48 protein-coding genes and 2 pseudogenes are annotated in these 57671 nt (G+C 70.4%); 30 read left to right on the top strand and 20 right to left on the bottom strand.

Annotated features, from left to right (window positions below):
• The first annotated feature begins 144 nt into the window (after nucleotides 1–144).
• A complete protein-coding gene (locus AB0I49_RS28285) occupies nucleotides 145–2034 on the top strand; it encodes an AMP-dependent synthetase/ligase (RefSeq protein WP_363229941.1) in 1890 nt (629 codons plus the stop codon).
• A gap of 123 nt (nucleotides 2035–2157) precedes the next feature.
• Here AB0I49_RS28285 and AB0I49_RS28280 read toward each other — a convergent pair whose 3' ends face one another.
• A complete protein-coding gene (locus AB0I49_RS28280) occupies nucleotides 2158–2760 on the bottom strand; it encodes a response regulator (RefSeq protein WP_363229940.1) in 603 nt (200 codons plus the stop codon).
• Entirely contained in the window at nucleotides 2757–6767 is a 4011-nt protein-coding gene (locus AB0I49_RS28275) for a HAMP domain-containing protein (RefSeq protein ID WP_363229992.1), read from the bottom strand. Before AB0I49_RS28275 ends, AB0I49_RS28280 begins: the two co-directional genes overlap by 4 nt.
• A 449-nt stretch (nucleotides 6768–7216) precedes the next feature.
• Between AB0I49_RS28275 and AB0I49_RS28270 the strand changes: the two genes are divergently transcribed.
• Nucleotides 7217–9094: an ATP-binding SpoIIE family protein phosphatase gene (locus tag AB0I49_RS28270; RefSeq protein WP_363229991.1), complete on the top strand. Its 1878-nt coding sequence runs from the start codon at nucleotides 7217–7219 to the stop codon at nucleotides 9092–9094.
• Between the two features lie 70 nt (nucleotides 9095–9164).
• On the top strand, nucleotides 9165–10397 hold the full coding sequence (hemW, locus tag AB0I49_RS28265) for a radical SAM family heme chaperone HemW (protein ID WP_363229939.1): 1233 nt from the start codon (nucleotides 9165–9167) through the stop codon (nucleotides 10395–10397).
• 30 nt (nucleotides 10398–10427) lie between these two features.
• On the opposite strand, the gene AB0I49_RS28260 is transcribed toward hemW, so the two are convergent.
• Nucleotides 10428–11246 (bottom strand): DUF3097 domain-containing protein, encoded by an 819-nt coding sequence (locus tag AB0I49_RS28260; RefSeq protein ID WP_363229938.1) that lies wholly within the window; start codon nucleotides 11244–11246, stop codon nucleotides 10428–10430.
• 34 nt (nucleotides 11247–11280) lie between these two features.
• Nucleotides 11281–12000: an MBL fold metallo-hydrolase gene (locus AB0I49_RS28255; protein ID WP_363229937.1), complete on the bottom strand. Its 720-nt coding sequence runs from the start codon at nucleotides 11998–12000 to the stop codon at nucleotides 11281–11283.
• A 400-nt stretch (nucleotides 12001–12400) separates the two neighbouring features.
• Between AB0I49_RS28255 and hrcA the strand changes: the two genes are divergently transcribed.
• From hrcA to AB0I49_RS28205, 10 genes are all read left to right on the top strand, one after another.
• A complete protein-coding gene (gene hrcA / locus AB0I49_RS28250) occupies nucleotides 12401–13417 on the top strand; it encodes a heat-inducible transcriptional repressor HrcA (RefSeq protein WP_363229936.1) in 1017 nt (338 codons plus the stop codon).
• The gene (dnaJ, locus tag AB0I49_RS28245) at nucleotides 13418–14557 is read left to right on the top strand and encodes a molecular chaperone DnaJ (protein ID WP_363229935.1); all 1140 of its coding nucleotides are present in this window, start codon (nucleotides 13418–13420) and stop codon (nucleotides 14555–14557) included.
• 255 nt (nucleotides 14558–14812) lie between these two features.
• Entirely contained in the window at nucleotides 14813–15979 is a 1167-nt protein-coding gene (locus tag AB0I49_RS28240; protein ID WP_363229933.1) for a nitronate monooxygenase, read from the top strand.
• The gene (locus AB0I49_RS28235) at nucleotides 15976–16719 is read left to right on the top strand and encodes a 16S rRNA (uracil(1498)-N(3))-methyltransferase (RefSeq protein WP_363229932.1); all 744 of its coding nucleotides are present in this window, start codon (nucleotides 15976–15978) and stop codon (nucleotides 16717–16719) included. Before AB0I49_RS28240 ends, AB0I49_RS28235 begins: the two co-directional genes overlap by 4 nt.
• A gap of 117 nt (nucleotides 16720–16836) precedes the next feature.
• On the top strand, nucleotides 16837–17190 hold the full coding sequence (locus AB0I49_RS28230) for a hypothetical protein (RefSeq protein WP_363229931.1): 354 nt from the start codon (nucleotides 16837–16839) through the stop codon (nucleotides 17188–17190).
• Nucleotides 17187–21506, top strand: a complete 4320-nt coding sequence (locus AB0I49_RS28225; RefSeq protein WP_363229930.1) for a DUF6531 domain-containing protein — start codon at nucleotides 17187–17189, stop codon at nucleotides 21504–21506. Before AB0I49_RS28230 ends, AB0I49_RS28225 begins: the two co-directional genes overlap by 4 nt.
• Nucleotides 21503–21976, top strand: a complete 474-nt coding sequence (locus tag AB0I49_RS28220) for a hypothetical protein (RefSeq protein ID WP_363229929.1) — start codon at nucleotides 21503–21505, stop codon at nucleotides 21974–21976. Before AB0I49_RS28225 ends, AB0I49_RS28220 begins: the two co-directional genes overlap by 4 nt.
• A gap of 321 nt (nucleotides 21977–22297) precedes the next feature.
• Nucleotides 22298–22780 (top strand): hypothetical protein, encoded by a 483-nt coding sequence (locus tag AB0I49_RS28215; protein WP_363229928.1) that lies wholly within the window; start codon nucleotides 22298–22300, stop codon nucleotides 22778–22780.
• Between the two features lie 106 nt (nucleotides 22781–22886).
• Entirely contained in the window at nucleotides 22887–23246 is a 360-nt protein-coding gene (locus AB0I49_RS28210) for a histidine triad nucleotide-binding protein (RefSeq protein ID WP_363229927.1), read from the top strand.
• 14 nt (nucleotides 23247–23260) lie between these two features.
• The gene (locus AB0I49_RS28205) at nucleotides 23261–24184 is read left to right on the top strand and encodes a ribonuclease Z (protein ID WP_363229926.1); all 924 of its coding nucleotides are present in this window, start codon (nucleotides 23261–23263) and stop codon (nucleotides 24182–24184) included.
• Here AB0I49_RS28205 and AB0I49_RS28200 read toward each other — a convergent pair.
• A complete protein-coding gene (locus tag AB0I49_RS28200) occupies nucleotides 24172–24918 on the bottom strand; it encodes an HAD family acid phosphatase (protein ID WP_363229990.1) in 747 nt (248 codons plus the stop codon). The genes AB0I49_RS28205 and AB0I49_RS28200 overlap by 13 nt on opposite strands.
• Before the next feature lie 308 nt (nucleotides 24919–25226).
• Here AB0I49_RS28200 and AB0I49_RS28195 point away from each other — a divergent pair, with 308 nt between their 5' ends.
• Together AB0I49_RS28195 and AB0I49_RS28190 are read left to right on the top strand one after the other, a co-directional pair.
• The gene (locus AB0I49_RS28195) at nucleotides 25227–26312 is read left to right on the top strand and encodes an S-(hydroxymethyl)mycothiol dehydrogenase (RefSeq protein WP_363229925.1); all 1086 of its coding nucleotides are present in this window, start codon (nucleotides 25227–25229) and stop codon (nucleotides 26310–26312) included.
• Entirely contained in the window at nucleotides 26312–26989 is a 678-nt protein-coding gene (locus AB0I49_RS28190) for an MBL fold metallo-hydrolase (protein ID WP_363229924.1), read from the top strand. Before AB0I49_RS28195 ends, AB0I49_RS28190 begins: the two co-directional genes overlap by 1 nt.
• 151 nt (nucleotides 26990–27140) lie before the next feature.
• Here AB0I49_RS28190 and AB0I49_RS28185 read toward each other — a convergent pair whose 3' ends face one another.
• On the bottom strand, nucleotides 27141–28469 hold the full coding sequence (locus tag AB0I49_RS28185; RefSeq protein ID WP_363229922.1) for a 6-phospho-beta-glucosidase: 1329 nt from the start codon (nucleotides 28467–28469) through the stop codon (nucleotides 27141–27143).
• Between the two features lie 325 nt (nucleotides 28470–28794).
• Here AB0I49_RS28185 and AB0I49_RS28180 point away from each other — a divergent pair, with 325 nt between their 5' ends.
• From AB0I49_RS28180 to era, 7 genes are all read left to right on the top strand, one after another.
• Nucleotides 28795–29865 carry a PfkB family carbohydrate kinase gene (locus tag AB0I49_RS28180; protein WP_363229989.1) on the top strand — a complete coding sequence of 357 codons (1071 nt, stop codon included), beginning with the start codon at nucleotides 28795–28797 and terminating at the stop codon, nucleotides 29863–29865.
• A gap of 152 nt (nucleotides 29866–30017) precedes the next feature.
• Nucleotides 30018–31019 carry a PhoH family protein gene (locus AB0I49_RS28175; RefSeq protein WP_363229921.1) on the top strand — a complete coding sequence of 334 codons (1002 nt, stop codon included), beginning with the start codon at nucleotides 30018–30020 and terminating at the stop codon, nucleotides 31017–31019.
• Nucleotides 31020–31085: 66 nt separating this feature from the next.
• Nucleotides 31086–31583 carry an rRNA maturation RNase YbeY gene (gene ybeY, locus AB0I49_RS28170; RefSeq protein ID WP_363229920.1) on the top strand — a complete coding sequence of 166 codons (498 nt, stop codon included), beginning with the start codon at nucleotides 31086–31088 and terminating at the stop codon, nucleotides 31581–31583.
• Complete coding sequence (locus AB0I49_RS28165; RefSeq protein ID WP_363229919.1) at nucleotides 31580–32899, top strand: hemolysin family protein; 1320 nt, start codon at nucleotides 31580–31582, stop codon at nucleotides 32897–32899. The genes ybeY and AB0I49_RS28165 overlap by 4 nt, the downstream gene beginning before the upstream one ends.
• Nucleotides 32900–32969: 70 nt before the next feature.
• A complete protein-coding gene (locus AB0I49_RS28160) occupies nucleotides 32970–33323 on the top strand; it encodes a cytidine deaminase (protein ID WP_363229918.1) in 354 nt (117 codons plus the stop codon).
• Between the two features lie 5 nt (nucleotides 33324–33328).
• Complete coding sequence (locus AB0I49_RS28155; RefSeq protein WP_363229917.1) at nucleotides 33329–33757, top strand: hypothetical protein; 429 nt, start codon at nucleotides 33329–33331, stop codon at nucleotides 33755–33757.
• A 127-nt stretch (nucleotides 33758–33884) separates the two neighbouring features.
• Nucleotides 33885–34826, top strand: a complete 942-nt coding sequence (era, locus tag AB0I49_RS28150; RefSeq protein ID WP_363229916.1) for a GTPase Era — start codon at nucleotides 33885–33887, stop codon at nucleotides 34824–34826.
• A 76-nt stretch (nucleotides 34827–34902) separates the two neighbouring features.
• Here era and AB0I49_RS28145 read toward each other — a convergent pair whose 3' ends face one another.
• From AB0I49_RS28145 to AB0I49_RS28125, 5 genes are all read right to left on the bottom strand, one after another.
• Nucleotides 34903–36303, bottom strand: a complete 1401-nt coding sequence (locus tag AB0I49_RS28145) for a DUF418 domain-containing protein (RefSeq protein ID WP_363229915.1) — start codon at nucleotides 36301–36303, stop codon at nucleotides 34903–34905.
• Nucleotides 36304–36713: 410 nt separating this feature from the next.
• Nucleotides 36714–37946 (bottom strand): MFS transporter, encoded by a 1233-nt coding sequence (locus tag AB0I49_RS28140; protein ID WP_363229914.1) that lies wholly within the window; start codon nucleotides 37944–37946, stop codon nucleotides 36714–36716.
• Nucleotides 37943–39319, bottom strand: a complete 1377-nt coding sequence (locus AB0I49_RS28135; protein WP_363229913.1) for a GH1 family beta-glucosidase — start codon at nucleotides 39317–39319, stop codon at nucleotides 37943–37945. The genes AB0I49_RS28140 and AB0I49_RS28135 overlap by 4 nt, the downstream gene beginning before the upstream one ends.
• A gap of 132 nt (nucleotides 39320–39451) precedes the next feature.
• Nucleotides 39452–39718 carry a protealysin inhibitor emfourin gene (locus tag AB0I49_RS28130; protein WP_363229912.1) on the bottom strand — a complete coding sequence of 89 codons (267 nt, stop codon included), beginning with the start codon at nucleotides 39716–39718 and terminating at the stop codon, nucleotides 39452–39454.
• A 29-nt stretch (nucleotides 39719–39747) separates the two neighbouring features.
• Nucleotides 39748–40803: a M4 family metallopeptidase gene (locus AB0I49_RS28125; protein ID WP_363229911.1), complete on the bottom strand. Its 1056-nt coding sequence runs from the start codon at nucleotides 40801–40803 to the stop codon at nucleotides 39748–39750.
• Nucleotides 40804–41151: 348 nt separating this feature from the next.
• Between AB0I49_RS28125 and leuA the strand changes: the two genes are divergently transcribed.
• Nucleotides 41152–42924, top strand: a complete 1773-nt coding sequence (gene leuA, locus AB0I49_RS28120) for a 2-isopropylmalate synthase (RefSeq protein ID WP_363229910.1) — start codon at nucleotides 41152–41154, stop codon at nucleotides 42922–42924.
• A gap of 189 nt (nucleotides 42925–43113) precedes the next feature.
• Nucleotides 43114–43824: a TerB family tellurite resistance protein gene (locus AB0I49_RS28115; RefSeq protein ID WP_363229909.1), complete on the top strand. Its 711-nt coding sequence runs from the start codon at nucleotides 43114–43116 to the stop codon at nucleotides 43822–43824.
• Nucleotides 43825–43858: 34 nt separating this feature from the next.
• On the opposite strand, the gene AB0I49_RS28110 is transcribed toward AB0I49_RS28115, so the two are convergent.
• A complete protein-coding gene (locus AB0I49_RS28110) occupies nucleotides 43859–44455 on the bottom strand; it encodes a TetR/AcrR family transcriptional regulator (protein ID WP_363229908.1) in 597 nt (198 codons plus the stop codon).
• 105 nt (nucleotides 44456–44560) lie between these two features.
• Between AB0I49_RS28110 and AB0I49_RS28105 the strand changes: the two genes are divergently transcribed.
• Entirely contained in the window at nucleotides 44561–45250 is a 690-nt protein-coding gene (locus tag AB0I49_RS28105; protein ID WP_363229907.1) for a hypothetical protein, read from the top strand.
• A 19-nt stretch (nucleotides 45251–45269) separates the two neighbouring features.
• On the opposite strand, the gene AB0I49_RS28100 is transcribed toward AB0I49_RS28105, so the two are convergent.
• From AB0I49_RS28100 to AB0I49_RS28085, 4 genes and pseudogenes are all read right to left on the bottom strand, one after another.
• Entirely contained in the window at nucleotides 45270–45923 is a 654-nt protein-coding gene (locus AB0I49_RS28100) for a class I SAM-dependent methyltransferase (RefSeq protein WP_363229906.1), read from the bottom strand.
• A 94-nt stretch (nucleotides 45924–46017) separates the two neighbouring features.
• Nucleotides 46018–46448 (bottom strand): annotated as a pseudogene (locus AB0I49_RS28095) (hypothetical protein).
• A gap of 525 nt (nucleotides 46449–46973) precedes the next feature.
• The gene (locus AB0I49_RS28090; RefSeq protein WP_363229905.1) at nucleotides 46974–47171 is read right to left on the bottom strand and encodes a hypothetical protein; all 198 of its coding nucleotides are present in this window, start codon (nucleotides 47169–47171) and stop codon (nucleotides 46974–46976) included.
• A 61-nt stretch (nucleotides 47172–47232) separates the two neighbouring features.
• Nucleotides 47233–48459: a helix-turn-helix domain-containing protein gene (locus tag AB0I49_RS28085; protein WP_363229904.1), complete on the bottom strand. Its 1227-nt coding sequence runs from the start codon at nucleotides 48457–48459 to the stop codon at nucleotides 47233–47235.
• 1402 nt (nucleotides 48460–49861) lie between these two features.
• Here AB0I49_RS28085 and AB0I49_RS28080 point away from each other — a divergent pair.
• The 4 genes and pseudogenes from AB0I49_RS28080 (at nucleotide 49862) to AB0I49_RS28065 (ending at nucleotide 52459) form a co-directional block, all read left to right on the top strand.
• Nucleotides 49862–50579, top strand: a pseudogene (locus tag AB0I49_RS28080) (Scr1 family TA system antitoxin-like transcriptional regulator).
• Nucleotides 50580–50583: 4 nt separating this feature from the next.
• Entirely contained in the window at nucleotides 50584–50790 is a 207-nt protein-coding gene (locus AB0I49_RS28075; RefSeq protein WP_363229903.1) for a DUF397 domain-containing protein, read from the top strand.
• A 46-nt stretch (nucleotides 50791–50836) separates the two neighbouring features.
• Entirely contained in the window at nucleotides 50837–51583 is a 747-nt protein-coding gene (gene recO, locus AB0I49_RS28070) for a DNA repair protein RecO (RefSeq protein WP_363229902.1), read from the top strand.
• Nucleotides 51584–51619: 36 nt separating this feature from the next.
• Nucleotides 51620–52459, top strand: coding sequence for an isoprenyl transferase (locus AB0I49_RS28065; protein WP_363229900.1), 840 nt, complete (start codon nucleotides 51620–51622; stop codon nucleotides 52457–52459).
• A gap of 41 nt (nucleotides 52460–52500) precedes the next feature.
• On the opposite strand, the gene AB0I49_RS28060 is transcribed toward AB0I49_RS28065, so the two are convergent.
• From AB0I49_RS28060 to AB0I49_RS28045, 4 genes are all read right to left on the bottom strand, one after another.
• Nucleotides 52501–52908: a Fur family transcriptional regulator gene (locus AB0I49_RS28060; RefSeq protein ID WP_363229899.1), complete on the bottom strand. Its 408-nt coding sequence runs from the start codon at nucleotides 52906–52908 to the stop codon at nucleotides 52501–52503.
• A 166-nt stretch (nucleotides 52909–53074) separates the two neighbouring features.
• Nucleotides 53075–53968: a metal ABC transporter permease gene (locus AB0I49_RS28055; protein ID WP_363229898.1), complete on the bottom strand. Its 894-nt coding sequence runs from the start codon at nucleotides 53966–53968 to the stop codon at nucleotides 53075–53077.
• Nucleotides 53968–54747 carry a metal ABC transporter ATP-binding protein gene (locus AB0I49_RS28050; RefSeq protein ID WP_363229897.1) on the bottom strand — a complete coding sequence of 260 codons (780 nt, stop codon included), beginning with the start codon at nucleotides 54745–54747 and terminating at the stop codon, nucleotides 53968–53970. Before AB0I49_RS28050 ends, AB0I49_RS28055 begins: the two co-directional genes overlap by 1 nt.
• Nucleotides 54748–54773: 26 nt before the next feature.
• Nucleotides 54774–55790, bottom strand: a complete 1017-nt coding sequence (locus AB0I49_RS28045) for a metal ABC transporter substrate-binding protein (RefSeq protein WP_363229896.1) — start codon at nucleotides 55788–55790, stop codon at nucleotides 54774–54776.
• 210 nt (nucleotides 55791–56000) lie between these two features.
• Between AB0I49_RS28045 and AB0I49_RS28040 the strand changes: the two genes are divergently transcribed.
• The gene (locus AB0I49_RS28040) at nucleotides 56001–57383 is read left to right on the top strand and encodes a glycine--tRNA ligase (protein ID WP_363229895.1); all 1383 of its coding nucleotides are present in this window, start codon (nucleotides 56001–56003) and stop codon (nucleotides 57381–57383) included.
• Nucleotides 57384–57671 lie beyond the last annotated feature (288 nt).

Genomic DNA, 57671 nt, shown 5'->3' with positions numbered 1-57671 from the left:
ATGTATGGGGCATTTAACGCATCGGCAACCGGTTCAACTGGAGTCCCGCAGCCTCTTACATGGCGGCGGCATCACATCTAGTCTGATCACTGCTCGAAGGTTACTCGCGAGTCACCAGCAATGAGGCGGGCCCCGGAGGATGCCGTGACCGATACACAGGCTTTGATCGAGAACCGGCCACCATCCGTGGCGAACCTCTTCCTGGAGCGCGTCGAGGCGACGCCGGACGCCGAGGCGTACCGCTACCCCGTGCCCTCCGCCTCCGGCGAGGGCCCCGACGACTGGGCCTCGCTCAGCTGGCAGCAGGCGTCCCAGCGGGTCTTCGCCATCGCCGCCGGACTGCTCGACCTCGGCGTGCGGCCCGAAGAGCGCGTCGCGCTCGCCTCCAACACCCGCGTCGAGTGGATACTCGCCGACCTCGGCGTGCTCTGCGCGGGGGCAGCGACCACCACGGTCTACTCCTCCACCAACACCGAGGAGACGGCCTTCATCCTCTCCGACTCGGACAGCAAGGTGCTGATCGCCGAGGACGCGGCCCAGCTCGCCAAGGTCCGCGCGTGCCGCGCCGAGCTGCCCGCCCTCGCGCATGTCGTCGTCATCGAGGAGGCGGACGCGGTGGCCGCCGAGGGCGACCCGGAGGGCTGGGTGCTCTCCCTCGCCGAGCTGGAGCGGCGCGGCGGCGCGTATCTGGAGAAGACCCCCGACGCCGTACGCGACCGGGTGCACGCCCTGGAGCGGGACCAGCTCGCCACGCTCATCTACACCTCCGGCACCACCGGCCGCCCCAAGGGCGTCCGGCTGCCGCACGACTGCTGGGCGTACATGGCGCGCGCCATCCAGGCCACGGAGCTGGTCGCCGCGGACGACGTGCAGTACCTGTGGCTGCCGCTCGCGCACGTCTTCGGGAAGGTGCTCACCGCGGGGCAGATCAGCGTCGGCCACATCACCGCCGTGGACGGCCGGGTCGACAAGATCATCGAGAATCTGCCGGTGGTCCAGCCCACCTATATGGCCGCCGTGCCGAGAATCTTCGAGAAGGTCTACAACGGGGTCGTCGCCAAGGCGCGGGCCGGCGGCAGCGCCAAGTACAAGATCTTCCAGTGGGCGGCCGAGGTCGCCCGCGAGTACGCGAAGGCGTCGCAGGACAACTTCCGCCACACCGGCAGCGCCTCGGTGTCCTTCGGCCTCGCGGCCAAGCACAAGGTCGCCGACGCCCTCGTCTACGCCAAGCTCCGCGAGGCGTTCGGCGGCCGGCTGCGCGCCTGCATCTCCGGCTCGGCCGCGCTCGCCCCCGACATCGGGTTCTTCTTCGCCGGCGCCGGCATCCACATCCTGGAGGGCTACGGACTCACGGAGACCAGCGCCGCGAGCTTCGTCAACCCCGGCGAGGCGTACCGCACCGGCACCGTCGGCAAGCCGCTGCCCGGCACCGAGGTCCGGATCGCCGACGACGGCGAGATCCTGCTGCGCGGCCCCGGCATCATGCAGGGCTACCACGGGCTGCCCGAGAAGACCGCCGAAGTCCTCGAATCCGACGGCTGGTTCCACACCGGCGACATCGGCGAGCTGTCGGCCGACGGCTATCTGCGGATCACCGACCGCAAGAAGGACCTGATCAAGACCTCGGGCGGCAAGTACATCGCGCCCGCGGAGGTCGAGGGCCAGTTCAAGGCGGTGTGTCCGTTCGTCTCCAACATCCTGGTGCACGGCGCCGACCGCAATTACTGCACCGCGCTCATTTCCCTCGACGAGCCCACCATCATGGACTGGGCCAAGGAGCACGGCCTGGGGGGCCGGTCGTATCCGGAGGTGGTCGCGGCCGGTGAGACCGAGCAGCTGATCGACGGGTATGTGAAGCGGCTCAACGAAGGTCTCCAGCGCTGGCAGACGATCAAGAAGTTCCGGCTGCTCCCGCGCGACCTGGACGTCGAGCACGGCGAGCTGACGCCGAGCCTCAAGCTCAAGCGCCCGGTCGTGGAGCGGCAGTTCAAGGACCTCATCGAGGACATGTACGCGGGCACGCGGGAGGCGTAGCCGCGCGGATGGGGGCTCGGGGGCGCGTACGGGCGTACGGACGCTCGTACGGGTGCGGAAGCGCGCGCGGGCGGCGCACCGGGGCGGCGACCCGCCCCCGGACCGCCCCGGCGCACCCCTTGCTCATCCCCGCCGGCCGCGCAGGTCCCGCAGGGCCGCCTCCATGGCCGTGACCCGCTGCCGCAGCTCCTCCGCGTCGGCCAGCTCCCCGCGCGCCAGTTCCCGCTCGACCCCGGAGAGCCGCTCCAGCATTGTGTCGATGCGCGCCTGATCGCGCAGCAGCAACTGCTGCAACTGCCGGTTCTTGCGGTACAGATCGAGGAAGACGGTGACCTTGGCGCGCAGCACCCACGGGTCGAACGGCTTGGTGAGGTAGTCGGCCGCGCCGGTGGCGTAACCCCGGAAGGCATAGCCGGAGTTGGAGTCCGTGCCGGTCAGGAAGATGATCGGCACGTCCTTCGTCTGATCGAGCCGCTTGATGTTGGCGGCGGTCTCGAAGCCGTCCATGCCGGGCATCAGCACATCGAGGAGCACGACGGCGAACTCCTGGCGCAGCAGCGCCTTCATCGCCTCCTCCCCGGACCGGGCGCGCACCAGCGGCTCGCCCAGGGAGGTCAGCACGGCCTCCAGGGCGGCGAGATTGTCGTCCATGTCGTCTACGAGGAGGATGCTCGCCCGGTCGGCGGCCCCGGGGGCCTCGGGGGTCGCGGTGGAGCCAGGGCTCATGAGGGCCTCGCGGTGTTCTCGGCCGACTCTGCGGTCGGTGCGGGGGCGTCGGGGTCCAGCAGTCGGAGCGCGACGGTGAGCAGGTGGTCCACGTCCACCGGCTTGGTGACGTAGTCCGAGGCGCCGACGGCGATGGACTTCTCGCGGTCACCGGGCATGGCCTTGGCGGTGAGGGCGATGATCGGCAGTTCGGCGAAGCGCGGGGTGCGGCGGATGGCGTCGATCGTCTCGTAGCCGTCGAGCTCCGGCATCATGATGTCCATCAGCACCAGCGCGACATCCGGGTTGATCTCCAGCTGCTCGATGCCCTCCCGCCCGTTCTCCGCGTAGACCACGGGCATGCCCACCCGGCTCAGTACATGGGTGAGGGCGAAGACGTTGCGGATGTCGTCGTCGATGATCAGCACCCGGTTGCCGTCCAGGACCTCGCCGGCCCGGCCGGTCCGCCACTCGTCGAGCCGGGTCGCGGTGGGCCAGTTCAGCTCCTCCGGGGCGTCGTGGCCCTCCTGGACCCGGTGCAGACGCGGGCGCGCGGCGAGGCCCGGGGCGTCGGCGTCGGGGTCCGCCGGGTGGCCGGGCCAGACGGGCGGCACGTACAGGGTGAAGGTCGAGCCCTTGCCGGGCTCGCTCTCCGCGGCGATGCGCCCGCCGAGCAGCCCGGCGATCTCGCGGCTGATGGAGAGGCCGAGGCCGGTGCCGCCGTACTTGCGGTTGGTGGTGCCGTCGGCCTGCTGGAACGCTTCGAAGACGGCGGAGAGCTTGTCGGCGGGGATGCCGATGCCGGTGTCGCTGACGGCGAAGCCGATCTGGTCCTCGCCGCCCTCCTCGGCCGCTGCTCGCTCCACGCGCAGCACGATCTTCCCGGTCGCGGTGAACTTGATGGCGTTGGAGAGCAGGTTGCGCAGGATCTGCTGGAGCCGCTGCTCGTCCGAGAACATCTCCCGCGGTACGTCCTCGCCGACCGTGACCTCGAAGGCGAGCCCCCGGTCGATGGTGACGGGCCGGAAGGTGGCGTGCACATAGTCGAGGATCTTTATCAGCGGCAGCTTCTTGGGGCGTACGTCCATCCGGCCGGCCTCGATCTTCGACAGGTCGAGGATGTCGTTGATCAGCTGGAGCAGGTCGGAGCCGGAGCGGTGGATGGTCGTGGCGAACTGCACCTCCTGGTCGGAGAGGCGCCCGTCCGGGTTGTCGGAGAGCAGCCGGGCCAGGATGAGCAGCGAGTTGAGCGGCGTCCGCAGCTCGTGCGACATGTTCGCCAGGAACTCTGACTTGTACTGCGAGGAGGTGGCCAGCAGCGCCGCCTTCTCCTCCAGCTCCGCGTTGGAACGCTGCAGCTGGGCCTGCTGGCCCTGGAGTTCGTCCGAGCGCTCCTGGAGCTGCTGCGCGAGGCGCTGGGACTCGCTCAGCAGCGACTCGGTGCGGGAGTTGGCGATGATGGTGTTGATCGCGACGCCGATGGTGGTGACGAACTGGTCGAAGAACGCCAGGTGAACATCGGAGAAGTGGGAGAAGGAGGCCAGTTCGATGACGCCCAGTAACTGGTCCTCGAAGAGGATCGGGATGATGACGACGCTGGCCGGGGCGGCTTCCCCCAGCCCTGAATTGATCTTGATGTAGCCGGGCGGCGCCTCCTCCACCAGGATGCGCTTCTTCTCCAGCGCCGCCTGCCGCACCAGCCCGTGGCCGGGCATCCCCGGCGTGTCCACCGTGGCGCCCTGCGCGGAGCCGTAGCCCGCGATGAACGCCAGGCCGCGGGCGCTCGCCTCCGCCGCGTCGGCCGCGCCCTCGTCCGGCTCGGCGAGGAAGAACGCCCCGTACTGCGCGTTCACCAGCGGGGTCAGCTCGCGCAGGATCAGATCCGCGACCTCCATCAGATCCCGGTGCCCCTGCATCAGACCGGCCAGCCGGGCCAGGTTCGACTCCAGCCAGTCCTTGGCGCGGGTCGTCTCGCGGAGGTTGGCCACCATCAGATTGATGTTGTTCTTGAGCTCGGCGACCTCGCCCTGGGTCTCCACCGTGATCGAGCGCGACATGTCCCCCTGGGCCACGGCGCTGGCGACCTCCGCGATGGCGCGGACCTGCGTGGTGAGGTTCGACGCCAGCTCGTTGACGTTCGTCGTGAGCCGCTTCCACGTGCCGTACACGCCCTCGACGCGCGCCTGGCCGCCGAGGTGGCCCTCCGTGCCGACCTCGCGGGCGACGCGGGTGACCTCGGCGGAGAACGAGGAGAGCGTGTCGACCATCGTGTTGATGGCCGTCTTCAGCTCCAGGATCTCGCCGCGCGCGTCCACATCGATCTTCTTCGACAGGTCGCCGTTGGCGACGGCCGTGGTGACCTGGGCGATGTTGCGGACCTGCGAAGTGAGGTTGTCCGCCATGAAGTTGACGTTGTCGGTGAGGTCCTTCCAGACGCCGGAGACGCCCCGCACCTGGGCCCGGCCGCCGAGGTTGCCGTCCGTGCCGACCTCGCGGGCCACGCGGGTCACCTCGTCCGCGAACGCCCGCAGCTGGTCGACCATCGTGTTGATGGTGTCCTTCAGCTCCAGGATCTCGCCGCGCGCGTCCACGGTGATCTTCTTCGACAGGTCCCCGTCCGCCACCGACGTCGTGACCTGCGCGATGTTGCGGACCTGCGAGGTCAGGTTGGAGGCCATGAAGTTGACGTTGTCGGTGAGGTCCTTCCAGACCCCGGAGACGCCCCGCACCTGCGCCTGGCCGCCGAGGTTGCCCTCGGTGCCGACCTCGCGGGCGACGCGGGTGACCTCGTCGGCGAACGCGGAGAGCTGGTCCACCATCGTGTTGATCGTCGACTTCAGCTCCAGGATCTCGCCCTTCGCCTCCACGGTGATCGTCTTGCCGAGGTCGCCCTGCGCCACCGCCGTCGCCACCTGGGCGATGTTGCGGACCTGCGAAGTGAGGTTGTCCGCCATGAAGTTGACGTTGTCGGTGAGGTCCTTCCAGACGCCGGAGACCCCTCGCACCTGGGCCCGGCCGCCGAGTCTGCCGTCCGTGCCGACCTCGCGGGCGACGCGGGTGACCTCGTCGGCGAACGCGGAGAGCTGGTCCACCATCGTGTTCACGGTGGACTTGAGCTGGAGGATCTCGCCCTGCGCGTCCACCGTGATCTTCTGCGACAGGTCGCCGTTGGCGACGGCCGTGGTGACCTGGGCGATGTTGCGGACCTGGGACGTCAGGTTGGAGGCCATGAAGTTGACGTTGTCGGTGAGGTCCTTCCAGACGCCGGACACCCCTCGCACCTGCGCCCGGCCGCCCAACTGGCCCTCGGTGCCCACCTCGCGGGCCACGCGGGTGACCTCGTCGGCGAACGCGGAGAGCTGGTCCACCATCGTGTTCACCGTCAGCTTGAGCTCCAGCAGCTCGCCGGTCGCCTCGATCGTGACCTGCCGCGTCAGATCGCCGCGCGCCACCGCCGTCGTCACCACCGCGATGTCCCGGACCTGCGCGGTCAGCCGCGCGGCCATCGTGTTGACCGCCTCGGTCACATCCCGCCAACTCCCCGACAGACCGGCCACCTTGGCCCGGCCGCCGAGCCGTCCCTCGGTGCCCACCTCGCGGGCCACCCGCGTCACCTCGCCGGTGAACAGCGACAGCTGGTCCACCATCTTGTTGACCGCGCGGCCCAGCCGCCGCAGGTCGCCGCGGAGCGGCCGGTTGCCGTCGTGCAGGTCCACGCGCTGCGTGAGGTCGCCGCCCGCGACCGCGTCCAGCACCCGCGTGGCGTTCGCGGCCGGGGTGACGAGGGCGTCGATGAGGGTGTTCGTCGCCTGCACGCTCATCGCCCAGTGGCCCTGCCCCGGACTCGGCTCCACCCGCTCGTCCAGCCGGCCCTGCCGCACCACTTCCCTGCGCACCCGCGTCAGTTCGTCCGAGAAGTGTTCATTACGAGCCACCACCTGGTTGAACGCGACGGCCAGTTCCGCCAGCACGCCGGTCTGCGCGCCGGACATCCGGACCCGGAAGTCGCCGTCGCTCAACGCGGTCAGCGCGCTGAGCAGCGGCCGCAGCTCGGCGGCTCGTACCCACTGGCCCTGCGTGTCCCCCGCGGCGATGACTGCCCCCGGAACAGCGGTTTCTCCACTCATGGCGACCCACTTACGTAACTCGGTGCATATGAGCGCGGTCAGTCTGTCACTCTGTCGGTGTCGGAAACGGCACTATGCCGGAACTGGTCAGGAGCTACCCGGTGGGTACATCATCTTCTGTTCAATGGGGTGCGGCGGAGCCGCACGGGGTCCCCTCGCACACCGTTCCCGGACACGTCGAGACGGCTGGATCCAGCCAGGCCGAGCCCGTACCGAACGGGCCCGTCCCGGACGCGCCCGCACCGCACGAGGCCGTCCTGAACGGGCCCGTCCCGAACGAGCCCGGCCGCGGCAGGACCGGCCCGGAGGACCCCCTCCCCGGTGACCCCGGCCCGCCCGCCGCCGCCCGTATCGCGCCCACGGCCCGTACGCGCCTGCCCGGCAACTCCCTCGCGCCCCTGGCCGGCCGCCAGTTCGTACGGGCCGCCGTCGCCGAGTGGACCGCGCTCGCCCTCCCCGCGGCGCGCGGGATCACCGACCGGCTCACCGAGGACGCCGTCCTGCTGGTGAGCGAGCTGGTGACCAACGCGGTGGTGCACGCGGGCACCTCCGTCGAGCTGCGCTGCGCCCTCGACGGAGGCGGCGGCGACGGACGGCTGTCCTCCCTCTGCGTCGAGGTCACGGACTACCACCCGGCCCGCGTGCTGCGGGCCCGGCCGCCGTGCGACATCGACGACGAACTGCCGCGCACCGGCCACGGCCTGCGGCTGGTCGCCGAGTGCGCCGAATCCTGGGGCACGACGTACCACCGCACGAGCAAGACCGTCTGGTTCCGGTTGCCCGTCGTGCCCGGCGCCCAGCGGCCGCCCGAGGCCGCCACCGCCGGCGACCAGGCGCTCCTGCGCGACCTGCGCGTCGCCGAGATCCTCGCCCCCGCCCCGCGCCGCGCGGGCGACAGCCCCGCCGACCCCGACTGGATCAACCACGGCGCGCTCTCCTTCCTCGCCGAGGCGTCCGACCTGCTCGCCGGGCAGTTCGACGAGGACATGGTGGCCTCCCTCGCGGCCCAGCTCCTCGTGCCCCGGCTCGCCGACTGGTGCGCGGTCTGGCTCGACACCGACGGCCATGTGCCGCGCCTGTCCCGCGTCTGGCACACCAGCGAAAGCCGCATCGAAACCCTGCGGCTCACCCTGGAGAAGGACCCGCCCCGGCCGCCCGCCGCCGCCCTCGGCAGCGCCGTCTCCTGGCCCTGGCCCGGCGAACCCGGCGCCTACGGACCCGGCGGCACCGCCCTCGCTTGCCGGCTCGTCGCCGGGGGCCGCGGCGTCGGAACGATACTGCTCGGCCGGGCCGGACTGACCCGCACCCCCGACGAAGTCGTCGGCCTCATCGAGGACTTCGCGCGCCGCGTCGCGCTCGCCCTCGCCTCCGCCCGGCAGTACACGCGGCAGCTCACCACCAGCCAGGTCCTCCAGCGCGGACTGCTGCCCCGCAGCCTCGCCGACATCCCCGGCGTCGAGCGCGCCATCGTGTACGAGCCGCGCGGCGACACCTGCGCGGGCGGCGACTTCTACGACGTCTTCGCGGGCGGCGAGGGCCGCTGGTGCTTCGCCCTCGGCGACGTCTGCGGCAGCGGCCCGGAGGCCGCCGTGGTCACCGGCCTCGTACGGCCGTGGATGCGGCTGCTGGCGAAGGAGGGGTACGGCGTCGGCGAGGTGCTCGACCGGCTCAACCGGATGCTCGGCGAGGACGCGGTCGAGGGGGCCGTCGGCGCCGTGGCGGCCGTGGCGACCGCGACGGAGACCGGCGCCGCGGGGCCGGTCGAGCCGCCGGACGACGGCGGCCCGGACAGCGGCGCGCCCCGCTTCCTGTCCCTGGTCTACGGCGAGCTGGCCCCGCTGGGACCCGGCCTCGGCGTCCGCTGCACGCTCGCCAGCGCCGGCCACCCGCTCCCCCTGCTGCTCCGCCCCGACGGAACGGTCCGCCCCGCCGCCTTCTCGCAGATGCTGCTCGGGGTGATGGAGGAGGACGCCGGCTACGTCAGCGAAACCTTCGACCTCGCCCCCGGGGACACGCTGCTGTGCGTGACGGACGGGGTGACCGAGCACCGGCGCGGGTCCGAGCTGCCGGAGCTGTTCGACGACCACGACGGGCTGACGACGGTGCTGGAGGGGTGCGCGGGGCTGAGCGCGGGCGGCGTCGCCGAGCGCATCCGGCGGGCCGTCCACGATTTCGGGACGACGCCGCCGGACGACGACCTGGCGCTGCTGGTGCTGCGGGCCCGGTAGCGGGGGACGGGCTCGGCGCCGCCCGCTGCCGGACAGCGGGCGGCGGCGCCGATGCCGGACAATGGAGCCCATGCCTTCCGTACTGCCCGATGGTGAGCCCGTGCCCGACGACGGGGCGCTGCCCCCGCACGCCCTGACCGAGGCGGCGGACCGGCCGCTGGGCTTCTATCTGCACGTGCCGTACTGCGCCACGCGGTGCGGCTACTGCGACTTCAACACCTACACGGCCAGTGAGCTGCGCGGCTCCGGCGGCGCCCTGGCCTCGCGCGACAACTACGCCGAGACGCTGGCGCAGGAGATCCGCCTCGCCCGGCAGGTGCTGGGCGACGACCCCCGCCCCGCGGCGACCGTCTTCGTCGGCGGCGGCACCCCCACCCTGCTGCCCGCCGCGGACCTGGTGCGCATGCTCGCCGCGATCCGCGACGAGTTCGGCCTCGCGGACGGCGCGGAGATCACCACCGAGGCCAACCCGGAGTCCGTGACCCCGGCCTACCTGGCGGAGCTGCGGGCCGGCGGCTTCACGCGCGTCTCGTTCGGAATGCAAAGCGCGCGGCAGCACGTACTGAAGATCCTCGACCGTACGCACACGCCCGGCCGGCCCGAGGCGTGCGTGGCCGAGGCGCGCGCGGCCGGGTTCGACCACGTGAACCTGGACCTGATCTACGGCACGCCGGGGGAGAGCGACGCGGACTGGAAGGCATCCCTGGAGGCCGCGATCGGGGCCGGCCCGGACCACGTCTCCGCGTACGCGCTGATCGTCGAGGAGGGCACCCAACTCGCCCGCCGCATCCGCCGCGGCGAGGTCCCGATGACCGACGACGACGTGCACGCGGACCGCTACCTGATGACGGAGGAGGCGCTGTCGGCCGCCGGATTCAGCTGGTACGAGGTCTCCAACTGGGCCACCACGGAGGCCGGCCGCTGCCGCCACAACGAGCTGTACTGGCGCGGCGCGGACTGGTGGGGCGCGGGCCCCGGGGCCCACAGCCACGTGGGCGGCGTGCGGTGGTGGAACGCCAAGCACCCGGGCGCGTACGCCCAGGCGCTCGGCGACGGCCGCTCGCCCGGCGCGGGCCGCGAGCTCCTGTCGGCGGAGGACCGCCGCGTGGAGCGCATCCTGCTGGAACTGCGGCTCGCCGACGGCTGCCCCATGGACCTCCTCGCCCCGGCCGGGGCCCGCGCCGCCGCCCGCGCGCTCGCGGACGGGCTGCTGGAGCCCGGCCCGTACGAGCGCGGCCGGGCGGTGCTCACGCTGCGCGGGCGGCTGCTGGCGGACGCCGTGGTGCGGGACCTGGTCGATTAGCGGGAGGGCTCGACGGGCGCCCCGGCCCGTTCACCCCGTGACGAAGTCGATCAACTCCTCGACGCGGCCCAGCAGCGCCGGCTCCACGTCCTTGTAGCTGCGCACCCGGCTGAGGATGTGCTGCCACGCGGCGCCCGTGTTCTCCGGCCAGCCCAGCGACCGGCAGACGCCCTTCTTCCAGTCCTGGCCGTGCGGGACCGACGGCCAGCCCGCGATGCCGACGGAGGCCGGCTTCACGGCCTCCCACACGTCGATATAGGGGTGGCCGACCACGAGAACGTTCGCATCCGTTACCTCGGCCGCGATGCGGGACTCCTTGGAGCCCGGCACCAGGTGGTCGACGAGCACGCCGAGCCGGGCATCCGGCGCGGGGGCGAAGTCGCGGACGATGGACGGAAGATCGTCGATCCCCTCCAGGTACTCGACGACGACGCCCTCGATGCGCAGGTCGTCGCCCCAGACGCGTTCGACCAGCTCCGCGTCGTGGCGGCCCTCGACGTAGATGCGGCCCGCGCGGGCCACCCGCGCCCGCGCGCCGGGGACGGCCACCGACCCGGAGGCGGTACGGGCCGGGCCCCGCGCGGCCTGCTGCCGCGGCCGTACGAGCGTGACGACGCGGCCCTCCAGCAGGAACCCGCGCGGCTCCATCGGGAAGACCCGGTGCTTGCCGAACCGGTCCTCCAGCGTCACCGTCGGCCCCTGGGCCGTCTTCTCGCACCGGATCACCGCGCCGCAGAAGCCCGTCCCGACCTCCTCGACGACGAGGTCGGGGTCGGCCGGCACCTCGGGGGCGGGCGCGGTCTTCTTCCACGGGGGCGTCAGGTCGGGGCCGTACTCTCTGCTGCGCATCCGCCAGACGATAGAAAACGGGACGGGGCGCGCGTCACGACACGCCGAAGCGGGCCGCCAGAGCGTCGCGTTGATCACGGACGAAACGGGCGTCCACCACGCGTCCGTGACCGGGCACGTACACCGCGTCATCGCCGCCGAGCGCCAGCAGCCGGTCGAGCGCGGCCGGCCACAGCCGGGGCAGGGCGTCCGGCCCGGCCTGCGGTTCGCCGGACTCCTCGACCAGATCGCCGCAGAAGACGATCTCCGGCGGGCCCGTCACGCACACCGCCAGGTCGTGCGCGGTGTGCCCCGGGCCGACGTTGGCGAGCAGCGCCTGCCGCCCGCCGAGGTCGAGGGCCAGCTCGCCGGTGACGGTGTGATGCGGGCGTACGAGCAGATCGGCGGCCTCCGCGGCGGCGGAGGGGTCCACTCCGTGCCGTACCGCGTCCTGCCGCAGCGCGTCCTTCGCGCCCGCGAGGTGATCGTCGAGCCCGACCGCGCCGTACACCTGCACCCCGGCGAACGCCGCCGTCCCCAGCACATGATCGAAGTGCGGATGCGTCAGAGCGATATGCGTCACGGGACGGCCGAAGAGCCGCCGCACCTCGCGGCGGATGTCCGCGCCCTCCAGCAGCGTCGACCCGGTGTCGACGACCAGCACGCCCGTATCGCCGAGCACGGCCCCCACCGTGCAGTCCCAGCCCGGCAGCCTGCGCCGCACGACCCCCGGCGCGAGCGTTTCCCAGTGCGCCTCTTCCCAACGGCTCTCCATACCCAGACGCTAGACCCTGTCGGCAAACTCCCGTCTGCCCCGCGACGCCTGGCACGCACTCTCGCCGCGTTGTCGGGATCATCCCGGTACGCCCAGTACAGGGATGACCCTCCGCCTTGCGAGAGCACGCACCAGACTCCCCCAGCTACCGCTGGGAGGTGCCCCCTGCGGGGCCCGCCTCCGGCGGACGACGGGAGTTTGCCGACAGGGTCTGGCGAGAGCGCGATACGGTTGCCCGTCGGACCCGTCCCGCCGACGGGCCCGCCCTTGCCCTGGTCGTGGCACCCGGCCGTACACTGGCTGAGAGTGGCTGGCACTCGTGACCATGGAGTGCCAAGTGGGCGCCGAGTGAGAGACAGGGGAAAGTCCCCGGTGGACGGCTGGACGGGAGGTGTGCGCGATGCTGAACGAACGCAGGCTTGAAGTGCTGCGCGCCATCGTCCAGGACTATGTGGGCACGGAGGAGCCGGTCGGCTCCAAGGCGCTCACGGAGCGGCATCAGCTGGGCGTATCCCCGGCCACGGTGCGCAACGACATGGCGGCGCTCGAGGACGAGGGCTTCATCGCCCAGCCCCACACGAGCGCGGGCCGCATCCCGACCGACAAGGGATACCGGCTCTTCGTGGACAAGCTGGCGGGCGTCAAGCCGCTGTCGACGCCGGAGCGGCGGGCCATCCAGAACTTCATGGACGGCGCCGTCGACCTCGACGACGTGGTGGGGCGCACGGTCCGGCTGCTCGCGCAGCTGACCCGGCAGGTCGCCGTCGTGCAGTACCCGTCGCTGACGCGTTCCACCGTGCGCCATGTGGAGTTGCTCTCGCTGGCCCCGGCCCGCGTCATGCTCGTGCTGATCACGGACACCGGGCGGGTCGAACAGCGTATGGTCGACTGCCCGTCGCCGGTGGGCGAGGCGGCGCTCGCGGATCTGCGGGCGCGGCTCAACAGCCGGGTGGTGGGACGCCGGTTCGCGGATGTGCCGCAGCTGGTGCAGGACCTCCCGGAGTCCTTCGAGGCGGAGGACAGAGGAACCGTTTCGACGGTGCTGGCGACTCTGCTGGAGACCCTGGTCGAGGAGACCGAGGAGCGGCTGATGATCGGCGGCACCTCCAACCTGACTCGATTCGGGCATGATTTCCCGTTGGTGATCCGGCCGGTGCTGGAGGCGCTGGAGGAGCAGGTCGTGCTCCTCAAGCTGCTGGGCGAGGCCAAGGATTCCGGCATGACCGTACGCATCGGGCATGAGAATGCTCATGAAGGGCTGACGTCCACATCGGTGGTCGCCGTCGGCTACGGTTCGGGCGACGAGGCAGTCGCCAAACTCGGCGTGGTCGGACCGACCCGCATGGACTACCCCGGAACGATGGGAGCGGTACGCGCAGTGGCACGTTACGTCGGACAGATCCTGGCGGAGTCGTAAGTGGCCACGGACTACTACGCGGTCCTCGGCGTACGACGGGACGCCTCGCAGGACGAGATCAAGAAGGCTTTCCGGAGACTGGCGCGCGAGCTTCACCCGGATGTGAACCCGGATCCGAAGACCCAGGAGCGGTTCAAGGAGATCAACGCCGCTTACGAGGTGCTGTCGGACCCGCAGAAGAAGCAGGTCTACGACCTCGGCGGCGACCCGCTCTCGCAGTCCGCGGGCGGCGCCGGCGGAGCCGGCGGCTTCGGCGCGGGCTTCGGCAACTTCTCCGACATCATGGACGCCTTCTTCGGGCAGTCGTCGCAGCGTGGCCCGCGGTCGCGCACCCGACGCGGCCAGGACGCCATGATCCGGCTCGACATCGACCTGGACGAGGCCGCGTTCGGCACCACGAAGGACATCCAGGTCGATACGGCGATCGTCTGCGCGACCTGCAGCGGCGAGGGTGCGGCCCCCGGCACGTCCGCGCAGACCTGCGACATGTGCCGCGGCCGCGGCGAGGTCTCGCAGGTCACCCGGTCCTTCCTCGGCCAGGTCATGACCTCGCGGCCGTGCCCGCAGTGCCAGGGCTTCGGCACCGTGGTGCCGACCCCGTGCCCGGAGTGCGCGGGCGACGGGCGCGTACGGTCCCGCCGTACGCTCACGGTCAAGATCCCGGCAGGCGTCGACAAGGGCACCCGCATCCAGCTCGCGGGCGAGGGCGAGGTCGGCCCCGGCGGCGGCCCGGCCGGCGACCTGTACGTGGAGATCCACGAGAACCCGCACCCGGTCTTCCAGCGGCGCGGCGACGATCTGCACTGCACGGTCACCATCCCGATGACCGCGGCCTCCCTCGGCACGAAGGTGCCGCTGGAGACGCTCGACGGGATGGAGGAGGTCGACATCCGGCCCGGCACCCAGTCCGGCCAGTCGATCCCGCTGCACCAGCGCGGCGTCACGCATCTGCGGGGCGGCGGGCGCGGCGACCTCATCGTGCACGTCGAGGTGCTGACGCCCAGCAAGCTGGACCCGCAGCAGGAGGATCTGCTGCGCCAGCTCGCGAAGCTGCGGGGCGAGGAGCGGCCGACGGGCGAGTTCAAGCCGGGGCAGCAGGGGCTGTTCTCGCGGTTGAAGGACGCTTTCAACGGCCGGTAGGCCGGGTGGAATGTCAGCTCAGCGGCCGTCAGGGGATCATCATCGCCTGACGGCCGTCGGCCGTGGTGGCCGGGCGCGGACCGCACGCGGCACGGGCGCTGGCCTACACGGCGGATGCGCCGTCGCCGGGCAGCGGGTGGGCAGCAGATGGGCAGTATTCGGGCCATATCCAGGCCCTGGCCGGGCAGTGGTCGGGCCATGGCGGGCAAACCCGCCGATGACGAATCATCGTGGAGGGCGTGACACTATGTGGTCATGCCCTGTGCTCTGACCGATCTTTACCGATACCCGATCGTGCAGGCCCCCATGGCGGGCGGCGCTTCCACTCCCGCGCTGGCCGCCGCCGTGAGCGAAGCGGGCGGGCTCGGCTTCCTCGCCGCCGGCTACAAGACGCCGGAAGCGATGTACGAGGAGATCAAGCAGATCCGCAGTCTGACCGACCGGCCCTTCGGCGTGAACCTCTTCATGCCGCAGCCCTCCGTGGCGGACCCGGCGGCGGTCGAGGTCTACCGCGAGCAGCTGGCGGGCGAGGCCGCGTGGTACGAGACGCCGCTCGGCGACACGGACTGCGGCACGGACGACGCGTACGACGCCAAGCTCGCGATCCTCGCCGACGACCCGGTGCCGGCCGTCTCCTTCACGTTCGGCTGCCCCTCGCGCGCGGTCTTCGAGACCTTCGCCAGGGTCGGTACGGCGACGGTCGTCACCGCGACCTCGGCCGCCGAGGCGCAGGCCGCGCAGTGGTCGGGGGCCGACGCCGTCTGCGTCCAGGGCATCGAGGCCGGCGGCCACCAGAGCACCCACCGCGACGACCCGCACGCCGACGGTACGGGCGCGGGGTTCGGGCTCCTCGCGCTGATCACCCAGGTCCAGGAGACCGTGCAGATACCGGTGATCGCGGCGGGCGGCCTGATGCGCGGCGCCCAGATCGCCTCGGTGCTGGCCGCGGGCGCGGTCGCGGCCCAGCTCGGGACGGCCTTCATGGTCTGTCCGGAGTCCGGCGCGCACACGCTCCACAAGCGGGCGCTGACCGACCCCGTGTTCGTACGCACCGAGCTCACCCGCGCCTTCTCGGGCCGCCCGGCCCGCGGCCTGGTCAACCGCTTCATGCGCGAACACGGCCCGTACGCGCCGGCGGCCTACCCGCAGCTCCACTTCCTCACCTCGGGCCTGCGCAAGGCCGCGGCGAAGGCGGGCGACCCGCAGGGCATGGCCCTGTGGGCGGGCCAGGGCCACCGCCTGGCGCGGGAACTGCCGGCGGGCCAGCTGGTGGAGGTGCTGGTGGCCGAACTGGAGTCGGCGCGGGGGGCGTTGGCGGAGGGGTCGGTGGCCGGGGCGGGCGGTTCGAGCGGGCGGCACGCGTCGCACGGGTCGGGGCACGGGGTACGGGCGGCACACCGTTCGCAGGGAGAGGTCGTATGACGGCGCCGGTGTTCCTGGCGGACTCGCTGGCGGGTACGGAGGCGGGCTCCGTGGTCGCGCTCACGGGCCCTGAGGGGCGGCACGCGGTCTCGGTCCGCCGCCTGCGGGCGGGTGAGGAGGTCACCCTTACGGATGGCGAGGGCGTGGGCGCGTACGGCACGGTGGCGGCCGTGGAGGGCAAGGACCGCCTGGAGGTGTCCGTGACGGAGGTCCGTACGGAACCGCCCGCGCAGCCCCGTATCACCGTCGTCCAGGCCCTCCCCAAGGGCGACCGCGGGGAACTGGCGGTGGAGACGATGACGGAGACGGGCGTGGACGCCATCGTCCCGTGGGCGGCGTCGCGCTGCGTCACGCAGTGGAAGGGCGACCGCGGCCTCAAGGCCCTGGGCAAGTGGCGCGCCACGGCCCGCGAGGCGGGCAAGCAGTCGCGCCGCCTGCGGTTCCCGCAGGTGTCCGACCTCATGACGACACGTCAGGTGGCGGCCCTCCTCGCGGACGCCCCCTTCACCGCGGTCCTCCATGAGGAGGGCAGCACCCCCCTGGCCATCACCCCGCTCCCGCGGACCGGCGACATCATCCTGATCGTCGGCCCCGAAGGCGGCGTCTCCCCGGACGAACTGGCCGCTTTCGCCGAAGCGGGCGCGAAACCGTACCGCCTGGGCCCGAGCGTGCTCCGCACCTCCACGGCCGGCACGGCGGCGACGGCCCTGCTGCTGGGCCGGACGGGCCGCTGGGGCTGACGGCTCGTTTGCTGAGCCGTTCCTTTGCTCGGGCATTGCGGTGCTTTGGCCGAGCCGTGGTCTCCCGCTTCCTAGGGTGAGTCTTTGCTCGGGGGCAGGCGGCGGGGGAGGCGTGCGGTGGGTGACGGGCACGACAGCGGCAAGGTTCTGGACATCAAGACGGCGGACGTGAAGTCGGCGGCGCCGGTCTTCAAGCGGCAGGGCAAGGAGCTGAGTTCCGCGCTGTCCGAACTGATCAACACCTTGGACGGGCTGGGGGAGCCGTGGGGTGAGGACGCGAAGAAATTCGGGACGGAATACCTCGCCAACGCCCGCTCGATGGAGAGCTCGGCGGGCATTCTGGTGCTGGGGCTCGTCAGCGTCCATGAGGCGCTGAGCGATATGGCGGACGGCCACGTCGACAATGACGAGGCGATCGCGGGCATCTTCACCAGGACGAAGGCAGCCGGGCCGGGCAAGGGCGGCGAGTGAGCGCCGCGGAGAAGGCCAAGGGGATTCTCGAACACCTGGGTCTGCACTGGCCGGACGGGGATCCGGGGAAACTGCGGGAGGCGGCCAAGGCGTGGCGGACCTTCGCCGGTCGTGTCGACGATGTGCATACGCCGGTGCACCACGCGGCGTCTTCCCTCATCCACAACAACAAGGGCGAGGCGATCGACGCCTTCGAGGTCTTCTGGTCGCGCTATGCCAAGGACGGCGGCGCGGGGTGGCTGCACGACCTCGCCAAGGCGTCCCGCGATATGGCCGACGGCCTGGACGAGCTCGCCCGTCGGATCGATGACGCCCGGCACAAGTTGTGGACGTCGATCGAGGCCAGCGCCGCGGTCATCGTGGCGGGGGCCGCGGCGACGTGGTTCACCGCGGGGCTGTCGGACATCCCCGCGGCGCTGGCCGTAGAGGGGATTCTCGGGCTCGGCAGCGAACTCGAACTGGCTCTCGTGACGGCCGCGGAGGAGATCGCCGCGAACGCCCTGGCGGGCGCGGCCATCGGCGGCGTGGAGACGGTCGCGCTCGATCTGGCCGTCGCGCAGCCGGTCAAGATACTCCGAGGCGATCAGAGCGGTATCAGCCTGGCGGAGATCAACGACGCGGCGAACAGCGGAATGCTCTACGGCGGCGTTTTCGGCGGCGGCGCGGCGGGCCTCTCCAGAATGCCGCTCAACGGAGAGCTGTTCCGCTTGCCGCAGCCGATCGGCAAGGGCGTCGAACTGCTGCGCCGGAATGTGATCAAGCTCGGGCAGGCGTGCCGCCGGGGCAAGGACATGCCGTGTGTCGGGGAGCCCATCGATGTCGCGTCGGGCGACATGCTGATGATGCAGACCGATCTCGAATTGCCCGCCGACTTGCCGCTGGTTTTCGAGCGGACGCACCTGTCGTCGTATCGGGCGGGGGTGTGTTTCGGTCCGGCGTGGGCCTCGACGCTGGACGAGCGTATTCAGCTCGACGCGCAGGGCGTGGTATTCGCCGCCGCAGACGGAATGCGACTGGTATATCCGGTGCCGCGGCCCCGGGAACCGGTGCTGCCGGTGAAGGGCGCGCGCTGGCCGCTGGAGTGGGACGGGCGGCCGGACGGGACCGTGACCATCACGGATCCCGGTACGGGGGTCGTCCGCACCTTCGGCCATTCCCGGCCGACCGCCGAACCGGGCACGGTGGAACTGCCGTTGGAGAGCCGGCGTGACCGCAATGGCGCGCGTATGGACGTGGAGCGCACGGCCGAGGGCGTTCCGACCGGGATCCGCCACAGCGGCGGCTACTACCTGGCCGTCGATACGCAGGGGCCGCGGATCACCGCGCTGCGGCTGCTGGAGGAGGCGCCGTCGCGCTACGAGCGGGGGCCGCGCGGCGTCGGCAGCGGCGGCACGGCGGTGGTGCGCTACGGCTATGACGCCGCGGGCAATCTGGCCGAGGTCGTCAACTCCAGCGGCAAGCCGTTGCGGTTCACGTACGACGAGGCCGGGCGGGTCACCTCCTGGACCGACCGGAACGGAACGTCGTTCGCATACGTCTACGACGGCCGGGGCCGGGTGGTGCGTACGGAGGGGAGCGACGGAGTCCTCTCGGGTTCGCTCGCCTACGACGACGAGGCGCACACGACGGTGTACACCGATTCGCTGGGCCGTCGTACCGCATACCGGTACAACACCGACGGCCAGGTGGTCGCGGAGACCGACCCGCTGGGCCATGTCACCCGCACCGAGTGGAACGACCGGGGCGACCTTCGCACCGCCGTGACGGACCCGTTGGGCCGCACGACGCGCTACGCCCACGACGATGTCGGGAACCTGACCGAAGTGGTCCTGCCGGACGGCTCGGCCGGACGCGCCGCGTACAACGGACTCGGCCGGCCGGTGGAGGTCGTCGAGCCGGGCGGCGCGGTGTGGCGGCACACGTACGACGAGCGCGGGAACCTCACGCTCACCGCCGACCCCATGGGCGCGGAGACGCACTACGCGTACGACGCCGCAGGCCACTTGATCGCGGTCACGGACCCGCTCGGTCACACCCGCCGCGTGACCGTCGACGCGGCAGGACTCCCCGCGGCCGTCACCGACGCCCTGGGCCGCACGACCACCGTCCGCCGTGACGCCTTCGGCCGTGTCGTCGAGACGACCGACCCCCTGGGGCACACGACGCGGATGCAGTGGACGACGGAGGGCAAACCCCGCCTGCGGGAACTGCCGGACGGGGCGCGGGAGACCTGGGAGTGGGACGGGGAGGGCAACCTCCTCACCTATACGGACGCGGCGGGGAACATCACGCGCCAGACGCCCACGCATTTCGACGTCCCGGCGACGCGCACGGACCCGGACGGCGCGGTGTACGCCTTCGCGTACGACACGGAGCTGCGGCTGACGGAGGTCACGAACCCGCAGGGGCTGACCTGGAGCTATGAGTACGACCCGGCGGGCCGCCTGGCATCGGAGACGGACTTCGACGGCCGGACGCTGACGTACGAGCATGACGCGGCGGGCGGTCTGGCCGCGCGGACGAACGGTGCGGGGGAGGCGCTGCGGTTCACGCGGGATGTGCTGGGCCGGATCGTGGAGCAGCGCGACGGTGACGATGACGAGGTCACGACGTACGCGTATGACGCCGCGGGTGCTTTGACGGGGGCGACGAACGCGGACGCGGCACTGGTCATCGAGCGGGACGCGCTGGGGCGTGTGCTGACGGAATCGGTGAACGGCCGCACGACGAGGTACGCCTACGACGCGCTGGGCCGCCGTACGCGTCGGGTGACGCCGACCGGCTTGTCGTCGGAATGGACGTACGACGAGGAAGGACGCCCGGTCGAACTGCGTTCGGAAGCAGGGACGTTGACTTTCGCGTACGACGCTGCGGGGAGGGAAACGGAACGCTCTCTGGCGGGCGGGTCGATTCTGCGGCAGACCTGGGACAACAACGACCGCCTGACCGCACAGTCAGTCCGCGCCACGCAAGCGGACGGCTTGCTGCAACACCGCGCCTATGCCTACCGCCCGGACGGCAACCTCACCGAAATCCGCGAATTGACCTCGGGTACCCGTCGCTTCGACCTGGACCATATGGGGCGGGTATCGGGGGTGAACGCCCATGGCTGGACGGAGCGTTACGCCTATGATTGCGCCGGCAACCTGACACGCGCTGAGGCCCCGGCACACGAGAACCCGGGCGCGCGGGTTTTCGACGGCACCCTGATCCGCAAGGCAGGCAGAACAACCTACGAACACGACGCGCAGGGCCGCCTGACCCGAAAGCGCAGCAGACTCCTCAACGGCCGGATACGGACGTGGACGTACAGGTGGAACGCGGAAGACCGCCTGACGAGCGCGACAACCCCGTCCGGCGAAACCTGGGCCTATGCCTATGACCCCTTGGGCCGCCGAATATCCAAGCAGCGCTTGACGGAAACGGGGGAGGTGGCGGAGGAGACGGCCTTCACCTGGGACGGTTCGCGCTTGGCGGAGCAGCTGACGCCCGCCGGGCGGGCGACAACCTGGGACTACGCCCCGGACACCCACCGTCCTGTGACCCAAACGGACCATCGTCCGCCGAGCCGTGCGGCGGGCGAGTCGCTGATCACGAAGTACGCGGAACTATCGGACCCGTCCGAGGGCGCCCACTTCCACGCGGTCGTCACCGACCTGGTCGGCACCCCGACGGAGTTGATCACCCCTGCCGGGGAAATAGTCTGGCAGCACCGCACCACCCTCTGGGGCACGCGTTTCCCCGCCCCGACAGACCCTGCTCCCGCAGCGTGCCCACTCCGCTACCCCGGCCAATACGCAGACCCGGAAACCGGCCTCAACTACAACTACTTCCGTCACTACGACCCTGAAACAGCGCGCTACGCCAGTCCTGACCCCTTGGGGCTCGAACCTGCGGACAATCACTATACGTATGTGCGCGCTCCTCTTTCTTCGCTGGACCCGCTTGGGCTTTCGCCCTGCAATTTCAGTGTCGATGATCTTTACAAGGAAGCAACGGATATAAAGAAGGGGCAGTTGTCGCCCGCCGGAAGGGCTTTGCAGAAGCATGGCGACCCGAGTCCGGGGAACATCGCCAAGCGCGGCCAGGCCCATGTGGATAAATATAATTTTGGTAAGCTCACGAATAGTGAGCGTACCGCGGTCGCGAATGAAATGATCCATGACATCTTGACGGACCCCAGTGTTGTGGAGTCGGTCAACACGTCGGCCTCATCCCACTATGGTGGGATCACCCGTGATTTTCGGGTCAAGGGTGGCTGGGGCGCTCGATGGAGCTGGCGCAACGGCAAGATGACGTTTGAAGGTTTTCTGTGACGGGTGAGCAGATGGGCAGTCGGTTGCGGTATCGCGTTGAAGACTTCGTGTTCGATGGTTCCTTGCGCGACGTCTGTATCCTCGATGCGGAAATTGGCGACTGGCAGCGAGTTTTCGACTCGCTGGAGTCTGCAGGGTGGGAGGTGTCATTTTCTTGGACGCTTCTCGAAGCCTCCGACCGGGGGCTTCCCTCCGCCAGGGAGGTATTCGAACGTTTGGAGGGTGAACCAGAAGAGTCGGCTTCGCTCGCTGTCCAGGTGGGGAGCGTTTGGTTCACTTCGTATTTCTTTGAAGTGGATGAGATCGAATTCACGTTCGACCCTTCGGATGTGGTGGATTTTGAAGCGTTCACTCAACTTGAAAAGTTCATTTGCAGGCTTGGTGACTCTACGGGTAAGCGAGTTGTGGTGACGATGGAAGGGAGTGACCACGCTGCGATGCCGTCGCTGCTTGAGTATGTTCCTGTATGACTAAAGACAAGCGCGGTTTGTCATGTCCAGCGATCCAGGATTTGACCTCGGAATGCATCCCAGGGTCAATGAGTTTCCTCTGTAGTGATCAACAGCCGACCGTTGTCTTCAGTCAGGCGGAGCCGGACGGCCGGTCCTGAGGGGCGGCGCCCGCGCCAAGGGTATGAGGTCGCGCCCCTTCAGGAGTGGCCGATGAAGCTCTGGTACCGCTGGCGCCGTGGTGGGAGTCTGTCCTCTATGGGGGTATTCAGGTGGTTACGGGGTCGGAGGGTGTTGTGGGGGATCGGGGTGGTGGGGGTGGTTGGGGTTGGAGTGGGGGCGTTGGTGGGGTGTGAGCCGACCGCGGGTGGGCTCAGCACCATCAGTGTCTCCGTCACCACCGATCAGCTCGCCACCCGCGCGCTGGAGCGCAACCACGTCACCGTGCAGTGGCTCGCCTGTTCCGGGCAGGTCGAGGGGACGGGGAAGAAGGGCGAGGGGTCCCCGCCGCCGGTGACCGCCGTCGGCGTCGACTGCCAGGGGCAGACCCGGGACGGGAAGAAGATCATCGTCTACGGGCGTGTGACCGGCATCAGCGGTGACTCCTGCGTCCGCGGCAACCTCACCGCCAAGGTCGGCGGCCGCACCGTCTTCACCTCCACCGTGCTCGGCTCCTGCGCCGGGGACGCCTCCGCCACCCCGCCCGAGCCCGGCCGGACCGGTCGGACTGATCAGCCCGGTCCGTCGAGTCAGCCCGGTCAGCCCAGCTGGTCCCCGCAGCCCTGGCCCTCCGACAGCTGCTCCACCACCCTCCCCGGGAAGTGACGCCCGTCCCGCCTCACCGATCATCGGGCCGTCGGTCCCGGCCGGTAGCATCCCGTTCGTACGCGCGAACCTGCGCGCGTCCACACGACTCGGGAGGAGCCCACCGGTGGCGGGAGAAGCGCAGGCCGACTGCCTGTTCTGCAAGATCGCGGCGAAGGAGGTGCCGGCGACCGTCGTGCGGGAGAGCGAGAGCACCGTGGCGTTCCGGGACATCAACCCGCAGGCGCCCACGCACGTCCTGGTGATCCCCAAGGCGCACTACCCCGACGCCGCCTCGCTCGCCGCCGCCGAACCGGCCATCGCCGCCGACGTGCTGCGCGAGGCCGGGGAGATCGCGCGGGAGGAGAAGGTCGACGGGACCGGGTACCGGATCATCTTCAACACCGGCGCCGGCGCGGGGCAGACCGTCTTCCACGCGCACGCCCACGTGCTCGGCGGGCGCGGCCTCAACTGGCCCCCCGGATAGCCGGGAGCGGGTCCTTGTCCGTACGTGAACTCGTCGTCCTCGGCACCGCCAGCCAGGTGCCGACCCGGCACCGCAACCACAACGGCTATCTGCTGCGCTGGGACGGCGAGGGCATCCTCTTCGATCCCGGCGAGGGCACGCAGCGGCAGATGCTGCGCGCCGGGGTGGCGGCGCACGATCTGAACCGCCTGTGCGTCACGCACTTCCACGGCGACCACTCCCTCGGGCTCGCCGGGGTCATCCAGCGCATCAACCTCGACCGCGTGCCGCACCCCGTCGTCGCCCACTACCCCCGCAGCGGTCAGCACTTCTTCGACCGGCTGCGGTACGCGACCGCCTACCGCGAGACCGTGCGGCTCGTCCAGGAGCCCGTATCGGGGAGCGGGGGGACGCTCGCCGAGACCTCCTCGTACGAGCTGGTCGCGCGCAAGCTGTCGCATCCCGTCGAGTCCTACGGCTACCGCCTCGTCGAGCCCGACGGGCGGCGGATGCTGCCCGAGCGGCTCGCGGAGCGCGGCATCACGGGGCCGGACGTGGGCCGGCTGCACCGGGAGGGGAGCCTGCGCGGTGTCTCGCTCGACGAGGTGAGCGAGGTGCGGCGCGGCCAGCGGTTCGCCTTCGTGATGGACACCCGGCTGTGCGAGGGCGTGTACGAGCTCGCCGAGGGGTGCGACATGCTGGTGATCGAGTCGACGTTCCTCGACGAGGACGAGCGGCTCGCCGTCGAGCACGGGCACCTGACCGCGGCCCAGGCCGCGCGCGTCGCGGCGGGCGCGGGCGTACGGCATCTGGTGCTGACGCACTTCTCGCAGCGGTACGCGGACCCCTCGGAGTTCGAGCGCCAGGCCCGGGCGGCGGGGTTCGACGGCGAGCTCACCGTCGCCCGGGACCTGACGCGCGTTCCGCTGCCCAAACGCGGTCAGGGTCAGGGCAGGTAGTACATCGGGTTGGGGAGCTTGACGGACTTCTCCGCGTAGCCGCCGGACAGGTCGCTGTACTGGTCGCCGAAGTTCGCGACGATCTTGTAGCCCTGGGACTCGATGTGCTTGCGGGTGCCCGCCTTGTACTCGACCGTCGTGCACGTGGAGCCGCACGGCAGGTACGACGGCGGCGTCTTCTTGTTCTGCAGGTAGAGGTGGGCGCGGTCCGCGGCGGCCCGGTAGCCGGCGTTCTTGAGGTTGCGGGCGCTCCACTCGCGCTGGTGCTCGTCGCGGCCGGTCACGAAGAACACCGTGATCCCCCTGGCCTGCGCCCGGTTGACCAGCTCCGGCATGCCGAAGACGGCCGCCATGTCCTTGTTCTTCAGGTACTCGTCCTGCGACTCGGGCGTGAAGTGGAAGCCCTGCTCCAGCTCGTAGTTGTACGAGAGGAGCGTGGTGTCGTCGAGGTCGAGCACGATCGCGGGCTTGCTGTGCTTCCCGTGGCTCCCGTGCTTGCTGTTGTCGTGCGCCGCCTTCTCCGCCGCGCGGTCCAGGTGGCGCTCGGCCTTCTTCTCGATGCTCGCGAGCTGCTTGGCGTAGCTGCTGTACGGGGAGGCGTAGTGCTCGCCGGAGGGCGTCACCGTGTCGCCGTAGTACGCCTTGATCTTGTCGGTGACCTTCGTGAGGTTCGGGATCTCCTTGTCCGAGCGGGGCACGGAGTGGTCGGCGGAGGCCGAGCCCGCCGCGAACAGGCCGCCGCCGGCGGCGGCGAGGGCGACGGCCGCGGCCGCGACGCGGACGCGCGTAGATGAGCGAGTGAAGGCGTTGAGGGCCACGCGGGGTCTCCAGAAGGCGCTGAGGGTGCACACGAGGGTGCGTACAGGTGCAGCGTGAAACTAAAGCGTGGATAAGAGCCCGTCAAGGGTTGTCTACGCGCGGAGAGCCCGGACGGGGTACGAGGGCGGCGCCGCGCCCGTACAGGCGGTGCGAGGCGGCTGGGCGCACCCGCCCGGCCCGCGTACGGTATGGGCAGATTTCCGAAGAGAAGGGCTGGCCGATCATGGCGCAGGAAGTACGCGGAGTCATCGCACCCGGCAAGGACCGACCGGTCCGGGTGGAGACGATCGTGGTACCGGACCCGGGGCCGGGCGAGGCCGTGGTGCGGGTGCAGGCGTGCGGCGTGTGCCACACCGACCTGCACTACAAGCAGGGCGGCATCAACGACGAATTCCCCTTCCTCCTCGGACACGAGGCGGCCGGCGTCGTGGAGTCCGTGGGGGAGGGCTCCGGCGACCTCGCCCCCGGCGACTTCGTCATCCTCAACTGGCGCGCCGTGTGCGGCGAGTGCCGCGCCTGCCGCCGGGGCCGCCCGCAGTACTGCTTCGACACCCACAACGCGAAGCAGAAGATGACCCTCAAGGACGGCACCGAGCTGTCCCCGGCGCTCGGCATCGGCGCGTTCGCGGAGAAGACCCTGGTCGCCGCCGGGCAGTGCACCAAGGTCGACCCGAGCGTCTCCCCGGCCGTCGCCGGCCTGCTCGGCTGCGGCGTCATGGCCGGCATCGGCGCCGCCATCAACACCGGCGCGGTCGGCCGCGGCGACTCCGTCGCCGTCATCGGCTGCGGCGGCGTCGGGGACGCCGCCATCGCCGGCGCCCGGCTCGCCGGGGCCGCCCGCATCATCGCCGTCGACATCGACGACCGGAAGCTGGAGACCGCGAAGTCGATGGGCGCCACCCACGCCGTCAACTCGAAGTCCACCGACCCCGTCGCCGCGATCCGCGAGCTGACCGGCGGCTTCGGCGCGGACGTCGTCATCGACGCGGTCGGCCGCCCCGAGACGTACGAGCAGGCGTTCTACGCCCGTGACCTCGCGGGGACCGTCGTCCTGGTGGGCGTCCCCACGCCCGAGATGAAGCTGGAACTGCCGCTGCTCGACGTCTTCGGGCGCGGCGGCGCGCTCAAGTCCTCCTGGTACGGCGACTGCCTGCCCTCCCGCGACTTCCCGATCCTCGTCGACCTGCACCAGCAGGGGCGGCTCGACCTCGGCGCGTTCGTCACGGAGACGATCGGGATCGACGACGTGGAGAAGGCGTTCGAGCGGATGCACCAGGGCGACGTGCTGCGTTCGGTGGTGGTCTTCTGATGGCCGCCGACCCCACGGCCCGCGCCGAGGCCACCTCCGAGACCGGCCCCCGCGTCCGCGTCGACCACCTCGTCACCTCCGGCACGTTCTCGCTCGACGGCGGCACCTGGGACGTCGACAACAACGTGTGGATCATCGGCGACGACCACGAGGCGATCGTCATCGACGCCGCCCACGACGCCGACGCCATCGCCGACGCGCTCGGCGACCGTACGCTCCGCGCGATCGTCTGCACCCACGCGCACAACGACCACATCGACGCGGCCCCCGCCCTCGCGGACCGCACCGGCGCGCCGATCCTGCTGCACGCCGACGACCTGCCGCTGTGGCAGCAGACCCACCCGGACCGCTCCCCGGACGACTGGCTCACGGACGGCCAGACCCTGACGGTCGCGGGCGTCGGGCTGACCGTGCTGCACACCCCCGGCCACGCGCCCGGCGCGGTCTGCCTGTACGCGCCCGCGCTGAGCACCGTCTTCACCGGCGACACGCTGTTCAACGGCGGGCCGGGCGCCACGGGCCGGTCCTTCTCCAGCTTCCCGACGATCGTCGAGTCGATCCGGGAGCGGCTGCTGACGCTGCCCGCGGAGACCGTCGTCCGCACCGGGCACGGCGAGACGACGTCGGTCGGCGCCGAGGCCCCGCACCTGGCGGAGTGGCTGGCCCGCGGGCACTGACCTCGGACGGGAGAGGGGGGAGGGGCCACCCGGGCGGCCCTTCCCCGCTCAGGTCGTGGACGCCCGGACCGCCCTTCCCCGCTCAGGTCGTGGCCGCCCGGACCGCCCCTCCTCCGCTCAGGTCGTGGACGCCCGGACCGCCCCTCCCCGCTCAGGTCGTGGACGCCCGTTCCAGGATGCGGGCGGCCACCGCCGGGGAGTCGACCAGCGGATGCAGCGCCAGGGCCCGCAGCGCCGCGTCCCGGTCCTTGTAGACCGCCGCCTCGATCGACGCCCGTTCCACCGCCTTGAGCTGGAGCATCAGCCCGAGCTGGTCCTCCCGCAGCGGCGCGCACGGCAGCGGGCGCGCCCCGTCCGCGCCCACCTCGCACACCGTCTCGATGACCGCGTCGGGCGCCAGCTGCGGAACGGTCGTGCCGTTGGGGACATTGAGAATGAGACGGGCGTGCTCGTTCCGCGAGATCGCCCGCATCAGCGCCAGCGCCACCTGGTCGTAGCCGCCGCCGTCGAGGTCGCAGGAGTCGCGCTCCCACCCCCCGCTCGCCGCCCGGCTCTCGGACATGTACGTCTCCTCGCGCTGCAGCCGGGTCCGCTCCCACAGCTCGTACGCCTGCTCCGGCCGCCGGTCCGCGGCCTCCGCGAAGAACGCGCCCTGCTGCCCGTCCAGGAACTCGCCGCGGGTCTTGACCGATTCGGTCACCGAGCGCAGCGTCTCGCGGCGGAAGTAGTAGTAGTGCAGATACTCGTTGGGCAGCGCGCCGAGCGCCTGGAGCCACTCGGCCCCGAAGAGCTTGCCCTCCTCGAACGCGCCCAGCGCGGCGGCGTCGGCGAGCAGGCCCGGCAGCAGATCGCGGCCCTCGAACCACAGGGACCGCAGCCAGCCGAGGTGGTTGAGGCCCACATAGTCGTAGCTGACCGCGTCCGGGTCCACGCCGAGCGCGCGGGACGCCCGCCGCACCAGGCCGACCGGCGAGTCGCAGATGCCGATGACCCGCTCGCCCAGCACGGCCGTCATGGCCTCGGTGACCATGCCCGCCGGGTTGGTGAAGTTGATCAGCCACGCGTCGGGGGCCACGGCCGCGGCCCGTTCCGCGATCTCCAGGGCGACCAGGATCGTACGCAGCCCGTACAGCACACCGCCCGCGCCCACGGTCTCCTGGCCCAACACGCCCTCGGAGAGCGGGATCCGCTCGTCCCGCACCCGGCCCGCGGTGCCGCCCACCCGGATCGCCGAGAAGATGAAGTCCGTGCCGCGCAGCGCGTCGTCGAGCGTGTCGGCGAGCCGCACGACGGGCGCGCCGGGCACGTCCTTGGACTGCGCCGCCAGCACGGACTCGATGACGCGCAGCCGCTCGGAGTCCGTGTCGTACAGCACCAGTTCGGTGCAGCGGCCGGGCGCGTCGCGCCGCGCGTCGTCCAACAAGGCCCGGTGTACGAGCGGCACGCGGAAACCGCCGCCGCCCAGAATCGTCAACCTCATGCCCGGAACGTACCGCAGCATCGGGCACACTGTCCGAACCCGCTCCGCGGCGACCAGGCGAGGTCACGGGCAGGACCACAGGAAAGGCGGCGGAAGAGGGCGCCGCCGGGGGCGCGGGTAGGACACCGGACAAGGCAGCGACACGGCAACCAGGACCGCAGACGTGACCGCCGGCGCCACCGCAGGCGCGGCAGGCGGCACGCGACGACGAGACGCAGCGAGCGTCGGGGAGCGCACCGTGACATTTGGCGACGGAGACCGGCCGGCGAACGGCGCGCGGCACCACGAGGCGGGCGGTACCGCCGCGCGGGCCGGGTGCCACCCGGTGCTCGACCCGCTGGCGGAGGTCCGCTCCGACCGCGACCCCGCGACCGACGTGTACCTCACCGGCACCGTCTTCCTCGACATCATCTTCACCGGCCTGGACTCCGCCCCCGTGCGCGGCACCGAGTCCTGGGCGCGCGGCATGGGCTCCAGCCCCGGCGGCGTCGCCAATATGGCGACCGCCCTGGCCCGGCTCGGGCTGCGGACGTCGCTGGCCGCCGCGTTCGGCGACGACATGTACGGCGAGTACTGCTGGGACGCGCTCTCCCGCGGCGAGGGCATCGACCTGGAGCAGTCGCGCACGGTGCCGGGCTGGCACTCGCCGGTGACCGTCTCCATGGCGTACGAGGGCGAGCGGACCATGGTCTCCCACGGCCACGAGGCCCCGCCGCCGGAGGAGCCCGCGCCCGTCTGCCCGCCGCCCGCCCGCGCCTGCGTCAGCCTGCTGGAGCCCGGCAAGCGCGAGGAGTGGCTGGCGCACGCGGCCCGCCGGGGGAGCAGGATCTTCGCGGACGTCGGCTGGGACGACACCGGCCGCTGGGACCCGGACGACCTCGCCGACCTCCAGCACTGCGAGGCGTTCCTCCCCAACGCCGAGGAGGCCATGCGCTACACCCGCACCGACTGCCCGCGCGCCGCCGCCCGCGCGCTCGCCGACAAGGTGCCGCTGGCCGTCGTCACGCTCGGCTCGGAGGGCGCGTACGCGGCGGACGGCCGTACGGGCGAGACCGCCGAGGTTCCGGCCATCGCCGTGGAGGCGCTCGACCCGACCGGGGCGGGGGACGTGTTCGTCGCGGGCTTCGTCACCGGGACGCTCGCCGACTGGCCGCTCGCGGACCGGCTCGCCTTCGCGGGGCTGACCGCCGCCCTGTCCGTTCAGGAATTCGGCGGGTCGCTGTCCGCGCCGGGGTGGGTGGAGATCGCCGCGTGGTGGCAGCACGTGAAGTCGTACGACGACCAGGACCCGGCGGCGCTGCGCCGCTACGCCTTCCTGGACGGGATACTGCCGGCGGCGGCCCGGCCCTGGCCGCTGGTGCGGGCGGTGCCGACCATCGGGTTCCGCAGGCAGTGAACGAGGCGGTGCGGGGCCGGCCCGGCGCCGGCCGCCGCGCCCCGGCGGTCGGCGCATAAAACACCTCGGCCTTGTCAGTGCACCGTCGTACCCTTGGTATCCCAAGGCTGTCGAGTACAGAAAGAGGGATGAGCAGGCCAGAGAGCCGGCCCATGACTCAGACACCTACGCAACCGCAGGCGCGTGCCCACTTCACCGTTCCGGCCAAGCACCCCATGGTCACGGTCCTGGGCTCCGGGGACGCGCTCCTGCGTGTGATCGAGAAGGCGTTCCCGTCCACGGACATCCATGTGCGGGGCAATGAAGTGAGCGCTACCGGGGACCCCAAGGAAGTCGCCCTCGTACAGCGCGTCTTCGACGAGATGATGCTGGTGCTCCGCACCGGACAGCCGATGACGGAGGACGCAGTGGAACGGTCGATCGCCATGCTCCAGGAGAGCGCCGACGGGGAGGGGCCCGCGGAGACCCCGGCCGAGGTCCTCACCCAGAACATCCTCTCCAGCCGCGGCCGCACGATCCGCCCCAAGACGCTCAACCAGAAGCGCTATGTCGACGCCATCGACAAGCACACGGTCGTCTTCGGCATCGGCCCCGCCGGCACCGGCAAGACCTACCTGGCCATGGCCAAGGCCGTGCAGGCCCTCCAGTCCAAGCAGGTCAACCGGATCATCCTGACCCGCCCGGCCGTCGAGGCGGGCGAGCGGCTCGGCTTCCTGCCCGGCACGCTCTACGAGAAGATCGACCCGTATCTGCGCCCGCTCTACGACGCGCTGCACGACATGCTCGACCCGGACTCGATCCCGCGCCTGATGGCGGCGGGGACGATCGAGGTGGCGCCGCTGGCATACATGCGGGGACGCACCCTTAATGATGCGTTCATCATCCTGGACGAGGCGCAGAACACCAGCGCCGAGCAGATGAAGATGTTCCTCACCCGGCTCGGCTTCGACTCCAAGATCGTGATCACGGGCGACATCACCCAGATCGACCTGCCCAACGGCACGAAGAGCGGGCTGCGCCAGGTCCAGGAGATCCTGGACGGCGTCGAGGACGTGCATTTCTCGCGCCTCACCAGCACCGACGTGGTCCGCCACAAGCTGGTGGGCCGTATCGTCGACGCGTACGAGCAGTACGACAGCCGAAACGGCCTGTGACACCCGCACGGCTTGCGAACACCCGCGACGGCCTGTGACACCCGACGAAGGTAAAAACTGAGCACCATGGCGATCGACGTCAACAACGAATCCGGTACGGACATCGACGAGCAGGCGGTGCTGGACGTCGCCCGCTACGCCCTGGCCCGGATGCGCATCCACCCGCTCTCCGAGCTCTCGGTCATCGTCGTCGACGCCGACGCCATGGAGCAGCTGCACATCCAGTGGATGGACCTGCCCGGACCCACCGATGTCATGTCCTTCCCGATGGACGAGCTGCGGCCGCCCGCCAAGGACGAGGAGGAGCCGCCGCAGGGGCTGCTCGGCGACATCGTGCTCTGCCCGGAGGTCGCCAAGCGGCAGGGCGAGGAGGCCCCGACCGGGCACTCCATGGACGAGGAGCTCCAGCTCCTCACCGTCCACGGCGTCCTCCACCTGCTCGGCTACGACCACGAGGAGCCCGAGGAGAAGGCCGAGATGTTCGGTCTCCAGGCCGCGATCATCGACGGCTGGCGCGGCGAGCGCGGCATCGAAGGGCCCTCCCCGGCCCCCACGTTCACGTGACCGCTCAGCTGCTGGCCGTCGCGGTCCTGCTGGTCGTCGTCGCCTGGCTCGCCGCCTGCGCGGAGGCCGGCCTCGCCCGCACGACGCGGTTCCGCGCCGAGGAGGCGGTACGGTCCGGGCGGCGCGGCAGCGCGAAGCTGATGGCCGTCGCCGCCGACCCCACCCGCTACCTCAATGTGGCGCTGCTGGTGCGCGTCGCCTGCGAGATGGCGGCCGGGGTGCTCGTGACGTACGTGTTCCTGGGCGAGTTCGACCGCACCTGGGAGGCGCTCGTCCTGGCCATGGCCGTCATGGTCCTCGTCTCGTACGTCGCCGTCGGCGTCTCCCCGCGCACCATCGGCCGCCAGCACCCGGTGAACACCGCCACCGCCGCCGCGTACGTCCTGCTGCCGCTCGCCCGCGTCATGGGGCCGATCCCGCAGCTCCTCATCCTCCTCGGCAACGCGCTCACCCCCGGCAAGGGGTTCCGCAAGGGCCCCTTCGCCTCCGAGGCCGAACTGCGGGCCATGGTGGACCTCGCGGAGAAGGAGTCGCTCATCGAGGACGACGAGCGCCGCATGGTGCACTCCGTCTTCGAGCTCGGCGACACGCTGGTGCGCGAGGTGATGGTGCCGCGCACCGACCTCGTCGTCATCGAGCGCGGCAAGACCATCCGCCAGGCGCTGACGCTGGCGCTGCGCAGCGGGTTCTCGCGCATCCCGGTGACCGGCGAGAACGAGGACGACATCGTGGGGATCGTCTACCTCAAGGACCTCGCCCGCAAGACGCACATCAGCCGGGACGCCGAGTCGGAGCTGGTCTCGACGGCGATGCGGCCGGCGGTCTTCGTGCCCGACACCAAGAACGCGGGCGACCTGCTGCGCGAGATGCAGGTGCAGCGCAACCACTGCGCCGTCGTCATCGACGAGTACGGCGGCACGGCGGGCATCGTCACGATCGAGGACATCCTGGAGGAGATCGTCGGCGAGATCACGGACGAGTACGACCGCGAGCTGCCCCCGGTCGAGGACCTCGGCGACGGCAGGTACCGGGTGACGGCCCGCCTCGACATCGGCGACCTCGGCGAGCTCTACGGCCTGGAGCTGGACGACGAGGACGTGGAGACGGTCGGCGGGCTGCTGGCCAAGTCGCTGGGCCGGGTCCCGATCGCGGGAGCCGCGGCGGAGGTGGACCTCACGGAGGACGCCACCGATCCGGGGCTGCGCGCCCTGCGGCTGACGGCCGAGTCCCCGGCGGGCCGCCGCAACCGCATCGTGACGGTGCTGGTCGAGCCGGTCCGTACGCTCCATGTCCAGGAGGCGGAGCCGGGGGCCTGACCTGCCCGGATGGCCCGTCGGCCGGGGGCCGGGGGCCGTGGCTCGGCACGTACGCAATTATGCTCGCCGTATGACGGACAACGCGCCCTTGGACCCCGAGGACCTCAAGCTCATCACGCTGGCCCGCGCCACCCGCGCCCGCAACGCGGTGCCCGAGGGTGCGGCCGTGCGCGACGAGACGGGCCGTACGTACGTGGCCGGGACCGTCGCCCTCGAATCGCTCGCGCTGAGCGCCCTCCAGACCGCCGTCGCGATGGCCGTCGCCAGCGGCGCGACGTCGCTGGAGGCCGCGGCCGTGGTCACCGCCGCCGACGCCGTGTCCGACGCGGACCGCGCGGCCGTACGGGACCTCGGCGGCCCCGCGACGCCGGTCGTGCTCGCGGGCGCGGACGGCACGCCGCGGCTGACCGTACCGGCCGGGTGAGCGCCGTGGGTTCGCCGTCGAAAGGCAAGTCGAAGGGCAACTGGCCGCTGGTGGCGGGCTGGGGGCTCATCGTCTGCGGCACGATCCTGACCGTGGGCGTCTTCGTCGACCTCGCGCTCGGCGACGGCTTCGCCTGGTGGACGCTGGCCTGGATGTTCGTCCTGCTCCCGGAGGGCGTGCGCTATGTGGATGCCGAGCGCGGCTCGGGGCGGATCGCCGCGCGCGTCGAGTCGCTGCTGCCCCTGCGGTTCGCGGTGGCCGGGGTGATCCTCTGGGCCGGGCTGATCACGGACTGGGCGCGGGGCCGCGGCACCGACTGGCTCATCCTCGCCGCCGCCGTCCTGGTCCTGGCGTCCGTGGCCCTAACGGCCTGCACGTCCGTCACCGCCAGGGTCCGCCGCCGCAGGGCGCGTACCCAGGGCGCGACCGGCTGATACGGGCCGCCGCCGACCGTGTGCGCCGGTGCACGGACAGTGGCTGGGCGCGTGGCGCGGCGGCGGTCTGCCCGCCCCGCCGCCGCGCTGGTCGGCGGCGGTCGGGGGATCGGGGAGAATATCCGGTATGGATAACGCCTCATCCCCGACCCAGGCCCCCCATCGCGCGGGCTTCGCGTGCTTCGTCGGCCGCCCCAACGCGGGCAAGTCGACCCTGACCAACGCACTGGTGGGGACGAAGGTCGCGATCACCTCCAGCCGTCCGCAGACCACCCGGCACACCGTGCGCGGGATCGTGCACCGGCCCGACGCCCAGCTCGTTCTCGTGGACACGCCCGGTCTGCACAAGCCGCGCACGCTGCTCGGCGAGCGGCTGAACGACGTCGTGCGGACCACCTGGGCCGAGGTCGACGTGATCGGGTTCTGCCTGCCCGCCGACCAGAAGCTCGGCCCCGGCGACCGGTTCATCGCCGCCGAGCTGGCCAAGATCAAGAAGACTCCGAAGGTCGCGATCGTCACCAAGACCGACCTCGTGGAGTCGAAGGCGCTCGCCGAGCAGCTGCTCGCCGTCGACAGGCTCGGCCAGGAGCTGGGCATCGAGTGGGCGGAGATCATCCCGGTGTCGGCGGTGGGCGACAAGCAGGTGTCGCTCCTCTCCGACCTCCTCGTCCCGCTGCTCCCCGAGAGCCCGCCGCTCTACCCGGAGGGCGACCTCACCGACGAGCCCGAGCAGGTCATGGTCGCGGAACTGATCCGGGAGGCCGCGCTGGAGGGCGTACGGGACGAGCTGCCGCACTCCATCGCCGTCGTGGTCGAGGAGATGCTGCCGCGCGAGGGCCGCCCGGAGAACAAGCCGCTGCTCGACATCCACGCCAACGTCTACATCGAGCGGCCCAGCCAGAAGGGCATCATCATCGGCCCCAAGGGCGCCCGCCTCAAGGAGGTCGGCATGCGGTCGCGCAAGCACATCGAGGCGCTGCTCGGCACCCCGGTCTTCCTCGACCTGCATGTGAAGGTGGCCAAGGACTGGCAGCGGGACCCGAAGCAGCTGCGCAAGCTCGGCTTCTGAGCCGGGGAGCCGATTCTGAGCCGGGGGAGCCGACCGGCCGCCCCTGCCTTCCGGCCCGCGGCGACGGTCGGCCCTTTCACCGATCGTTGGAAGCCACGCGGTGGCGTCTGTCTCTGCCCGGTACCGCGAGGGTGACGGCTCGGTGCACCAGCCATTCCAGGGGGCCGCGGCGCAGCCATGTGCGCCACAGCAGGGACGCGGTGAGCGAGACCGCGACGAAGAGGGCGAAGGACAGAACGGAACGGCTGGTCGGCCCGCCTGTGCCCACGCTGGTCGGCGCGAGGTGCTGGAGCCAGAGGAAGTGACCGAAGTACCAGGTCAGAGCCATGCTGCCGAAGGCAGTCACGGGGCGGAGCAGCCGCTGCCACAGCCGCTTGTCCAGCAGGGTGAGGAGGCCGCCGAGCAGTGCGGTGATCGTGCCGAGCATGAAGACGCTCTCGGCGGCGCTGAATTGCTTGTCGGCAGGGCCGGGGTGGCCCATCGTGACGAGCGACTCCCAGGGCGCCTTGGGCATGCTGGGAGGTGCGGACGACGCACCGCCGGACGCAGACGCATCCCCTGGCGCAGACGCACCCCCGGGCGCGGCCGTCGCGGCGGCCGGCGGATTCTTGTACGCGGTGACCTTGTCCATGGCGCCCAGCGGATACATCGAGACCAGCGACAGCAGGAGTGCGGCCGCGGCCGTTCCCGCGCCGGCCACCGTCATCCGTCGCCGTATCGCGGCTTCGCGCAGGTCCAGCTTGCCCAGCGCGAGCCCGAGTACCAGAAACGGAAGTGCGGAGATGGTGTCCTGGCCGACGTTTCCCAGACCGAAGACGACTTCTTGGAGGGTGGGCAGCCACGCGCCCGGCGTGATGAGCAGGACGAATCCACCCACCGACTCCTTCGGGACCAGGCCCGGTCCCATGCCCGGCACGAAGCCCCAACTCGCTCCCACATGATCGACGACAATTTTGAGTGCCGGGCAGACCAGCGCCAGCACGCCGACGATGATCAGCAGGGTTCTGACCCGCAGCACTGACAACGGAAGCAGGAGCAGCAGCCACAGGGCGTAGTAGTGCAGGATCTGGACGTCCCACGCGCCGAGCTCGCCCAGCACCATCGCCAGGACGAACAGCATTCCCGCACGGACCGCTACCCGCTTCCAGGCGATGACCCGCTCCTGGCCGCGGCGTACCGACGTACCACCGGTCAGCAACGCGACGGTCACCCCTGCCAGCAGGAAGAAGATCTCCCGCGAGCGGCTGCTGAGCAGCCCCTGAATCCAGGCCAGTGCGGCATCGGCGGGCTTTCCGGCCGGCGCGGGGCTCCCCCAGCCGGTCAGTCCGAAATGCAGCCAGACCATGCCGAGGATCGCGAACGCACGCAGTACGTCGAGCCCCAGCATCCGCCCCTTCGAGGCCGTCCGGTCCGTCGTGTCCTCACCGTGGGCGTGCGCTTCTCGTGGACCGCGTGCCTGGGCCTCTGGGCTGGCCATGAGATGTCCTGCCTTTCTTCATGGGGTGATCGGGTCATCGGCAGGGCCGGGCCGCACAGGGATGCCGGGTGTGGCTGACGGGCTCTGCCCGTCGGCGAGTCGAGAGGGTTGGCCGACGAGGCGGTGAGCGGCGCGAGTCCTGCCGGCGCGTTCGTGGAACGCCTTGAGCGTCGAGCGCCCGCAGACGCCGAGGGGGCCGGAGACCACGCCGGCGGGGGGAGGGACAGGCACGGTCGGTATGCGGTGGTTCCCTGGTGCATGCCCCGCAGGCAATCACTCGCCGGGGCCGGTCAGTTGCGCGGTCATCGTCCGGTCACACAGCGGTCGAACGACAGTCGCACAGGTGGCAGCGGTGCTCCGCCGGCCAACCGCTCCGCGGGAACCGGGCCGGTCAACCCGCCTCCGCGTGCTCAGTCCACGCCGCGGATGCGGTGCACCCCCGCCGCGCCCGCCAGGACCATCGCCGCCGCCAGGAAGTACAGCGTCCGGTAGCCGCCGAGGTGCGTGACGACCGGTGCGGCCAGGGCGGGGGCGAGGACCTGGGGCAGGGAGTTGGCGATGTTGACCACGCCGAGGTCCTTGCCGCGGTCCGCGGCGGTCGGCAGCACATCCGTGATCAGCGCGAAGTCGACCGAGGTGAACACCCCGAAGCCGACGCCCAGCAGGGCCGCCGCGACCAGCGCGCCGGGCCACGTCTGCCAGCAGGCCAGCAGCACCGCGGACCCGGCGATGAGGATGCCGGCCCAGGTCACGTACGGCTTGCGGCGGTCCGTACGGTCGGAGCGGACGCCCGCCGCCACGACCGTCGCGAGCAGCGTCGCGCTGTTGACGGCGGTGAGGATCAGCACGCCGTCCTCGGCGTCGCCCGCGTAGCGCACGACGTCCCGCAGGTAGTACAGGAGATACAGCAGGGCGATGGAGTTGCCCAGGTTGATCAGGAAGCGGGTCAGCCACGCCCATGCCAGGTCCGGGTGGGCGCGCGGGCTCAGCCGGAAGCCGGCGGCGAACGCCCGGAGGCCGAAGGGCGGGCGCAGTTCGCGGGGGAGCACGAGGTCGCGGGGGTGCAGCAGGTACGGGAGGGCGCCGAGGACGGTGAAGGCCGCGCAGGCCAGATAGCCGGCGGAGCCGCCGCCCGCGGCCGTCGCCAGGCCCGTCCCGGCCAGTACGCCCAGGATCTGGGCCGCTCCGAGCCAGCCGCCGACCGTGCCGCGCTGCCGGTGCGGCACCCGGTCCGGGACGGCGGCGGTGAGCGCGGCGAACGCGGCGTTCAGGGCGAGTTGGACCAGGCACCAGCCCGCGATCATGACGGGGAGCGTGTCGGCGGCGGCGAGCACTCCGAGCCCGGCGGCCCCGCCCAGCACACCGGCGGCGACCCAGGGCGCCCGGCGGCCGTAGCGCGAGGTCGTGCGGTCGGAGAGCGCCCCGAACAGCGGGTTGGCGACGACGGAGACGGCCGCGCCGGAGCCGGTCGCCCAGGCGAGGGCCGCCGCCTTGTGGCCGGGGGCGACCTCGGCGGCCTGGAGGGCGAGCAGCACCTGGATGGGCCCGAACCAGCCCGCCCAGACCGCGCCGTTGGCGAGCGAGAGGGAGGCCGTCCAGCCGCGGCCGACCTCGCCCGCGGGCGCGGCGAGCGCGTCCGTCAACTGCTGCCGCGCGCGTTCGCGCGTATCGCGTCCCGCAGCCAGCGGTACGAGTCCTTGGGCGTGCGGGCCTGGGTGGCGTAGTCGATGTGGACGAGGCCGAAGCGCTGCCCGTACCCCTCGGCCCACTCGAAGTTGTCCATCAGCGACCAGACGAAGTACCCCCGGACGTCGACGCCCGCCTCCATCGCCCGGTGCAGCGCCCTCAGGTGGCCGTCCAGGAAGTCGATACGGTCCTGGTCGGCGATGCCGTCGTACGCGCAGCCGTTCTCGGTGATGTACACGGGCGGCAGCCGGTCGCCGTAGCGGTCGCGGTAGCCGGTCAGCAGCTCGGTGAGCCCTTCGGGGACGACGGGCCAGCCGAAGCCGGTGCGCGGGCGGCCATCGATCTCCTTGAGGGAGAAGGGGAGTTCGGCGGGGAGCGCGATGCCCGCGTAGTCGCTGCCGCCCCCGGCCGCCGGGTCGGGCGCGCCGACGAGGGTGGGCTGGTAGTAGTTGACGCCGTACCAGTCCAGCGGCTCCGCGATGGTCTTGAGGTCCTCCTCGACCGGGCCGGGCATGGCGTCGGCGATCCCCTGGTCGGGGTAGCGGCCGAGCAGCACCGGCTCGGCGAACAGCCGGTTCAGGAGCAGGTCGTAGAGGTCCGCGGCCTCCCGGTCGGCCGTGTCGTCCGAGGCGGCCCAGGTGGGGCCGTGCGAGTTGGCGATCCCGATGGAACGGGCCCCGCGCGCCCGCAGCGCCTGCACGGCCAGGCCGTGCCCGAGCAGCTGGTGGTGGGCGGCGGGCAGCGCGTCGAAGAGCAGCCGCCTGCCGGGGGCGTGCTCGCCCAACCCATAGCCGAGCAGCGTCAGTTCGGCGGGCTCGTTGATGGTGATCCACATGTCCACGCGGTCCCCGAGCCGCTCGGCGACGGTGTCCGCGTACGCGGCGAAGCGGTGCGCGGTGTCCCGTACGAGCCAGCCGCCGCGCTCCTCCAGCGCCAGCGGCGTGTCCCAGTGGAAGAGCGTCGGCACGGGCCGTACGCCCGCCGAGAGCAGCTCGTCGACGAGCCGGTCGTAGAAGTCGAGACCGGGCTCGTTGACGGGGCCGCGGCCGTCGGGGTGCACGCGGGACCAGGAGAGCGAGAAGCGGTACGCGCCGACGCCGAGCCCCTTCAGCAGGGCGACGTCCTCGCGGTAGCGGTGGTAGTGGTCGCAGGCGACGGACGCGTCGCCGCCGTCCTTGATCCGGCCGGCCTCGGCGGCGAAGGCGTCCCACGTGGAGGGCGTGCGGCCGGCCTCGCGCGGCGCGCCCTCGATCTGCTGCGCGGAGGTGGACACGCCCCACAGGAAGTCCCGCGGGAGGTCCGGAAGCGGCCGTGGAGAAGATGCTGGCACCGGTGTTGCCCCCTGCCCGATCGGAGATCGCGATCGTCTTGGGCGCGGGCACAGGTGTCAAGAGGTGAGGATGGTTCTTCTTTCCGGCCGCTCCGGTGCGGCGCCCGCTATGCGCCGTCTTTACGTGCCGTCCTACGCGCCTTCCTTCAACACGCGCTGGATGAGCTCCCGTTGGTGTTCGGAGAGGTGCGGGTCCGAGCAGTGGGCCGTGCGGCCGTCGACGGTGATCTCGTAGTGGAAACCGTCCGGCACGCCGCGCGGGGGCTCGCTCGGGCACCCGCTCAGGGCCTGGTGGGCCAGGGCTTTCAGCTGATCCGCGTCGGGCCGCCCTGTGGTGTCCAGCTCGGCCCGGCGCTCGATGCCGGCGAATCCGCCGGTTCGGGTGATGGCAATCCGCATGGGGCCATCCTGTCCCGGATCGTCCGTCACTACGAGGTGGGGACCCCGACCTGGGACCACGCCTTGAGGACGGTCTGCGTCTCGTCGCCCTCGCCGAAGAGGGTGCGGGCGCTCGCGACGGTCAGCCGGGCGAAGTCCGTGAACTGGGCCTCGGTGGACAGTTCCCCGCCGGTCAGCGTGTGGTACCAGATCTTCCCGGCCTTCTCCCAGGCGTTGCCGCCGAGCTCGGTGGCCAGCAGGTAGAAGGCGTGGTTGGGGATGCCGGAGTTGATGTGCACGCCGCCGTTGTCCCGCGAGGTGTTGACGTAGTCGTCCATCGTCGCGGGCTGCGGGTCCTTGCCGAGCTTGTCGTCGTCGTACGCCGTGCCCGGCGCCTTCATGGAGCGCAGCGCCTCGCCCTGCACGTCCGGGCCCAGCAGCCCCGCGCCGATGAGCCAGTCGGCCTGGGCGGCGGACTGCCCGAGCGCGTACTGCTTGATCAGCGAGCCGAAGACGTCCGAGAGGGACTCGTTGAGCGCCCCGGACTGGGCCCAGTACTCCAGGTTCGCGGTGTGCTGGGTGACGCCGTGGGTCAGCTCGTGGCCGATGACGTCCACGGGGATGGTGAAGTCGAGGAACAGGTCCCCGTCGCCGTCGCCGAAGACCATCCGGCTGCCGTCCCAGAAGGCGTTCTCGTACTTCTCGCCGTAGTGGACGGTGGCGTTCAGCGGCAGCCCGGAGTCGTCGATGGAGTGCCGGCCGTAGACCTTGAGGTACAGCTCGAAGGTCGCGCCGAGGCCCGCGTGGGCGCGGTTGACGGTCGCGTCCTTGGAGGGCTTGTCGTTCTCGGAGTGCACCTTCCGGCCGGGCAGCGTCTCCTGGTTCTTGGCGTCGTAGATGGTGCGCTGCGGCTTGTCGGAGGGGGCGCCCGTCGGGGCCGCCGCGGTGCGGACCGTGGTGATCCGGCGGCGGGTGCGCTGGAGGGCGTCGTGCTCGATGGTGCGCGCGGCCCGGTCGGCGCGCGTGGGGTCCTCGCCTCGTGCGAGCTTGTCGAGGACGTGTGGCGGCACGATGGTGCAGAAGACGGGATTGGGTGTGGCTTCCATGCGAGGAAATGTGGCACTGGGTCATCGCATTGTCACTCCCTGGCGTCATGATTAGTGAAATCGAGTGGTTGGCCTCCTCTTGTCCGGCGGCGAGGGGTCGCGTGTGCTGCGCCGGGGCCGTGCGGACCGCGCCCGGCGACGGATGTCCCGTCCCGCATACTGATACGGGGCCGACGGTTTCCGGACTGCTCGGTTAGGGTGCTGAGCATCATGCGTTTCGGGCTGCTTCTCCTTAGCTGCCGCGGCGAGGGCCTGTAGTCGTAGGCCGACCCCCTCCCCGCGGAGTTCGGTGTTGCGGTGAATCCACCCGTCGGCCGCCCCAGTGGACCCACGAGGAGCCCTCCGCAGATGTCTGTTTCCGACAACGCCATCGGCCGTCCCACGCCGATCACCGCCGCCACGGTCCAGCAGAAGCCGTCCGGCATGCCGGCGCACCGCTACGGCCAGTACGAGGCCGTCGAAATCCCCGACCGCACCTGGCCCGACAACCGCATCACGGCCGCGCCGCGGTGGCTCTCCACGGACCTGCGGGACGGCAACCAGGCGCTGATCGACCCGATGTCCCCCGCCCGTAAGCGGGAGATGTTCGACCTGCTGGTGCGCATGGGCTACAAGGAGATCGAGGTCGGCTTCCCCTCCTCGGGCGCCACCGACTTCGACTTCGTCCGCTCGATCATCGAGGAGGGGGCGATCCCGGAGGACGTCACCATCTCCGTGCTGACGCAGGCCCGCGAGGAGCTGATCGAGCGGACCGTGCAGTCGCTGCGCGGCGCGCACCGGGCCACCGTCCACCTGTACAACGCCACCGCCCCCACCTTCCGCCGGGTCGTCTTCCGCGGCTCCCGCGAGCAGGTCAAGCAGATCGCGGTGGACGGCACCCGGCTGGTCGTGGAGTACGCCGAGAAGATCCTGGGCGACGAGACGGCCTTCGGCTACCAGTACAGCCCGGAGATCTTCACCGACACCGAGCTGGACTTCGCGCTGGAGGTCTGCGAAGGCGTCATGGACGTCTGGCAGCCCGAGGACGGCCGCGAGATCATCCTGAACCTGCCCGCCACCGTGGAGCGCTCGACGCCCTCCACGCACGCCGACCGCTTCGAGTGGATGTCGCGCAACCTGACGCGGCGCGAGCACGTATGCCTGTCCGTGCACCCGCACAACGACCGGGGGACCGCCGTCGCCGCCGCCGAGCTGGCGATCATGGCCGGGGCGGACCGCATCGAGGGCTGCCTGTTCGGTCAGGGCGAGCGGACCGGCAACGTGGACCTGGTCACGCTGGGCATGAACCTCTTCTCCCAGGGCGTGGACCCGCAGATCGACTTCTCGCAGATCGACGAGGTCCGCCGCACCGCCGAGTACTGCAACCAGATGGAGATCCACCCGCGCCACCCGTACGCGGGCGATCTGGTCTACACCGCCTTCTCCGGCTCCCACCAGGACGCCATCAAGAAGGGCTTCGAGGCCATGGAGGTACAGGCCGCGGAGCAGGGCAGGAGCGTGGACGAGCTGGAGTGGGAGGTTCCGTACCTGCCTATCGACCCGAAGGACGTCGGCCGCTCGTACGAGGCCGTCATCCGCGTCAACTCGCAGTCCGGCAAGGGCGGCATCGCCTACGTCCTGAAGAACGACCACAAGCTGGACCTGCCGCGCCGGATGCAGATCGAGTTCTCCCGGATCATCCAGAGCAAGACCGACGCCGAGGGCGGCGAGGTCACCCCGGCCGCGATCTGGTCCACGTTCCAGGACGAGTACCTGCCCACCCCGGACAGCAACCCCTGGGGCCGCATCACGCTGCGCGCCGCCCAGACGTCCACGACCAGCGAGGGCACCGACGCGCTGACGGTGGAGGCCGTGGTCGACGGTGCGGACACGGTGCTGACCGGCACCGGCAACGGTCCGATCTCCGCGTTCTTCGACGCGCTGGCCGGCGCCGGCGTCGACGCGCGGCTGCTGGACTACCAGGAGCACACGATGAGCGAGGGGGCCAGCGCCCAGGCCGCCTCGTACATCGAGTGCGCCATCGGCGGCCAGGTGCTGTGGGGCATCGGCATCGACCCCAACACCACCCGCGCCTCCCTGAAGGCCGTCGTCTCCGCGGTCAACCGCGCGTACCGCGGCTGACCTGCTCTTCGCCGTACGCGCACGGCGACCGCACACCGCCCCGCGCCCCCGCTGACAGGGGCGCGGGGCGGCGTCTTCGGCCCGTTGCCGTCCTCCGGGTGCGTACGAGGTGCTGACGCGGCATCATCGATGTGGCTAACATCACGTCAACGCGGCGACGGTGCCGTGGCGTTATGGAGGTGCGGCGTGATGTACACGCAAGACCGACACGAGCGGAACCGTTGTCTTGTCGGCGTACGCACCGTATGGCGCACCGTCGGCGACGGCGAGTTCTTCTGCGCCGACTGCGGCGGGGACCGCAATTACCACCGCCGCACCGGCCGCCGCCGCCTCTTCGCCTTCGGCGTCCCACTGCTGCCGCGCGGCCCGGTCGGCCCGGTCGTCGAGTGCACCGCCTGCCACTCGCGGTACTCGCTGGACGCCCTCGACCACCCCACCACCACGCGCTTCTCGGCGATGCTGCGCGACGCCGTGCACACCGTCGCGCTGGCCGTGCTCGCCGCGGGCGGCACCGAGGCGCGCGGCGTCCGCCAGGCGGCCGTCGGCACGGTGCGGGCCGCCGGGTACGCCGACTGCAGCGAGGAGCAGCTGCTCACCCTGATCGAGGCGCTCGCCGCCGATACGGGCCGGCTCCCCGGCGCGTACACCGACGACCGCGACGGCTTCGACCCCTGCGGCACCGCGCTCGCCATCGAGCTGCACGAGTCCCTGGAGCCCCTCGCCCCGCACCTGGCGCCGGCCGGGCGGGAGTCGATCCTGCTCCAGGGCGCGAGGATCGCGCTGGCCGACGGCCCGTACCAGCCGGCGGAGCGGGAGGTCCTGTCCACGGTGGGGCGGGCGCTGCTGCTGCGGCCGGAGGACACGGACCGCCTGCTGGCGGCGGCCCGTACGCCGTCCTGACCGTCCGTGTTCACGTTCGTGTTCACGTTCGCGTTCACGTGACCAAGGGCATGAAGAGGGTGTCGACGATCTCCTCGATGTCCGACGTCGGCATCGGCCGCAGGTTCATGAGCACGTCGTGCCGGAGCAGGTCGTAGGGGAGCCGCGTGATGCGCGGGGTCAGCTTCGCGCCGTCGATCTCCCCGCGCCCGACGGCGCGGCGCGTCACGGACTCGATCAGTGACCACCGCTGGTCGATCAGGGACGTCCGCAGCTCGGCGGGGGTCGTCCCGGTCTCCTCGAAATAGGCTGCGAGCTGCGCGGTCATGGCCGCCGCGAACATCGTGAACGCGCCGTTGAGCTTTTCCAGCAGCGCGACCGTGTCGTCGCGCAGGGACCCGGTGTCCGGGTCGGTGAGCTCGAACTGATCGCTGGCGCGGGTGATCGCGTCGCGTACGAGCGCGTCCTTGGCGGTCCAGTGGCGGTTCACGACCGGCCTGCTGGTGCCGGCGCGCTGCGCGACGGCGGCGAAGGTGACGGCGGCGTAGCCGCGTTCCATCAACTCCTCCCAGGCGGCGTCGAGCAGCGCGTTCTTCAGCTCCGCGCCGTGCCGGCGACGCCGGGGGCCGGGATCCTCGCTTGTAAGATGCATGCTGGCATCTTACAGTGGTGACGAAGTCTGCGGCATATATGGCGATCCGCCACTCTTGTGTCGTTTCGTTCTATGCCGTTTCGCAGCAACGCGAAAGGAAACACCATGAACACTTCCCCGGTGACAGTCGACGTCCACACCATGGGCCGCACGTTCGACGAGACCACGGTGGACCAGTGGGAACTGGCGGCCGCGCGGCGCGCCCTGAGGAACCTGAAGGCCGTGGCCGGCGGCCAGGTGATGATGGACCTCCTCGCCGACCAGATAGCCGCCGGCGACAGCTTCCAGAAGGAACTGATCGAGGCGTCGGCGGGCACTTACCGCGAATCGCGCACCGAGTTCACGGTGCGCGGCCTCAGCGGCACCGACCTGGCCACCTGGTTCCGGGCGCAGGCCGCCACCGGCCGCTTCCAGGACAAGTCGCTGCTCCTCAACGCCCACCCCGAGCACTACGTCGAGCCCCCGACGTACACAGGCGGCATGGTCGAGACGATCGGCGGCCACCTCACCCGCTTCAAGGTGTCGGTCGCCCGCGAACTGCCGCCCCTGGTCGCCGAGTACCTCGACGCGTCCTACCCGGTCACGCTGATGAACGCCCTGCTCAGCCTGGACGACGGCACCCCCTTCGCGTACTGCCTGCACCAGGCGCGCTCCACCGCGACCGGCGCGGACGTCGTGGTCCGCGTCATCTACCCGTCCGCCGCCCCGGACTCCATGATCGAGGGCCACTGCGAGCACCTGTCGATCGAATTCCGCAGCTGGATCCGGAACGCGGCGGCGGCGACGGAACGATGACCTTCCGAAGCGCACAGGTTCAGCGTGTGATCCGCGCTCGGACCAGCAGCGTGCCGATGTGCCCCGGCTCCGGGGCCTCGATCACGCTCGCTTCAATGTCCATGAACCCGGTGTGCAGCAGGATGCCGCGCCACATCTCGGGCGTGTAGCAGTAGCGGCGAAGGAACTGTCGGGGACCGGCGAAGCCACCCTTGTACATGCCTTGCGGGCCGTAGCAGCCGTCGATGGCCGGGGGGTGGGCGAAGGCGAGGACGCCGCCGGGGTTCAGGTGGTCGCGGAGGAGCGGCAGCAGTTCCCGCGGGTCCGTGAACCATACGGCGCCGAACACGGAGTAGATCGCGTCCCACCGCTCTTCGCTCTTGGTCAGGTACTCGACTGCCTCAGTTTCGATGAACCGGGCGCCGCATCCACCCCAGCGATCGAGCACGTTCTTCACCGCTACCGGCGACAGGTCGACCCCGGTGACGTCGACTCCTTGCCGTGCGAGATACGCGGCGTTGTCCCCGCTGCCGAAGCCGACCTCAAGCGCCGTCTTGGGGTCTCCCAGGACGGCTTCGGTGGGGCCGTGTCCCGGGTACTGCGTCCACCTGAACGACTGCACAGTGTCAGGCGACGGAGATCGTTTCGCTTTGCTCTCTGCGTAGGCGTTCCAAACCTCTGCTTCCACGGTCACGAGGGCGACGCTACTCGCCGTGCGTCCCTCCGGTAGCAGGAACGGCCGGCACCCCCCAGACGGGCAGTCCCGGCCGCTCGTGAAGCGCTGATCCTCAGTGGCTGTCGGGAGCCTTCTGGTCGCACGGGCTACAGTCCGCCGAGTCCATGCTCCACAACTCCTCGTCGACGGCGAAGCCGTTGTCGCGGAGGACGCTCGCCGTCCTGAACACGGTGCCGTCGCGCCGGCGTACAAGGTTCGGTTCGTGGTGCTTGTACTTGCCTCCGTTGTACTTCCCGCAGAACGCGAAGTACGTCTCGGTGTCGAGGATCAGTGTGTGCACACCGATGTCGACGACCTTGCCGACGCCCATGTCGGTGTTCGGTGTTCCATCGCTGTGATGAGGTAGGCGACTGCCTGCCCCATGATCCGCTCGGCCATGTCGCGCACCATGACGTGATCCCGGAGCATGAGCGTGATCTCTCGCTCCCATACCTCCGGGTCGAGGAACGACCGCGGATCTCGTGCTTCGGCTGTCGTACCCATGCTGGTACCCCTTCCGATGGAACCGGATCTCGCATCCCCTGGGGAAGCGGGACGTTGCTGGCAGTCGTCGGCCTCCATTGACCCGCCTCGCACTACCTTGAAGCGGGGGGTTCGACGGAGCACCCCCGACGGCGGAACAGAAGGTGAAACGCCGTCGGGGGCCCATGGGTGCCCTCACTGCCTAGGGCAGCACCCCAGTGAAGGGCGGACCGGGGCGAGAGCCTGAGCACGTCAGCTCAGGCGGGACACGTCCTGTCCCTGCTCATGGCTTGTCCGGTCGGGGGACTATCCGGCACGCCTGCCACGAGGGCAGTGTGCGCCGGAGCTTCTTAGATCCGCTTCACTGCGTCCGGCGGGGCCCGACCACTCTTCGCCCCCGCCCACGGGCCCCAGGAAGGCTGTGGGGCGTTTGCGGCGTTTGCTGGGCGGGTCCTGAGGGGTCTACGTAGTCCGGGATTACGTCGCGGAGGATGCCGGCCCTGCCCGTTGCGTCTTCCACCTTGTGGCCGATGTCCTCTTGGGCGATCACGAGTGCCCCTCGGGGTGCCGTCGCATGAGGACGTTGCAGTCCGAGATGGTGGACGCGTCGCCGACGGCACGCGCGCGGTCCCGCACGTTCGCGAGTTCGGCGCATCCCGCGCACCCCGCCACGGGCGTCGGCTCCAGCGCCAGGCGCGACGGCAACTCGACCGGTGGGGTCGGGTACCTCGTTGGTTCGGTCATCTCACGACCGTAGAAGCGGCGAAGCGCACCGAGGGGCACAGTCTGTACCCGTATCAATTCCTCAAGCGGGCAGACCAACCGCCTCGGCAAGTTCGGCTGCATCGCGACGAAGGCGTGCCGGAGCCTTCTGCAAGTCGCGCACAAGGTCGTGAGCCTCACGGTTCCATCGAGGCGTGTCCGGTGCGGAGTCCGCAGCGTTCCGAAGCGTCTCGACCACCTGGTCAGGCTGATTGCGCATGGCGTGCGCGCGGGCTACCTCAATCAGGTGTCGGGCACGTCGGGGGCGAGCGGGGATGTCGGCAGGATCGATCCGATCAGCCCAACGCAGAGCGGTTCCCGCCTGCCGCAACTCGACAGCGATAGTTACGGCATGGATGGGAACTACCCGTGCTGAAGCCGACGTCGATGGCGACCAGTGATCGCTGGGCAATGTGTCCGCAACCGCCTTTGCACGGTCGAACCAGTGCCATGCGTCGCCAGACTCACCCGCACGGGCGTGTGTGATGGCAGCGTGGAAGGCCATGGCGGCCCATGCCCCCGCTACCGTCGGTGAGTTGCTCCGGACGGGGGACAGCACCCGTAGGGCCTCTTCCGTCATCACCTGTGCCGAGTCCCACTGTCCCGATTCTCGGAACGCCTGTACCAGGAACCATGCCGCATCCCCTATGGCTGCCTCATCCCCGGAAGCACGAGCGGCTGCAAGTGAGCGCTCCGCGACGCGCCAGACAAGATTGCCGTCCCCTTGGTAAGCGGCGTACATCTGCACCAGGTTTAGAGCTGAGGCGTAGAGCACGAGGGCGTGTCGTTGGTCCGGGTAATCGGGGTGCGATGCAGCGAGAGACGCATGAGTGACCAGTGATGGCAGCAGCTCACCGAGAGCCGTTCGGTGATCGCCTCTGGCGCCCCTCGTGCGCCACCCGGCGGACAGTGCGGCCGCTACGTGTGCCACGGACGGGAGACGTCCTTCCGGATTGCCCAGTGGTGCCGTATCTACGGCGCGACGCACCACAGAGAGCGCCGGATGCTCCGCTGCCGAGAACAGTGAGGTGGGCAGCGAGACTGAGCCTGTCAGCGCTGATAGATCCGGCACGTCAAGGAACTCGGCGAGCTTGACCAGCATGGGCAGGCGCGGGGGCTGCAACCGGCCCGTCTCAATAGCCTTGACCCAACCTTCAGACTTGCCGACATGACCAGCGAGAACCGCGCGCGTCTTGCCAACGCGCTCCCGATAGAACTTGATGCGCCTACCCACAGGCAATGACGGGTCAAGCGGAGTCGCAGATCCCATAGCGTCAGGCTACGGCCATCGCAAGTGTTCAGACCATGGAACGTCGAGGGACCGTCCACCCATCGGTGAACGGCCCCTCAAGTCGGGCTGAGTCACTCCGTGTCGGCGGGCGCGCAACGTCGTCCCCGTCCGCGCTTCGACGGCAGAGCATGGAGCGACTTCGTCAGGGCCACGAAGGTCTGATGCTGCCAACACAAAACAGCCCCCGTCGGATCGATCCGACGGGGGCTGTCCTGCCGAAGCGGCATCTGACCGATTCACGCTGGACACGTACGTACTCCCTCTCAACGCGAAAGCTCCTACGCCCTCCGAGCTTCAGAAGAAGGGGTTGAAGGAATCGAAGCGGCTGCTGGAGTCTTACAAGCCGCAAGTCGACCGAGAGTGGATGGTCGGCCCTGCTGCCAAGCTATTGCACAGTACAGGGGGAAAGGTGTCCTCTCCGACCCCTTCTGCGGCCGGCGGGCCAGAGCTGCACCAAGTACTTCTCGATGCCCTCGGGGACGTCGACTTGGGCAGCCTTGTAAACAGCTTCACGACCCGAGCAGCGGACTCGAATGCACCATCGGGTTGCAACTTGTCCGAGGTTGATAAGATTCCCGGACTGCCCCATCATCTCAGACACGGCAAGCCTTCCCGTCGGGCATTCAACCTCTCCGTGCCCTTCGGCTTCCCAATTTTTGCCATCCTCCTCGCAAGGATCAGCGCTCCACACCTCGGCGACTAGTGAAGCCGTGTGCGTGTGGCCACCGCTCCTGATGTCCACCCTTCGCTCATGGAAGGAAAGAAATCCTTCCGATGTCAGCCCCTCCGGGAATGGAGATGGGACGATTCCATCGTCTGCCTCCTGCAGCGCAAACGAATAGAATTGGATCTCAATATCCATTTTCTGCTGACTGAGAAGATTAGCCAATGCGCTCCCCTGATTCATGCTGATTCCAGTACGAGTATAACCAGCTCTTCCTCCTCTTGGCAGTGCATTCTGAAGAACCTCAGATTTAAATGTTCGTGCGGTGACGTACCTCTACGCAGGAGGAAGCGGGGCCGGATATTGGCCTCTTTGGCATGGATTACCGTGAGCCAGACAGATGTCGACTCGGCTGCGGCGCAACCTGCCAGGATCTGGATCACGCACCGACGAGACGCCGGCTCTGCTACGTCCTGCACTCCCCTCAGATCTACCCGCACAGTGTTGGCCGTCGGGCCCGGATGCTTCGCCACGTTCCCCTGTGCTGCCCATCCGCGGAGTGTCTCCGGGGCGACGCCCAGAGCCTCCGCGGCCTGCCGCGTAGGAGACGAGGGCAGGTTTCCCCGGGGCGTCCGCATGTCTCTGCACCCTCGTCCGTCGACTCCGCGCTCAGATTCTCCAACGGGCACCTGTGTGGCGAAGTGAGGGGGAGGCGCCATGCCGACCAGAGCGGCCCCGACCGCGAGGCAGCGACGCCTTGGCGCAGAGCTGCGGAAGATGCGCGAACACGCTGGGGTGAACGTGGCTCACGCCGCCGAGCAGTTGGGCGTGAACCGGACGCGGATCAGCAACATGGAAGCTGGTCGATTTGGCGTGAGCGAGGAACGTGTTCGCACTCTCGCTGCCATCTACTCATGTGGTGACCAGGCGTACGTCGATCAGCTCGTGGTCATGGCTGTAAAACGCGGCCACGGGTGGTGGGAGGACTACCGGGGGAAGCCGGCCGCCAACGCCCTCGACCTGGCAGAACTCGAACACCACGCGGTCGGGCTGCGCTCGGTGCAGATCGTGCACATTCCCAGGCTCCTCCAGACCGAGGACTATGCGAAGGCCGTGCTCTCCACCGCCGAGCCCGAACCCATCCCGGTCCAGCTCCGGGTCAGGCTGTCGCATCGGCTGAAGCGCCGGGACGTGCTGGACCGGGGAGATCCGCCGCAAGGTGGCCCGGCGGTAGTTGGAGTATGTCCTCGAAGCGCCGGATCGGGACAATGCGACCGTGCGCGTCATTCCGTTCTCCGCGGGCGGGTTTCCGAACGCGGGAAGTTCCCCCACGTATGTCACCGGGCCGGTGCCGCTGTTGGACACGGTGCAGCTCGACGCGCTGACCCCCGAGGACACGCGTGAATTCATGCACGCCATCGCACGCCGACTCTGAAGGCATGGGGATGTCCGAAACGCGGTGGCAGAAGTCCTCCCACTCGACGGACGCCGAGGGGAACTGCGTAGAGCTCGCCGCGCAGGCTGTAGGCACCGTTCTCCTCCGTGAAAGCGACGCCCCCGGCGTCACCCTCACCGCCACCCCCGCCCACCTGCGAACCCTCCTCCAGCACGTAAAAGCCGGAGCGCTCGCTTCCCCGAGGCCGTGACCAGGCCCGCGCACGGTGGGCTTCGGTATGCGGGACAATGAACGGCATGAGTCTGTTCCGCGACGACGGCATTGTGCTGCGCACCCAGAAGCTCGGGGAAGCGGATCGGATCATTACGCTGCTGACGCGCGGGCACGGGCGGGTGCGGGCCGTGGCGCGGGGGGTGCGGCGGACGAAGTCGAAGTTCGGGGCGCGGCTGGAGCCGTTCTCGCACGTTGATGTGCAGTTCTTCGCGCGGGGGGCGGAGCTGCTGGGGCGCGGGCTGCCGCTGTGTACGCAGAGCGAGACCATCGCTCCGTACGGTGGCCCGATCGTCACCGACTACGCGCGCTACACCGCCGGCACGGCCATGCTGGAGACCGCCGAGCGGTTCACCGATCATGAGGGCGAGCCGGCGGTGCAGCAGTATCTGCTGCTCGTCGGGGGGCTGCGGACCCTGGCCTCGGGGGAGCACGAGCCGCATCTGATCCTCGACGCTTTTCTGCTGCGCTCGCTGGCCGTGAACGGCTACGCGCCCAGCTTCGAGGCGTGCGCGAAGTGCGGAATGCCTGGTCCCAACCGGTTCTTCTCGGTCGCCGCGGGGGGTGTGATCTGCGGGGAGTGCCGGGTGCCCGGAAGCGTCGTACCCTCCTCTGAGTCGATCGCGCTGCTCGGCGCGCTGCTGACGGGGGACTGGGGGACGGCCGACGCCTGCGAGGCGCGGCATGCCAGGGAGGGCAGCGGGCTGGTGGCGGCGTATCTGCACTGGCATCTGGAGCGGGGTCTGCGTTCGCTCCGGTACGTCGAGAAGTAGCAGTACCAGCTACCGAACCTAGGAGAAGTGGCACGCATGGCACGACGCGGGATTCTGGGCCGTTCCCGACGCGAATACCTGACGCCGGAACCGCACCCCTCCGGCGCCCGGCCGCCGAAGATCCCCGGTGAGCTGGTGCCGAACCACGTGGCGGTCGTCATGGACGGCAACGGCCGGTGGGCCAAGGAGCGCGGGCTGCCGCGCACGGAGGGCCACAAGGTCGGCGAGGGCGTCGTCCTCGATGTGCTCAAGGGCTGCCTGGAGCTGGGCGTCAAGAACCTCTCCCTGTACGCCTTCTCCACCGAGAACTGGAAGCGCTCGCCCGAGGAGGTGCGCTTCCTGATGAACTTCAACCGCGATGTCATCCGCCGCCGCCGCGACGAGATGGACGAGATGGGCATCCGGGTGCGCTGGACCGGGCGGATGCCGAAGCTGTGGAAGTCCGTCGTCCAGGAGCTCCAGGTCGCGCAGGAGCAGACCAAGGACAACGACGCCATGACGATGTACTTCTGCGTCAACTACGGCGGCCGGGCGGAGATCGCGGACGCGGCGGCGGCGATGGCAGCGGATGTCAAGGCGGGGCGGCTCGACCCGTCGAAGGTCAATGAGAAGACCTTCGCCAAGTACATGTACTACCCGGACATGCCGGACGTGGACCTCTTCGTGCGCCCCTCCGGGGAGCAGCGCACCTCGAACTATCTGATCTGGCAGAGCGCGTACGCGGAGATGGTCTTCCAGGACGTGCTCTGGCCCGATTTCGACCGCCGGGACCTCTGGCGCGCCTGCCTGGAGTACGCGCAGCGCGACCGTCGGTTCGGCGCCGCGGAGCCCTTGGCGGGGGCGGATGACGCGGAGAAGCCGGCCTCGGCCGGCTGACCCGGCGCCCGTCCGGCGCCGGGAGGCGAACGGTCCTGCGGCTACCGCTTCGAGCAGTCGTCGCAGGTGCCGAAGATCTCGACGGTGTGGGCGACGTCCACGAAGCCGTGCTCGGTCGCGATCGAGTCCGCCCACTTCTCGACGGCGGGCCCCTCGACCTCGACCGCCTTGCCGCAGACCCGGCACACCAGATGGTGGTGGTGGCCGCTGGAGCAGCGGCGGTAGACCGCCTCGCCCTCGCTGGTGCGGAGCACGTCGACCTCGCCGGCGTCGGCGAGGGACTGGAGGGTGCGGTAGACGGTGGTCAGGCCGACCGAGTCGCCGCGGTGTTTGAGCATGTCGTGGAGTTCTTGCGCGCTGCGGAACTCGTCCACCTGATCGAGCGCCGCCGAGACGGCGGCTCGCTGCCTGGTGGATCGGCCGCGTACCGGTGGACCAGCGGTCACCACAGTTGCCTCCTCCTGCTCGCCTGCATGCCCGTCGTCACGAGTGACCCGGCCAATTGTGCCAGGTGCGGCAGCGCCCCGGGGGATATCCCCAGGGCGCTGGACGGGGTTCGGGGGGCGGGAGCGGGCGGGAGCGCTCCCCCCGGTGCCGTAATGGGCGGCGTACGACCTAGACCCGTACGTCGTCCGTCGGCGTACGCGCCTCCGGCACCTCCAGCGTGCACCGCTCGCCGTCCGCCGCGGCGCCCTTCGCGCGCCTCCTCGCCAGCGGCGCGGCGAGCGCGGTGAACACGACGAACAGCACGATCGCCATCAGCACGATGGTCGCGCCGGCCGGCACGTCCGCGTAGTACGAGGTCGTGGTGCCGGCGAGGGAGACCAGGACGCCGAGGGCGGCGGCCATCGCGAAGGTGGTCGCGAAGCTCCGCGCGATCTGCTGCGCGGCGGCGACCGGTATCACCATCAGGGCGCTGACCAGCAGCAGGCCGACAGCGCGCATCGCGACGGTGACGGTGACCGCGGCGGTCACCGCGATCAGCAGGTTCAGCAGCCGCACCGGCAGCCCGGTGACGCGGGCGAACTCCTCGTCCTGGCAGACCGCGAACAGCTGCCGCCGCAGCCCGAGCGTGACCAGGACGACGAAGGCGGCCAGTACGCACATCGTGGTGATGTCGGAGGGCGAGACCGTGACGATCGAGCCGAAGAGATACGTCATGAGGTTGGCGTTGGAGCCGTTGGCGGAGAGGCTCATCAGCATCACGCCGCCCGCCATGCCCCCGTAGAAGAGCATCGACAGCGCGAGGTCGCCGCGGGTCCGGCCGAACCAGCGGATCAGCTCCATCGCGACCGCGCCCGCCACCGAGACGGCGGTGGCCATCCACACCGGGCTGGTGTTGAGGAGGAAGCCGAGGCCGACGCCGGTCAGGGCGACGTGCCCGATGCCGTCGCCCATCAGCGCCTGGCGGCGCTGGACGAGGTAGATGCCGATGGCGGGGGCGGTGACGCCGACCAGGAGGGCGGCGAGCAGCGCGCGCTGCATGAAGGCGAGGTCGAGGATTTCCATCAGGTCAGCAGCCCTGTCCGGATCGGTTCGGCAGCCGGGTCGGCGTGCGGGTGTACGTGGTCGTGGCCGGGCAGCGCGTGCTGGCCGACGGCCTCGGGCGGCGGGCCGTCGTGTACGACGCAGCCGTCGCGCAGCACGACGGCGCGGTCGATCAGCGGCTCCAGGGGGCCGAGTTCGTGCAGGACGAGCAGGACGGTGGTGCCCGCGGCGACCTGGTCGCGCACGGCGTCCGCGAGGACGGCCTGGTTGGCGAGGTCGACGCCGGCCATCGGCTCGTCCATGATCAGCAGCTCGGGCTCGGCGGCCAGCGCGCGGGCTATGAGCACCCGCTGGTGCTGGCCGCCGGAGAGCGCCGCCACCGGGTCCTTGATCCGGTCGGCCATGCCGACCAGCTCCAGGGCGCGTACGACGGCCTCCCGGTCCGCCCGGCGCGGCCAACCCAGTTTCGTACGGGCCAGCCGGCCGGCCGAGACGACCTCGCGCACGGTCGCGGGCACCCCGCTGGCGGCGGTGGTGCGCTGCGGTACGTACCCGATCCGCGCCCAGTCCTTGAAGGCGCGCCGCGGGGTGCCGAAGAGCTCCAGCTCGCCGGCGGAGAGCGGGACCTGGCCCACGACGGACCGTACGGCGGTGGACTTGCCGGAGCCGTTGGCGCCGAGCAGTGCCACCACCTCGCCGCGCCGCACGGTCAGGTCGATGCCGCGCAGCACGGGGCGCGAGCCCAGCGAGGCGGTGGCGCCGCGCAGCGAGACGACCGGTTCGGGCGGTTGCGGTTCCATGGTTTCCTCCGTCGGGTGGGCCCGGCTCACTTGGTGCCGAGGGCCTTCTGCAGGGCCTTGAGGTTGGACGTCATCACCTCGAAGTAGTCGTGGCCCTTGGACTTGTCCGTGATGCCTTCGAGCGGGTCGAGCACGTCGGTCTTCAGCTTCAGGTCGCTTGCCAGCGTCTTGGCGGTGGCGGGGCTGGCGAGGGTTTCGAAGAAGACGGTGCTGACGCCGTGGTCCTTGGCGAGTTTATGCAGGTCCTTGACGCGGGCGGCGCTGGGCTCGGCCTCGGGGTCGATGCCGCCGATGGCCTCCTCGACGAGCCCGTACCGCTCGGCGAGGTAGCCGAAGGCGGCGTGGGTGGTGATGAAGGTTTCGGAGGCGCGGTTCTTGAGCCCGTCGCGGTACGAGGCGTCGAGGTCGCCGAGCTTCTTGACCAGGGCGTCGGTGTTCTTCTGGTAGTCGGCCTTGTGGTCGGGGTCGGCCTCGGCGAGGGTCTTGTTCACGCCTTTGGCGACCTCGGCGTACTTCACGGGGTCGAGCCAGATGTGCGGGTCGGCGGCGGCGCTGTGGCCGTGGTCATGGCCGCCGTGCTCGTGCTCGTCCTCGCCGCTGTGGGCGGTGCCGTTGTCCTTGGTGGTGTGGTGGTGCCCGTCGACCTCGGTGCCGTGCTCTTCGAGGTGGGTGAGGGAGGCGGCGTCGGCCACGTGCTTCACGCCGGACTGCTTGACGGCGTCGTCCACGGAGGGCTGGAGGCCCTTCAGGTAGACGATCGCGCCGGACTCGCCGAGGGCGGCGGTCTGCTTCGGGGTGAGCTCCAGGTCGTGCGGCTCGACGCCCGGCTTGGTCAGGTCCGTGACGTTGACGTGGTCCCCGCCGATCTGCTGGGCGAGGAATTCCATCGGGTAGAACGACGCCGTGACGTTCAGTTTTCCGTCCTTGCTCTTGGCCGCGGTGTCCGAGGAGGAGCAGGCGGAGAGCGTGAGGAGGCCGGCCGCGGCGACGGCGGCGACGGTGACAGCGGGTATTCGGGTGGAGCCGGTGCGGCGTACGTTCATGACACTCATTTTCAACAAAAATGGAAATGATTGTCAACAGCGCGGGGTGTGAGCCAGGTCGCGTCAGAGGGGCGCGGAACCGATTTGATTAGGGGGGTGGAGCCGCCGGTAACCTGAAGCATTCGCCCGCCCGTCTCCCGATCGCCACCCCCCAACGAGGCGCTACGCGCCGCCCCATCCGATATCCGTCGTCGCAATGAAGAGAGCACCGTGGCCGCCGACAAGATCGACACCATCGTCAGCCTGAGCAAGCGCCGTGGCTTCGTGTACCCGTGCAGTGAGATCTACGGCGGCCAGCGCGCCGCCTGGGATTACGGACCCCTCGGCGTCGAGCTCAAGGAGAACATCAAGCGCCAGTGGTGGCGCTCCATGGTCACCTCGCGCGACGACGTCGTCGGTCTCGACTCGTCGGTGATCCTGGCCCGCGAGGTCTGGGAGGCGTCGGGCCACGTCGCCACGTTCACCGACCCGCTCACCGAGTGCACCTCCTGCCACAAGCGGTTCCGCGCGGACCACCTGGAGGAGGCGTACGAGGCCAAGCACGGCAAGGCGCCCGCCAACGGCCTGGCCGACATCAACTGCCCGCACTGCGGCAACAAGGGCAGCTTCACCGAGCCCAAGCAGTTCTCCGGCCTGCTGGCCACCCACCTCGGCCCGACCCAGGACTCCGGCGCCGTCACCTACCTGCGCCCCGAGACCGCCCAGGGCATCTTCACCAACTTCGCCCAGGTGCAGCAGACTTCGCGCAAGAAGCCGCCGTTCGGCATCGCGCAGACCGGCAAATCGTTCCGCAACGAGATCACGCCGGGCAACTTCATCTTCCGCACCCGCGAGTTCGAGCAGATGGAGATGGAGTTCTTCGTCAAGCCCGGCGAGGACGAGCAGTGGCACGAGTACTGGATGGAGCAGCGCTGGAACTGGTACACCGGCCTCGGCCTGCGCGAGGAGAACATGCGGTGGTACGAGCACGCCGCCGAGAAGCTCTCCCACTACTCCAAGCGCACCGTTGACATCGAGTACCGCTTCAACTTCGGCGGCACCGAGTACTCCGAGCTCGAAGGCGTCGCCAACCGCACCGACTTCGACCTCAAGGCGCACTCCAAGGGCTCCGGCCAGGACCTCTCGTTCTTCGACCAGGAGGCCGGCGAGCGCTGGTTCCCGTACGTCATCGAGCCGGCGGCCGGCCTCAACCGCGCCATGCTCGCCTTCATGCTCGACGCGTACAACGAGGACGAGGCGCCCAACGCCAAGGGCGTCATGGAGAAGCGCACCGTGATGCGGCTCGACCCGCGCCTCGCGCCGGTCAAGGTCGCCGTCCTGCCGCTGTCCCGCAACCCGCAGCTCTCCCCGAAGGCCAAGGGTCTGGCGACCGACCTGCGCCGCAACTGGAACATCGAGTTCGACGACGCCGGGGCCATTGGGCGGCGCTACCGCCGCCAGGACGAGATCGGTACGCCGTTCTGCGTGACGGTGGACTTCGACACGCTCGACGACAACGCGGTGACGGTGCGCGAGCGCGACACGATGAAGCAGGAGCGGGTGTCGCTCGACCAGATCGAGGCGTACCTGGGGAGCCGGCTGCTCGGCTGCTGAGTCCGCAGGCTGCTGCCCCTGCTGCCGGCCTGCGCCGGCCCCTTGCCCTCAATCGCCGGGCGGGCTTGGAGGGGGCTGCGGTGCGTGTGACGTGCTGGTCTTCGCCCTCAATCGCCGGGCGGGCTTGATGGGACGTCGCTCGGGCCGGTGGCTGTGGTCTTGGCCGCTCTGCCCTCAATCGCCGGGGGGGGGGGGGGGGGCCCCCCCCCCCCGGGGGGGGGGGGGGGGCCGGGGGGGGCAGGGCGCACCGGGGGAAAACAACCAACCCCCCCAGAAAAAGGGGGTGGC

The organism is Streptomyces sp. NPDC050617 (assembly GCF_040654795.1).
GTDB lineage: Bacteria > Actinomycetota > Actinomycetes > Streptomycetales > Streptomycetaceae > Streptomyces.
The sequence above is the reverse complement of the archived record's forward strand: the minus strand, read 5'-3'. Positions and strand labels throughout refer to the sequence as shown.

Coding starts and splice junctions, on each gene's coding strand:
- AB0I49_RS28280 (WP_363229940.1), bottom strand. CDS start 2,760: ATGAGCCCTGGCTCCACCGCGACCCCCGAGGCCCCCGGGGCCGCCGAC.
- hemW (WP_363229939.1), top strand. CDS start 9,165: ATGCCTTCCGTACTGCCCGATGGTGAGCCCGTGCCCGACGACGGGGCG.
- AB0I49_RS28260 (WP_363229938.1), bottom strand. CDS start 11,246: ATGCGCAGCAGAGAGTACGGCCCCGACCTGACGCCCCCGTGGAAGAAG.
- AB0I49_RS28255 (WP_363229937.1), bottom strand. CDS start 12,000: ATGGAGAGCCGTTGGGAAGAGGCGCACTGGGAAACGCTCGCGCCGGGG.
- hrcA (WP_363229936.1), top strand. CDS start 12,401: ATGCTGAACGAACGCAGGCTTGAAGTGCTGCGCGCCATCGTCCAGGAC.
- AB0I49_RS28240 (WP_363229933.1), top strand. CDS start 14,813: ATGCCCTGTGCTCTGACCGATCTTTACCGATACCCGATCGTGCAGGCC.
- AB0I49_RS28235 (WP_363229932.1), top strand. CDS start 15,976: ATGACGGCGCCGGTGTTCCTGGCGGACTCGCTGGCGGGTACGGAGGCG.
- AB0I49_RS28195 (WP_363229925.1), top strand. CDS start 25,227: ATGGCGCAGGAAGTACGCGGAGTCATCGCACCCGGCAAGGACCGACCG.
- AB0I49_RS28190 (WP_363229924.1), top strand. CDS start 26,312: ATGGCCGCCGACCCCACGGCCCGCGCCGAGGCCACCTCCGAGACCGGC.
- AB0I49_RS28185 (WP_363229922.1), bottom strand. CDS start 28,469: ATGAGGTTGACGATTCTGGGCGGCGGCGGTTTCCGCGTGCCGCTCGTA.
- AB0I49_RS28175 (WP_363229921.1), top strand. CDS start 30,018: ATGACTCAGACACCTACGCAACCGCAGGCGCGTGCCCACTTCACCGTT.
- ybeY (WP_363229920.1), top strand. CDS start 31,086: ATGGCGATCGACGTCAACAACGAATCCGGTACGGACATCGACGAGCAG.
- AB0I49_RS28160 (WP_363229918.1), top strand. CDS start 32,970: ATGACGGACAACGCGCCCTTGGACCCCGAGGACCTCAAGCTCATCACG.
- era (WP_363229916.1), top strand. CDS start 33,885: ATGGATAACGCCTCATCCCCGACCCAGGCCCCCCATCGCGCGGGCTTC.
- AB0I49_RS28145 (WP_363229915.1), bottom strand. CDS start 36,303: ATGGCCAGCCCAGAGGCCCAGGCACGCGGTCCACGAGAAGCGCACGCC.
- AB0I49_RS28130 (WP_363229912.1), bottom strand. CDS start 39,718: ATGCGGATTGCCATCACCCGAACCGGCGGATTCGCCGGCATCGAGCGC.
- AB0I49_RS28125 (WP_363229911.1), bottom strand. CDS start 40,803: ATGGAAGCCACACCCAATCCCGTCTTCTGCACCATCGTGCCGCCACAC.
- leuA (WP_363229910.1), top strand. CDS start 41,152: ATGTCTGTTTCCGACAACGCCATCGGCCGTCCCACGCCGATCACCGCC.
- AB0I49_RS28115 (WP_363229909.1), top strand. CDS start 43,114: ATGTACACGCAAGACCGACACGAGCGGAACCGTTGTCTTGTCGGCGTA.
- AB0I49_RS28110 (WP_363229908.1), bottom strand. CDS start 44,455: ATGCATCTTACAAGCGAGGATCCCGGCCCCCGGCGTCGCCGGCACGGC.
- AB0I49_RS28105 (WP_363229907.1), top strand. CDS start 44,561: ATGAACACTTCCCCGGTGACAGTCGACGTCCACACCATGGGCCGCACG.
- AB0I49_RS28090 (WP_363229905.1), bottom strand. CDS start 47,171: ATGACCGAACCAACGAGGTACCCGACCCCACCGGTCGAGTTGCCGTCG.
- AB0I49_RS28085 (WP_363229904.1), bottom strand. CDS start 48,459: ATGGGATCTGCGACTCCGCTTGACCCGTCATTGCCTGTGGGTAGGCGC.
- AB0I49_RS28075 (WP_363229903.1), top strand. CDS start 50,584: ATGGGGATGTCCGAAACGCGGTGGCAGAAGTCCTCCCACTCGACGGAC.
- recO (WP_363229902.1), top strand. CDS start 50,837: ATGAGTCTGTTCCGCGACGACGGCATTGTGCTGCGCACCCAGAAGCTC.
- AB0I49_RS28065 (WP_363229900.1), top strand. CDS start 51,620: ATGGCACGACGCGGGATTCTGGGCCGTTCCCGACGCGAATACCTGACG.
- AB0I49_RS28055 (WP_363229898.1), bottom strand. CDS start 53,968: ATGGAAATCCTCGACCTCGCCTTCATGCAGCGCGCGCTGCTCGCCGCC.
- AB0I49_RS28050 (WP_363229897.1), bottom strand. CDS start 54,747: ATGGAACCGCAACCGCCCGAACCGGTCGTCTCGCTGCGCGGCGCCACC.
- AB0I49_RS28045 (WP_363229896.1), bottom strand. CDS start 55,790: ATGAACGTACGCCGCACCGGCTCCACCCGAATACCCGCTGTCACCGTC.